General features: G+C 60.4%; 51 protein-coding genes and 1 pseudogene. 18 read left to right on the top strand and 34 right to left on the bottom strand.

Features of this window, described 5'->3' with window-relative positions; genetic code table 11:
- Positions 1-7: 7 nt before the first annotated feature.
- Positions 8-1,030: an AbrB family transcriptional regulator gene (locus QZR14_RS19990; RefSeq protein ID WP_311997526.1), complete on the top strand. Its 1,023-nt coding sequence runs from the start codon at positions 8-10 to the stop codon at positions 1,028-1,030.
- 236 nt (positions 1,031-1,266) lie between these two features.
- Here QZR14_RS19990 and QZR14_RS19985 read toward each other — a convergent pair whose 3' ends face one another.
- Complete coding sequence (locus tag QZR14_RS19985; protein ID WP_311997525.1) at positions 1,267-2,043, bottom strand: NAD(P)H-dependent oxidoreductase; 777 nt, start codon at positions 2,041-2,043, stop codon at positions 1,267-1,269.
- A gap of 85 nt (positions 2,044-2,128) precedes the next feature.
- On the opposite strand from QZR14_RS19985, the gene QZR14_RS19980 reads away from it, so the two are divergent.
- Both QZR14_RS19980 and QZR14_RS19975 read left to right on the top strand, forming a co-directional pair.
- Complete coding sequence (locus tag QZR14_RS19980; protein ID WP_311997524.1) at positions 2,129-3,022, top strand: LysR family transcriptional regulator; 894 nt, start codon at positions 2,129-2,131, stop codon at positions 3,020-3,022.
- Between the two features lie 255 nt (positions 3,023-3,277).
- A complete protein-coding gene (locus QZR14_RS19975) occupies positions 3,278-4,063 on the top strand; it encodes a DeoR/GlpR family DNA-binding transcription regulator (protein WP_311997523.1) in 786 nt (261 codons plus the stop codon).
- Positions 4,064-4,203: 140 nt separating this feature from the next.
- Here QZR14_RS19975 and QZR14_RS19970 read toward each other — a convergent pair whose 3' ends face one another.
- The 4 genes from QZR14_RS19970 to QZR14_RS19950 form a co-directional block, all read right to left on the bottom strand.
- Entirely contained in the window at positions 4,204-5,487 is a 1,284-nt protein-coding gene (locus tag QZR14_RS19970) for an NAD(P)/FAD-dependent oxidoreductase (RefSeq protein ID WP_311997522.1), read from the bottom strand.
- 148 nt (positions 5,488-5,635) lie between these two features.
- The gene (locus tag QZR14_RS19960; RefSeq protein ID WP_311997521.1) at positions 5,636-7,000 is read right to left on the bottom strand and encodes a glutamine synthetase family protein; all 1,365 of its coding nucleotides are present in this window, start codon (positions 6,998-7,000) and stop codon (positions 5,636-5,638) included.
- A gap of 408 nt (positions 7,001-7,408) precedes the next feature.
- Complete coding sequence (gene chrA, locus QZR14_RS19955; RefSeq protein ID WP_311997520.1) at positions 7,409-8,752, bottom strand: chromate efflux transporter; 1,344 nt, start codon at positions 8,750-8,752, stop codon at positions 7,409-7,411.
- Positions 8,753-9,280: 528 nt separating this feature from the next.
- Positions 9,281-10,180: a LysR family transcriptional regulator gene (locus QZR14_RS19950; protein WP_311997519.1), complete on the bottom strand. Its 900-nt coding sequence runs from the start codon at positions 10,178-10,180 to the stop codon at positions 9,281-9,283.
- A 289-nt stretch (positions 10,181-10,469) separates the two neighbouring features.
- On the opposite strand from QZR14_RS19950, the gene moaB reads away from it, so the two are divergent.
- Positions 10,470-11,009, top strand: a complete 540-nt coding sequence (moaB, locus tag QZR14_RS19945) for a molybdenum cofactor biosynthesis protein B (RefSeq protein ID WP_311997518.1) — start codon at positions 10,470-10,472, stop codon at positions 11,007-11,009.
- Positions 11,006-11,171: pseudogene (locus QZR14_RS19940) on the top strand (molybdopterin molybdenumtransferase MoeA); the annotation flags it as partial. The gene moaB and the pseudogene QZR14_RS19940, both read left to right, overlap by 4 nt.
- Positions 11,172-11,378: 207 nt before the next feature.
- On the opposite strand, the gene QZR14_RS19935 reads toward QZR14_RS19940, so the two are convergent.
- The 3 genes from QZR14_RS19935 to QZR14_RS19925 all read right to left on the bottom strand — a co-directional run bounded on the left by QZR14_RS19935 (position 11,379) and on the right by QZR14_RS19925 (position 14,363).
- Complete coding sequence (locus QZR14_RS19935; protein ID WP_250604484.1) at positions 11,379-12,278, bottom strand: bestrophin family protein; 900 nt, start codon at positions 12,276-12,278, stop codon at positions 11,379-11,381.
- A gap of 36 nt (positions 12,279-12,314) precedes the next feature.
- On the bottom strand, positions 12,315-13,313 hold the full coding sequence (gene moaA, locus QZR14_RS19930; RefSeq protein WP_250604486.1) for a GTP 3',8-cyclase MoaA: 999 nt from the start codon (positions 13,311-13,313) through the stop codon (positions 12,315-12,317).
- Positions 13,314-13,511: 198 nt separating this feature from the next.
- Positions 13,512-14,363, bottom strand: coding sequence for a CAP domain-containing protein (locus QZR14_RS19925; protein ID WP_311997517.1), 852 nt, complete (start codon positions 14,361-14,363; stop codon positions 13,512-13,514).
- A 199-nt stretch (positions 14,364-14,562) separates the two neighbouring features.
- On the opposite strand from QZR14_RS19925, the gene QZR14_RS19920 reads away from it, so the two are divergent.
- Positions 14,563-15,183 (top strand): cell wall hydrolase, encoded by a 621-nt coding sequence (locus tag QZR14_RS19920; RefSeq protein ID WP_311997516.1) that lies wholly within the window; start codon positions 14,563-14,565, stop codon positions 15,181-15,183.
- On the opposite strand, the gene QZR14_RS19915 is transcribed toward QZR14_RS19920, so the two are convergent.
- Entirely contained in the window at positions 15,180-16,067 is an 888-nt protein-coding gene (locus QZR14_RS19915) for a LysR family transcriptional regulator (protein ID WP_311997515.1), read from the bottom strand. The genes QZR14_RS19920 and QZR14_RS19915 overlap by 4 nt on opposite strands.
- Positions 16,068-16,170: 103 nt before the next feature.
- On the opposite strand from QZR14_RS19915, the gene QZR14_RS19910 reads away from it, so the two are divergent.
- A complete protein-coding gene (locus QZR14_RS19910) occupies positions 16,171-17,568 on the top strand; it encodes an MFS transporter (protein WP_311997514.1) in 1,398 nt (465 codons plus the stop codon).
- Positions 17,569-17,670: 102 nt separating this feature from the next.
- On the opposite strand, the gene QZR14_RS19905 is transcribed toward QZR14_RS19910, so the two are convergent.
- The 4 genes from QZR14_RS19905 to QZR14_RS19890 form a co-directional block, all read right to left on the bottom strand.
- The gene (locus tag QZR14_RS19905; protein WP_311997513.1) at positions 17,671-19,116 is read right to left on the bottom strand and encodes a heavy metal sensor histidine kinase; all 1,446 of its coding nucleotides are present in this window, start codon (positions 19,114-19,116) and stop codon (positions 17,671-17,673) included.
- On the bottom strand, positions 19,113-19,784 hold the full coding sequence (locus QZR14_RS19900) for a heavy metal response regulator transcription factor (protein WP_150750873.1): 672 nt from the start codon (positions 19,782-19,784) through the stop codon (positions 19,113-19,115). Before QZR14_RS19900 ends, QZR14_RS19905 begins: the two co-directional genes overlap by 4 nt.
- A 9-nt stretch (positions 19,785-19,793) precedes the next feature.
- Positions 19,794-20,051, bottom strand: a complete 258-nt coding sequence (locus tag QZR14_RS19895) for a DUF2790 domain-containing protein (RefSeq protein ID WP_250604510.1) — start codon at positions 20,049-20,051, stop codon at positions 19,794-19,796.
- Positions 20,052-20,280: 229 nt separating this feature from the next.
- Positions 20,281-20,991 carry a murein L,D-transpeptidase catalytic domain family protein gene (locus QZR14_RS19890; RefSeq protein WP_123450466.1) on the bottom strand — a complete coding sequence of 237 codons (711 nt, stop codon included), beginning with the start codon at positions 20,989-20,991 and terminating at the stop codon, positions 20,281-20,283.
- A 150-nt stretch (positions 20,992-21,141) separates the two neighbouring features.
- Here QZR14_RS19890 and QZR14_RS19885 point away from each other — a divergent pair, with 150 nt between their 5' ends.
- Positions 21,142-22,758 carry a L,D-transpeptidase family protein gene (locus QZR14_RS19885; RefSeq protein ID WP_311997512.1) on the top strand — a complete coding sequence of 539 codons (1,617 nt, stop codon included), beginning with the start codon at positions 21,142-21,144 and terminating at the stop codon, positions 22,756-22,758.
- A gap of 3 nt (positions 22,759-22,761) precedes the next feature.
- On the opposite strand, the gene QZR14_RS19880 is transcribed toward QZR14_RS19885, so the two are convergent.
- The 4 genes from QZR14_RS19880 to QZR14_RS19865 all read right to left on the bottom strand — a co-directional run bounded on the left by QZR14_RS19880 (position 22,762) and on the right by QZR14_RS19865 (position 26,251).
- Positions 22,762-23,277, bottom strand: coding sequence for an HvfX family Cu-binding RiPP maturation protein (locus QZR14_RS19880; protein WP_311997511.1), 516 nt, complete (start codon positions 23,275-23,277; stop codon positions 22,762-22,764).
- Between the two features lie 430 nt (positions 23,278-23,707).
- Complete coding sequence (locus tag QZR14_RS19875) at positions 23,708-24,337, bottom strand: DNA-3-methyladenine glycosylase family protein (RefSeq protein WP_311997510.1); 630 nt, start codon at positions 24,335-24,337, stop codon at positions 23,708-23,710.
- Between the two features lies 1 nt (position 24,338).
- A complete protein-coding gene (locus tag QZR14_RS19870; RefSeq protein WP_311997509.1) occupies positions 24,339-25,136 on the bottom strand; it encodes an isocitrate lyase/PEP mutase family protein in 798 nt (265 codons plus the stop codon).
- Between the two features lie 32 nt (positions 25,137-25,168).
- Positions 25,169-26,251 carry a bifunctional transcriptional activator/DNA repair enzyme AdaA gene (locus tag QZR14_RS19865; protein WP_311997508.1) on the bottom strand — a complete coding sequence of 361 codons (1,083 nt, stop codon included), beginning with the start codon at positions 26,249-26,251 and terminating at the stop codon, positions 25,169-25,171.
- A gap of 181 nt (positions 26,252-26,432) precedes the next feature.
- On the opposite strand from QZR14_RS19865, the gene QZR14_RS19860 reads away from it, so the two are divergent.
- A complete protein-coding gene (locus QZR14_RS19860; RefSeq protein ID WP_311997507.1) occupies positions 26,433-26,846 on the top strand; it encodes a VOC family protein in 414 nt (137 codons plus the stop codon).
- Here the strand turns inward: QZR14_RS19860 and QZR14_RS19855 are convergent.
- Positions 26,843-27,463 carry a LysE family translocator gene (locus QZR14_RS19855; protein WP_311997506.1) on the bottom strand — a complete coding sequence of 207 codons (621 nt, stop codon included), beginning with the start codon at positions 27,461-27,463 and terminating at the stop codon, positions 26,843-26,845. The genes QZR14_RS19860 and QZR14_RS19855 overlap by 4 nt on opposite strands.
- A gap of 275 nt (positions 27,464-27,738) precedes the next feature.
- Between QZR14_RS19855 and QZR14_RS19850 the strand changes: the two genes are divergently transcribed.
- The 3 genes from QZR14_RS19850 to QZR14_RS19840 all read left to right on the top strand — a co-directional run bounded on the left by QZR14_RS19850 (position 27,739) and on the right by QZR14_RS19840 (position 31,372).
- The gene (locus QZR14_RS19850; RefSeq protein WP_311997505.1) at positions 27,739-28,353 is read left to right on the top strand and encodes a biliverdin-producing heme oxygenase; all 615 of its coding nucleotides are present in this window, start codon (positions 27,739-27,741) and stop codon (positions 28,351-28,353) included.
- A complete protein-coding gene (locus tag QZR14_RS19845) occupies positions 28,350-30,587 on the top strand; it encodes an ATP-binding protein (RefSeq protein WP_250604527.1) in 2,238 nt (745 codons plus the stop codon). The genes QZR14_RS19850 and QZR14_RS19845 overlap by 4 nt, the downstream gene beginning before the upstream one ends.
- A 197-nt stretch (positions 30,588-30,784) precedes the next feature.
- Complete coding sequence (locus QZR14_RS19840; protein WP_311997504.1) at positions 30,785-31,372, top strand: LysE family translocator; 588 nt, start codon at positions 30,785-30,787, stop codon at positions 31,370-31,372.
- Positions 31,373-31,488: 116 nt separating this feature from the next.
- On the opposite strand, the gene QZR14_RS19835 is transcribed toward QZR14_RS19840, so the two are convergent.
- The 5 genes from QZR14_RS19835 to QZR14_RS19815 form a co-directional block, all read right to left on the bottom strand.
- A complete protein-coding gene (locus QZR14_RS19835; RefSeq protein WP_311997503.1) occupies positions 31,489-31,797 on the bottom strand; it encodes an antibiotic biosynthesis monooxygenase family protein in 309 nt (102 codons plus the stop codon).
- A 21-nt stretch (positions 31,798-31,818) separates the two neighbouring features.
- Positions 31,819-32,802, bottom strand: coding sequence for a zinc-dependent alcohol dehydrogenase family protein (locus tag QZR14_RS19830; protein WP_250604533.1), 984 nt, complete (start codon positions 32,800-32,802; stop codon positions 31,819-31,821).
- A gap of 61 nt (positions 32,803-32,863) precedes the next feature.
- Positions 32,864-33,166, bottom strand: coding sequence for an ArsR/SmtB family transcription factor (locus tag QZR14_RS19825; protein WP_007910618.1), 303 nt, complete (start codon positions 33,164-33,166; stop codon positions 32,864-32,866).
- Positions 33,167-33,364: 198 nt separating this feature from the next.
- Positions 33,365-34,198 carry an AraC family transcriptional regulator gene (locus tag QZR14_RS19820; protein ID WP_311997502.1) on the bottom strand — a complete coding sequence of 278 codons (834 nt, stop codon included), beginning with the start codon at positions 34,196-34,198 and terminating at the stop codon, positions 33,365-33,367.
- Between the two features lie 35 nt (positions 34,199-34,233).
- Positions 34,234-34,737 (bottom strand): VOC family protein, encoded by a 504-nt coding sequence (locus QZR14_RS19815; protein ID WP_311997501.1) that lies wholly within the window; start codon positions 34,735-34,737, stop codon positions 34,234-34,236.
- A gap of 260 nt (positions 34,738-34,997) precedes the next feature.
- Between QZR14_RS19815 and QZR14_RS19810 the strand changes: the two genes are divergently transcribed.
- The gene (locus QZR14_RS19810) at positions 34,998-35,267 is read left to right on the top strand and encodes a transmembrane sensor/regulator PpyR (protein WP_311997500.1); all 270 of its coding nucleotides are present in this window, start codon (positions 34,998-35,000) and stop codon (positions 35,265-35,267) included.
- Between the two features lie 213 nt (positions 35,268-35,480).
- On the opposite strand, the gene QZR14_RS19805 is transcribed toward QZR14_RS19810, so the two are convergent.
- The 3 genes from QZR14_RS19805 to QZR14_RS19795 all read right to left on the bottom strand — a co-directional run bounded on the left by QZR14_RS19805 (position 35,481) and on the right by QZR14_RS19795 (position 37,714).
- Entirely contained in the window at positions 35,481-36,149 is a 669-nt protein-coding gene (locus QZR14_RS19805) for a class I SAM-dependent methyltransferase (protein WP_311997499.1), read from the bottom strand.
- Positions 36,150-36,279: 130 nt separating this feature from the next.
- A complete protein-coding gene (locus QZR14_RS19800; RefSeq protein WP_311997498.1) occupies positions 36,280-37,191 on the bottom strand; it encodes a carboxymuconolactone decarboxylase family protein in 912 nt (303 codons plus the stop codon).
- 157 nt (positions 37,192-37,348) lie between these two features.
- Positions 37,349-37,714, bottom strand: coding sequence for a DUF6124 family protein (locus QZR14_RS19795; RefSeq protein ID WP_311997497.1), 366 nt, complete (start codon positions 37,712-37,714; stop codon positions 37,349-37,351).
- A 626-nt stretch (positions 37,715-38,340) separates the two neighbouring features.
- Here QZR14_RS19795 and QZR14_RS19790 point away from each other — a divergent pair.
- Positions 38,341-38,733 (top strand): GFA family protein, encoded by a 393-nt coding sequence (locus tag QZR14_RS19790; RefSeq protein WP_311997496.1) that lies wholly within the window; start codon positions 38,341-38,343, stop codon positions 38,731-38,733.
- A 144-nt stretch (positions 38,734-38,877) separates the two neighbouring features.
- Here the strand turns inward: QZR14_RS19790 and QZR14_RS19785 are convergent, their stop codons facing one another.
- The gene (locus QZR14_RS19785; protein WP_150694907.1) at positions 38,878-39,708 is read right to left on the bottom strand and encodes an alpha/beta fold hydrolase; all 831 of its coding nucleotides are present in this window, start codon (positions 39,706-39,708) and stop codon (positions 38,878-38,880) included.
- 266 nt (positions 39,709-39,974) lie between these two features.
- On the opposite strand from QZR14_RS19785, the gene QZR14_RS19780 reads away from it, so the two are divergent.
- The 4 genes from QZR14_RS19780 to QZR14_RS19765 all read left to right on the top strand — a co-directional run bounded on the left by QZR14_RS19780 (position 39,975) and on the right by QZR14_RS19765 (position 44,222).
- Complete coding sequence (locus QZR14_RS19780) at positions 39,975-40,430, top strand: (2Fe-2S)-binding protein (RefSeq protein ID WP_003224136.1); 456 nt, start codon at positions 39,975-39,977, stop codon at positions 40,428-40,430.
- A 22-nt stretch (positions 40,431-40,452) separates the two neighbouring features.
- Complete coding sequence (locus QZR14_RS19775) at positions 40,453-42,615, top strand: xanthine dehydrogenase family protein molybdopterin-binding subunit (protein WP_311997495.1); 2,163 nt, start codon at positions 40,453-40,455, stop codon at positions 42,613-42,615.
- Position 42,616: 1 nt separating this feature from the next.
- The gene (locus tag QZR14_RS19770; RefSeq protein ID WP_311997494.1) at positions 42,617-43,195 is read left to right on the top strand and encodes a hypothetical protein; all 579 of its coding nucleotides are present in this window, start codon (positions 42,617-42,619) and stop codon (positions 43,193-43,195) included.
- A gap of 61 nt (positions 43,196-43,256) precedes the next feature.
- Positions 43,257-44,222: a GGDEF domain-containing protein gene (locus tag QZR14_RS19765; protein ID WP_311997493.1), complete on the top strand. Its 966-nt coding sequence runs from the start codon at positions 43,257-43,259 to the stop codon at positions 44,220-44,222.
- A gap of 244 nt (positions 44,223-44,466) precedes the next feature.
- Here the strand turns inward: QZR14_RS19765 and QZR14_RS19760 are convergent, their stop codons facing one another.
- The 7 genes from QZR14_RS19760 to QZR14_RS19730 all read right to left on the bottom strand — a co-directional run bounded on the left by QZR14_RS19760 (position 44,467) and on the right by QZR14_RS19730 (position 55,954).
- On the bottom strand, positions 44,467-47,613 hold the full coding sequence (locus tag QZR14_RS19760; RefSeq protein ID WP_311997492.1) for a hypothetical protein: 3,147 nt from the start codon (positions 47,611-47,613) through the stop codon (positions 44,467-44,469).
- Between the two features lie 145 nt (positions 47,614-47,758).
- Entirely contained in the window at positions 47,759-48,553 is a 795-nt protein-coding gene (fabI, locus tag QZR14_RS19755) for an enoyl-ACP reductase FabI (protein WP_053119821.1), read from the bottom strand.
- A gap of 19 nt (positions 48,554-48,572) precedes the next feature.
- Positions 48,573-50,183, bottom strand: a complete 1,611-nt coding sequence (locus tag QZR14_RS19750; RefSeq protein ID WP_250604559.1) for an ABC transporter ATP-binding protein — start codon at positions 50,181-50,183, stop codon at positions 48,573-48,575.
- 1 nt (position 50,184) lies between these two features.
- Positions 50,185-51,204, bottom strand: coding sequence for an ABC transporter permease (locus tag QZR14_RS19745; protein WP_007910587.1), 1,020 nt, complete (start codon positions 51,202-51,204; stop codon positions 50,185-50,187).
- Position 51,205: 1 nt separating this feature from the next.
- On the bottom strand, positions 51,206-52,279 hold the full coding sequence (locus QZR14_RS19740; RefSeq protein ID WP_311997491.1) for a microcin C ABC transporter permease YejB: 1,074 nt from the start codon (positions 52,277-52,279) through the stop codon (positions 51,206-51,208).
- A gap of 4 nt (positions 52,280-52,283) precedes the next feature.
- The gene (locus QZR14_RS19735; protein WP_250604563.1) at positions 52,284-54,125 is read right to left on the bottom strand and encodes an extracellular solute-binding protein; all 1,842 of its coding nucleotides are present in this window, start codon (positions 54,123-54,125) and stop codon (positions 52,284-52,286) included.
- Entirely contained in the window at positions 54,122-55,954 is a 1,833-nt protein-coding gene (locus QZR14_RS19730) for an extracellular solute-binding protein (RefSeq protein WP_311997490.1), read from the bottom strand. The genes QZR14_RS19735 and QZR14_RS19730 overlap by 4 nt, the downstream gene beginning before the upstream one ends.
- Positions 55,955-56,163: the final 209 nt, after the last annotated feature.

The following is a 56,163-nucleotide window of genomic DNA, read 5'->3' as shown; positions in this document are numbered from 1 at the left end:
GGCGACTATGAAATCCAATTTCTGTTTGTTGATTGCCGCCAGTTTCGGCGCACTGTTGCAGTTCGAAGGCGTTCCCCACGGCCTGCTGTTGGGGTCGATTGTCGTCACCGCATTGTTCGCCAGTAAAACCGGTATCGCCCCGGCAACGCCTTATGGACTGGGCTACATCCAGGTCACGCTGGGCATCGCCACCGGGCTGATGTTCGAAGCGTGGGACAGCGAGACGGCTTCGACGATGTTGCCTAGCCTCGGCGTATTGCTGATTTGCCTGACAGTGCAGATCGCGTTGGCCGGATGGTGGCTGACACGCGGTGCGGGCTGGAATCGTACTGATGCGCTGTTGGCGGTTTATCCCGGTGCGCTGGCAGCGGTGTTCGATTTACTCGAGTCGGAGAAAGCGTCAAGCAAGGTCATCATCGTGCATCTGATGCGCTTGCTGCTGATCACGGTACTGGTGAGTTTCCTGATTCCCGGCCAGGCGGCTGCGGTGGCGGTTGCCGATGGTGATCCTTTAACGACAGGCATGGCGCTGACTGCGTTTTCGGTCATCGCGCTGAGCGTGCTGCTCGGGCGCTTGCTGCTGGTGATCGGCGTACCGGCGCCGTTCATGCTCACCGCGATCATCATCACTGCCGTGTTCGTCAAATCGGGATGGCTGCACGGTTTTCACATGCCGGACTGGAGTTTGAATCTCGCGGCACTGATTCTCGGTGTGCGGATCGGCTCAAGGTTTCAGGGGCTTGGCTTTGAGGAGCTGGGGCGTCACGGTCGTACGGCATTGGTCTCGGTCGGTTTGATGATCGTGGTGGCGGCGGTGTTTGCTGAAGTCGCGGCACGGTGGTTGGGCAGTGATCCGCTGTCGTTGTGGCTGGCGTACATGCCGGGGGCGATTGAGACGATTGCGATTGTCGCGTTTGGTGGCGGGCTAAATGTGGTGTTTATTCTGACTCATCATTTGAGCCGGATGGTGCTGCTGCATTTTGCCCCGGCGTTGTTGGTGCAGGTGCGGCGGGTGCGGGAGGAAACGTGACCGGAGCTGCTGATGCCAGCATGTTGCGGTGTGTCAGTTAGATCCATCCCCCTCACCCCAGCCCTCTCCCCCAAAGGGGGCGAGGGGGAAGGGAGCCGATCTCGGTGCCTTTCAAAAGCTGAGTTCAGCTCGAGATATCAGGTCGGCGTAGCTCGAAAAAACAACTCGGTCAGTCCTCTCTCCCTCTGGGAGAGGGTTAGGGTGAGGGGCTTTTGCTCTGCGAGGTCGATGCGGCACTAGCGGATGTGTGCGTCGAAGCCTTCGCTATCCGGCGCGATATCGCTCTTCAAGGTCAAAGCAGGAATCTCATACTCCCCACCATTCTGCTGCCGAAACCCAATCGGCCGTGCACTCCACAGCTCATCCAGCCGCCGCCCCAGTTCATCACAAGTCTCGGCATACCGCGCCGCATCCATCCGACTGGTCCGATACACCACAAACGGCGGCACCACTTCGAAACCTGGGTAATACAGAATCCCGTGCTGTATCGGAAACAGCAAATCATCCATCGGCCCATTGATCCCGCGCGGCGCATAGTGCGATTCCCAGCCGCCAGTGGTAACCATCAACATCGCCCGTTTGCCTTTCATTTTCCCTTCGCCATAACGCTCGCCCCAACGACTGTCGGAATGCTCGCCAACGCCGTAGGCAAAACCATAGGCGTACACCCGATCGACCCAGCCTTTGAGAATCGCCGGCATGGTGAACCACCACAGTGGAAACTGCAGAATCAGCGCATCGGCCCACAACAGTTTCTCCTGCTCACGGGCGATGTCGGCAGCCTGGGTTCCTTCGGCGTAGGCGACTTTCGAGTCGAGGGAGGCGTGGAACGGTTTCGTCGCATCGCGCTCCGGGGCGTCGTCGGTGTCTAGGGTGGCTTTCCAGTTCATCGCGTAGAGGTCGGAGACCTGCACGGTGTGGCCGGCGGCTTGCAGGCGCTGGACGCTGAAGTCGCGCAGCGAGCCGTTTAGGGACGTTGGTTCAGGATGGGCGTAGACCAGTAATACGTTCATGTTGAAGCTCCGTTGGCTGAGTGACTGCAGGATCGGCGTTCAACAGGTATATTGGAAATGAATGTCTGATATGTCTGGTATAGCCATGAATAATTTGAGACGGCTGGATATCAATCTGCTGCTGACCCTCGATGTGTTGCTGGCGGAGCACAACGTCACCCGAGCGGCGCAGCGTCTGAATCTGTCGCAGCCTTCGGTGAGTGTGCATCTGGCCAAGTTGCGCGACATCTTTGGCGATCCGCTGCTGTTGCCCGGACCGCGCGGCATGCGCCCGACGGCACGCGCCGATGAACTGCGAGAGCCGTTGCGCGAGGCACTTGAGGCGTTGGAGAGGGCGGTGGCGCCGGCCAGTGCGTTCGACCCGGCGCAGGCGACGCACACCTGGAAAATCGCCGCGACCGATTACGGCGAGTCGACGGTGGTGCTGCCGGCCCTGAGCCGCTTGCGTGAACAGGCGCCGGGCACGCGTCTGGCGGTGATCGATCTGACACCTGCGCATTTGGTCAAACAGGCCGAGCAGGGTGTGTTCGATCTGGCGCTGCACATCAGCGAAGACGCGCCGCCGGAGTTGCATCGGTGGCCGCTGTTCACCGAGCGTTATGTGCTGGCGGGTCGAGTCGGCCATCCCGGATTAAAGTCTGCGCCCACGCGCAAACAATTCTGCACGCTTGAGCACGTGATGGTGTCCCGCGAGGGTGGGGGCTTTTTCGGGGTGACCGACCGTGCGCTTGCCGATGTCGGGCTGATGAGAAAAGTGGTGTTATCGGTGCCGCACTTTCTGATGGCGATGTCGGTGTTGGCCAGCACCGATCTGGTGGCGATGCTGCCGTCACGTCTGGTGCGTGGCAACCCGGCGCTGCAAGTGGTCGACGCACCGCTGGAGGTGCCGGGCTACGAGATGGCGATGTTCTGGGGTGAACGTTCGCATCGTGATCCGGCGCACAAATGGCTGCGCGAGCAATTGCTGGCGTCGGTCTGAGGCGCTGTCAGGCGTGGCCCAGGGCAATCGCAAACGACACGACGATCATGCACGCAAACGCAAAATTGAGATTCATGAGGTGTTCATCCTGAGCCTTTTGGAAGTGCGGTCATTCTGAACAGGTTGAAAGCAAAGAAAAAATTCGCCTTGTCGATTCCAATGATCGAAACGATTGATACCCCGTTGGTTTGTGTTTGCTCAGAGCTTTGGCTAAGCTCGCGAAACCTGCAACTACAAGCACAAACAGGCATAACCATGCACGACCATTCCGCAGCTGAACTGCCATCCCTGCGTCGACAGAAAATCCTTTTGCTTCTCGAACGTGACGGCAAAGTTATGGCGTCCGAGTTGAGTCAGCACTTCGCAGTCTCCGAAGACACCATCCGCCGCGACCTCGCCGAACTGGACACTGCCGGGCTGGTGCAGCGTGTCCACGGCGGCGCGTTGCCGCGTCCGAAAGATTCCGGCAAGGACTACTTCACCCGGCTGGACGAGACGGATGAGGTCAAGGTTCGTTTGGCGCAACGGGCGGCGCAGGAAGTTGAAGACGGGCAGATTGTGCTGTTCGATTCCGGCTCGACCACGTTGCAGGTGGCGCGCTCGTTGCGTGCAGATATCAGCATCACGGCAGTGACCGCTTCGCCGATGACGGCGATTGCCCTGTCTGAATTCAAGGGTGTGAAAGTGATTCTCGCTGGCGGCCAGCTGAACCCGCGAACGATGGCGGCGGGTGGGCATGAGGCGCTGCGTTTGCTCGCGGGGATCAAGGCGGATCTGGCGATTACTGGCGTGTGTGCGATTCATCCGGAGGTGGGGATCACCTCGCTGCATTTCGATGAAGTGCCGGTGAAGCAGGCGATGCTCGATGGCGCCACGCGGGTGATTGCGGTGACCACGGCGGATAAGTTGGGGGCGGTGGAGCCGTTTGTGGTGGCGCCGTGTTCGCGCCTGCATACGCTGATTACCGAGCGGCATGTGGCGTCGGGGAGTGTCGAGGATTACCGGCGGTTGGGGATTGTGGTGGAGCAGTTGGCGGATTGAGGTTTTGTGGTGGGGCTGATGGCCTCATCGCTGGCAAGCCAGCTCCCACAGGTTTTTGCGGTGTACATGAAATTTGGGTACGCCACGGACACTGTGGGAGCTGGCTTGCCAGCGATGGGGTCAGCAGGATCAACAAAGGCTTAGCGAAGTCGCTCAAGCATCTGGTAATACCACATCCCGGCGGCCAACAACGGATTGCCGAGCAAATCCCCCATCGGCACGCGTATGTGCTGGCACTGGGCAAACGTGTCGAACTGCTCCATTTGCCCGGTGATCGCGCGGCTCATGATTTCGCCCATGATGTGGGTGGTCGCGATGCCGTGCCCCGAGTAACCCTGGCAATACCAGACGTTGTCCGAGAGCTTGCCCAGTTGCGGGATGCGGTTGATGACGATGCCCATCGCGCAGCTCCACTGGTAATCGATCTGCACGCCTTTGAGCGCCGGGAAGGTCTGCTCGATGCACGGGCGCAGCTCGGCAGCGATGTCCCGTGAATCCTTGCCGCTGTAGTTGGCGCCGCCACCGAACAACAAGCGGCCGTCTGCGGTGAGGCGGTAGTAGTCGAGGACGAAACGGCAGTCGTACACCGCAAGGTCTTCGGGGTTGATCTGTTTTGCCAGATCGCCCAGTGGCGCGGTGGTGACGATGCCGCCCATGGCCGGGAAAATCTTGCCCTTGAGCTGACCCGGTTCGAGCTTGTGGTAGACGTCGCCGGCGAGCATCACCTGCTTGGCATCGATCTGCCCGTGAGCCGTGCGCACACCCGGCGTAGCGCCGTGAATGATCTCCAGCACTTCGCTGTTTTCGAAGATCAGCGCACCGAGACTTTCCGCCGCTCGCGCTTCACCGATGCACAGGTTGAGCGGGTGCAAATGCATGTTGCGCGTATTCTTGATTGCGCCGTGGTAGAGGTCGCTTTGCAGCAGATCACGCACCTGACTGCGGTCGAGCAGGCTGACTTCATCGCCTAATCCGCGCCGTACGGCCTCTTCATAATCCTTACGCAAGTCGGTCATATGACTGGGCTTGTACGCGGCGTGCAAATGGCCGTGTTTGAGGTCGCACTGAATGGCGTATTTCTCGACGCGTTGCTGGATGATTTCATGCCCGCGCCAGCGCAGGTGCCAGATGAAATCATCGACGTCATCGCCGAGTTTCGCGCGCATCTGTTTGCGCATCCCGCCGTCGCCGGAAAGGCTGCCGGTGACCTGACCGCCGTTGCGCCCGGTGGCGCCCCAGCCGATCTTGTGGCTTTCGACGATGGCGACTTTCAGGCCTTTTTCGGCGAGTTCGACAGCGGTGGCGACGCCGGTGAAACCGCCGCCGATAATCACCACGTCGACCTTGTGCCGGCCTTGCAGGGTCGGGTAGTTGGTGTCCTGATTGAGGGTGGCGGTGTAGTAGGAATTGCAGCGTTCGGTCATGTCAGTGTCCACACAAAATTCGGGAGTCGGAGTGCAATTCCCTGTGGGAGCGAGCCTGCTCGCGAAAGCGGTGTGTCAGTCACCCAAAATGTTGAATGTGACGACGCCTTCGCGAGCAGGCTCGCTCCCACAGGGGAGATTTGAATATTCAGGCCTCGGTGAGATACCACCGCCAATCCTGCTCACCCACCTCGGCCATGAACTGCCGGTACTCGGCACGTTTCACCGCCAGATACACCCCGAGAAATTCCTGCCCCAAGGCATCCCGCGCCCACACCGAATTCTCCAGCGCCTGCAGCGAGGTCAGCCAATCGGTCGGCAGCAATTCCTTCGCCTGCGCATAGCCATTGCCTTCAACCGGCGCACCCGGATCAAGGTCTTCACGAATGCCGCGATGAATCCCGGCAAGGATCGCCGCCGCGGCCAGATACGGGTTGGCATCGGCGCCGCAGATGCGGTGTTCGATGTGCCGGGTGTTGGCCGGGCCGCCCGGTACGCGCAGGCTGACGGTGCGGTTGTCGACGCCCCATGTCGGCGCCAGCGGCGCGTAGCTGTTGGCCTGAAAGCGTCGGTAGGAGTTGGCGTTCGGGCAGAACAGCAACAACGTATCGAGCAGCGAGGCAAGCATGCCGCCAATCGCCGTGCGCAGTAGCGGGGTGCCGGCCGGGTCTTCCGAGGCGAACAAATTACGACCTTCGCCATCGGCCAGACTCACATGCATGTGCATGCCGGTGCCGGCCAGATCATCGAACGGCTTGGCCATGAACGTTGCCTGCATGCCGTGCTGATGGGCGATGGCTTTGACCAGACGTTTGTAGCGCACGGCCTGATCCATCGCCTCCAGTGCATCACCGTGTTCAAGGGTGATTTCCACCTGGCCCGGGGCGTATTCGGAAATCGCCGTGCGCGCCGGAATGCCGTGCAGTTTGCAGGCGCTGTAGAGGTCGGCGAGGAACGGTTCGATCTGTTCCAGCTCACGCAAACCGTACACCTGCGTATGTCGCGGTCGACCACCGTCAGCGTCCAGCGCCGGTTGCGGGCGGCCGTTGTGATCGCGTTTGGCGTCGAGCAGATAGAACTCCAGTTCGCAGGCCATCACCGGGTGATAACCCTCAGCCTTGAGGCCGTCGATCACCTTGATCAGCAAGTGTCGCGGGTCGGCGATGCTCGCGGGCATGCCTTCGGTCGGGTGCATGCTGACTTGGACGGCGGCGGTTGGAATCTTGCGCCATGGCAGGCGCACCAGACTGCCTTCCAGCGGATAGGCGCGGCAGTCGATATCGCCGACGTCCCAGACCAGGCCGGAGTTCTCGACGTCCTCACCCTGCACGGTCAGGCCGAGAATGGTGCTCGGTAGCGGCCGGCCGCTTTGGTACACGGCGAGCAGTTCTTCGCGGTGCAACAGCTTGCCGCGTGGCACGCCGTTGGCGTCGAGGATGAACAACTCGATCATGTCGATATCGGGGTTCTGTTCAAGGAACAGGCGTGCGTCTTCGATGGCTGCGAATTTCATAACGATCACTCACGATGGCGCCGCACAGGCGCGCAGATTCGGGCCGGACACGACGCGGCAAAAAGGCGTGGGTGTCCTGGCAGGGATATCAAGAAGTAGGGGACTGTCGCGGTTCTTTAACGGACGCGATCAGACAGGCAGAGAGATATCCGGCGGGCGTGCGGAGTGACGCAGCTTGGAACGGCGCAGGGCCATGGGGAGATTGACGATACGATTCATACGCAGCCCCTGTGAGAGAGGGCGCGCAGGGCAGAGACGTTCAACGATTCTGGTTGTTGTGGTGACGTACTCATAACGCGTGTTTCCGTTGGCGGAAAACGTCGGTGGCGGGCTGACTCGCCGACCGGTGTGCCCGGATAGTAAGGGGGAATTCCCGGGCGTGTAAACGGGAGATTCGCAGGCCAGGGGTCAGCGCATCAGGTGAAAGCCCAGCCCGGCGAGGGCGCAAACGATCAACACACTGATCACGCCGCGTTTGAAAACGAACAGCGCCAGCGCTGCCACCACCGCCAGCATCAGCGAAAACAGGTCCAGTGCCCCGGCAAAACCGTTTGGCCAGAACACGTGATAAGCGAAAAAACACGCCAGATTCAGAATCACCCCGACCACGGCCGCGGTGATCGCCGTCAGCGGTGCGGTGAACTTCAGTTCGTTGTGCGTCGATTCCACCAACGGCCCGCCGGCGAGAATGAACAGAAACGAGGGCAGGAAGGTGAACCAGGTCACCAGCGTTGCCGCCAGTGCGCCGGCGGCAAAGGCGTGTTCAGGGCCGAACGCCGGTTGTACGTAGGCACCGACGAAACCGACAAACGCCACCACCATGATCAGTGGGCCGGGGGTGGTTTCGCCGAGTGCGAGGCCATCGATCATCTGCGTCGGCGTCAACCAGCCGTAATGCCCGACGGCACCCTGATAGACGTAAGGCAGCACCGCGTAGGCGCCGCCGAAGGTGAGCAGGGCGGCTTTGGTGAAGAACCAGGCCATTTGCGTGAACGTGCCGTCCCAGCCGAACAACGCCGTCAACAACGCCATCGGTAAACACCAGAGCACCGCACCGATCAACGCCAGGCGCAGCAGCTTCGCCCTATTGAAACGGGCGTGTTCGGGCGCCGGCGTATCGTCATCGATCAACGCCGGGCCGAAGGATTTTTCGCTGTTGCGCGCACCGCCGTTGCTGAACCGCTGCGGTGCGAATCGTCCGCCCAGATAACCGATCAACGCGGCCCCGAGGACGATCAAGGGGAAGGGCACATTGAAAGCGAAAATCGCCACGAACGAGGCCCCGGCAATCGCCCACAGCCAGGCATTTTTCAGCGCGCGCGAGCCGATGCGATGCGCCGCGTGCAGCACAATCGCGGTGATTGCCGGTTTGATCCCGTAAAACACCCCGGCCACCGCCGGCACGTCACCGAACGCGACGTATAGCCACGACAAGCCAATCAGAATGAACAACGACGGCAGCACAAACAGCGCACCGGCAATCACACCGCCCCAGGTACGATGCAGCAACCAGCCGATGTACGTCGCCAATTGCTGAGCCTCGGGGCCGGGCAGCAACATGCAGTAGTTGAGGGCGTGCAGAAAACGCTTTTCAGAGATCCAGCGCCGACGCTCGACCAGTTCCTGATGCATGATCGCGATCTGCCCGGCCGGCCCGCCGAAGCCGATGCAGCCGAGTTTCAGCCAGAAGCGCCAGGCCTGGCGCAGGGTGACGGGATCGGGACGGGGCGGGTTGTTCGGGACTGTGCTCAAGCGAGACTCCGGGTTGAATCCTGGCGGAGCGGCTATCTAACCAGACTTTCAACCCTCACCCCAACCCTCTCCCGGAGGGAGAGGGAGCCGACCGAGGTGTTTGGCGTTATCCATCGACCTGAAAGATCGAATCGATTATGGATTTGATGGTCACCCGAAGGGGCCGACCGAGGTGTTTGGCGTTATCCATCGACCTGAAAGATCGAGTCGATTATGGATTTGATGGTCACCCGAAGGGGCCGACCGAGGTGTCTGCCGTTCTCCATGACCGGAAAGATCCCATCGATTATGGATTCACCACAACTCCTTCACGTCGGCGTACTTCTGCAATATCCCCCAATCAGTCCCCTCTCCCTCGGGGAGAGGGCTAGGGTGAGGGGCTTTTGCTTTTCAGGCGTGCGCCAGACTCCTGCGCAACGCCGCACCTCGATCACTCGCGCGCGCCTCGACCCGATGCACAATCTGCACTCCTAACAGCGGCCCCCTTCGCGAGCCTGCTCGCGAAGGGGGCCTGACATTCAACACCATTTATTCGGTAGAAACCTCTACCCCAAACAACTTCCGCGCCTCGGCAAAACACTTCTCGGCAATCGCCGAACGCGGCTCGGTCTTGCGCATCACCAGGCCCAGCGGCGCGAGCACGCTGGCATCCGGCAGTTGCATGAACGACAGGTGCTCGATCGGCTCCTCAAGCCCGCTGTCCAGCGGCATGATCGCGCAGCAGAAGCCTTGGTGAATCGCCTGCAACAGCTGATAGGTCGAATCGCTTTCCATGATCGGCTGCGGACTGAGCCCACGGCTGCGGAAGCTCAAGTCGATGGATTTACGGTAATGCATGCCGGCGGTGATCATCCCCAGCGGTAGTTCGGCGACGTCTTCCCAGCTCATTTTCGAACCTTCGAACTGGAAGTGGCGGTTGTCGTAGAGCAGGCCGACGCGGGTCTCGCCGATCTCGAAAAACTCGAAATAGTTCGGGTTGACGTGATCCAGATAGCACACACCCAGATCAAGCTGATTGTTGCCCAGCCTGGCGATGATTTCGTCGGAACTGAGCGACGACAGGCTGAATTTCAACTCGGGATAGGTTCCCGACAAACCCTGAATGTAATTGACCGGGTTGAAGCTGCTCAGCGGCACCAGGCCCAACCGCAAGCTACCCACCAGTTGCCCGCGACACGCTGCTGCTTCAGCGAACAAACCGTCATGGGCCGCGAGCAGGGTGCGCGCCCAGGCCAGCACGCGCTCGCCGGCCTGAGTGAAACCTTCAAAACGCTGGCCACGGTTGACCAGCACCAGATCCAGCTCGTCTTCCAGATTGCGCAGGCGCATCGACAACGTCGGTTGAGTGATGTGGCAGCGGGCGGCGGCCTGGCCGAAGTGGCGGGTTTCGTCCAGTGCGATCAGGAACTTGAGTTGTTTGATGTCCACGAAGGCACCTGTTCGACGGGGAGTATTTGAATGAGTCTTGACGCACCTGCGCGTGGCGCACGAAAAGTGCAGGGTGCGACGATCTCATCTGAACGGATATCCGTCCAATCGGAAGTGTTCAAGAGACCATCGATCGGTTCTATCAAGCCCGGTTCTGCTGGCATTCAGCGAGGTGAAGAGCACCGATAGAGCGGGTCGATAATGTGTTTGGCCAGAGTGATTAGACAGTACTCATAAGTGGCACTTAGGCTGCTCGGCAATGTTGATTGACTGCTGCCGGAGAACTGCCATGAGCGCCAAAGCCGATGCCCTGTTTGTCCCCCTGAATATTGCCGTGCTGACGGTCAGCGATACGCGCGATTACGCCAGCGATACCTCCGGCCAGTTGCTGGTCAGTCGTTTGCTGGAAGCCGGGCACACGCTGAGCGCGCGCAACCTGCTCAAGGACGATCTGTACAAGATCCGCGCTCAGGTGGCGAACTGGATCGCCGACGAAGGCATTCAGGTGGTGCTGATCACTGGCGGCACCGGGTTTACCGGTCGCGACAGCACGCCGGAAGCGGTGGCCCGCTTGTTTGATAAGCAGATTGACGGGTTTGGTGAACTGTTTCGGGCGATTTCGATTCTGGATATCGGCACGTCCACCGTGCAAAGCCGTGCGCTGGCCGGGTTTTCGAACGGTACGCTGGTGTGCTGCCTGCCGGGCTCGACCGGCGCTTGCCGCACGGCGTGGGAAGGCATTCTTGCCGAACAATTGGATAACCGTCATCGCCCGTGCAACTTCGTCCCGCACCTGAAAGCCGTGCAAGCCTGCGGGCCACGCGGATGAGCAAGCCACCGCTGATGCCGGTCGAGGACGCCCTCGACCAATTGTTCGGCATGGCCAATCAGCAACGTCTGGCCGACAGCGAACTGCTGGCGCTCGACGATGCGCGTGGGCGGGTGCTGGCCAGTGATCTGGTGGCGACACTCGACCTGCCGCCGTGGCTTCAATGCCAACTGACCCGCCACCATCGCTGGCAAGCCAGCTCCCACAGGTTCTGTGTACATACTCAATATCAAGCATCACCACAAATCATTGTGGGAGCTGGCTTGCCAGCGATGAGGCCGTGTCAGCCAACATCAATGCCAACTGACCCGCCACCATCGCTGGCAAGCCAGCTCCCACAGGGTTTCGGGGTGTCTGGAGAGCTACGGATCAGCTCAGCACATAGTCCACCGGCATCAGCATCGGCGGCAGGTCGGTCACGCCCAGTTCGCTGAGGATGTCACGCTCGATGGTGCGCACCAGCGAGTCGGTGGCCAGGTCGTTTTCATCACGGCCGAACGGGTCTTCCAGTTCATCGGCAATCGCATCCAGGCCAAAAAACGTGTAGCTGACAATCGCAGTGAACAACGGTGTCAACCAGCCCAGCGGTTCGGCCATGGCGAACGGCAGCAGGATGCAGAAGAGGTAGATCGTTCGGTGTAGCAGCAGGGTGTAGGGGAAGGGCAGCGGGGTGTTCTTGATCCGCTCGCACACCGCTTGTGCCTGGGTCAGGCTGGTCAGGTGGTTGGCCAGCAGCATGTAGCGCCACTCGCTCAACTCGCCGCTCTGATGCAGGTCGGAGCACTGCTGGCCGACCTGCTGCAAAATCCGCCCGCTGTAATCCGGAACCCGCGCATCGTGTTTCGGCGTGATCCAGGCACTGCTGGCCGCCGCTTCGCTTTCCCGGCGCAACCGCGCATTCAGGGCATGGGCAAAGCCACACAAGTTAAGCAGCAAAGGCTTGCGCTCAGCGGATTCACGGATGACGTGGGTTTCTCGAATCACCGAACGAATGTGCACCAGCACATCGCCCCAGGCCTTGCGCGCCTCATACCAGCGGTCATAACAGGCGTTGTTGCGAAAACTCATGAAGATCGACAGCGACAACCCGAGCAAGGTAAACGGCGTGGCATTGACCTTGGTGAAGTTGCTCGGATGGAGGATTTCCACCAGCACGATGGCCGAAGCCAGCAGGGTGACCATCAATGTGCGCAGGGCGATGCGTTTGGCGATCGAACCCTTGAGGGTGAAGAGGATGGCGAACTGGTTGACCTTGGGTCTGATGATCATGCTATGCGGTTCCGATAACCGATGAAACTGGCGGGATCAGCCGCCCGTCATGTTCATGAAACGTACGACCTGAACATCGTCGTTCACTTCGAAGTTATGCCGATACGGCTTGAGTTTCATCGCCTCGATAATGGCTTTCTCCAGCCGTTGCGGTTGCCCCGGATGGGCGCGCAGCACCGCTTTCAGATCCACCGAATGCTCGTTACCCAGACACAGTAGCAGGCGACCTTCGACGGTGAGGCGTACGCGGTTGCAGGTGCCGCAAAAGTTGTGGCTGTGTGGCGAGATAAAGCCCAGGCGAATCTCCGGCGCCTCGGCCAGCCGCCAGTAGCGCGACGGGCCTTGGGTCGATTCGGCCGAGTCGATCAGGGTATAGCGCTCGGCGATTTTTTCGCGCACCTGGGCGCTGGAGAAAAATGACTCGGCGCGGCTGTGTTCGCTGATGATCCCCAGCGGCATTTCCTCGATGAAAGAGACGTCGAGCTGGCGGTCAATGGCGAAGCTGACCAGATCGTTGATCTCCTCATCGTTGCGGCCCTGCATCACCACGACATTGAGTTTAGTGCGGGTGAAACCAGCCTTGCGCGCAGCATCGATGCCGTTGATCACCTGCGCCAGATCGCCGGTGCGGGTCATCTGCTGGAAGCGCTGTGGGTCGAGGCTGTCGAGGCTGATGTTCAGGCGTTTGACCCCGGCGTCGAACAGCGGCGCCGCGAGTTTGCCCAGCTGCGAGCCATTGGTGGTCATGCACAGTTCGCGCAGGCCGGGCAGGGCGGCAATCTGCTCGCATAACTTGACCACGCCCGGACGGATCAGCGGCTCGCCACCGGTGAGGCGAATCTTGCGCGTACCGAGCGCCACAAAGCTCTGCGCCAGTTGGTAGATTTCTTCCAGGGTCAGCACTTGCTGGCGCGGCAGAAACTGCATGTCTTCGGCCATGCAATAGACGCAGCGGAAGTCGCAACGGTCGGTCACCGACATGCGCAGATAGTCGACGCGGCGGTTGTAACCATCGATCAAGACACGCTCTGTCATGACAGCCTCGCAGGAATGAAAACCCCAGGTGAAGGGGGGCGATGCAGGTTATGGCTAACTTTCAGTGCCGTCCAATCACTGTTAATGAACAGTTGATTGACCCCGTCGATGAGGTGCTTTTTTTCGCCGAACGTTTATTCGCCAGTTAAGCGAGGTCTTGTAAAGAAAGTAATGTTCTCCGCAGGGCAGGGGGGAGAATTATTGGGCGCCAAACATCGCGGTCCAGTAGATCCCCGCGCTGCTTTTAGGGTCGGTGGCGTAAGCCGCGCCGAGTTCCTGGTATTGCGGGTTCATCAGGTTGGCGCAGTGGCCGGGGCTGGCGAGCCAGCCTTCGACGACTTTGTGCACGGTGTCTTGCCCGGCGGCGATGTTTTCGCCGACCAGTTGCCCGCTGTAACCGGCCAGCTCCGCGCGATCGCCGGGGGTGCGGCCGTCGCGGTCCTTGTGGTCGAAGTAATTATTGTTGGCCATGTCGCGGCTGTGATCCTGGGCGATCGTGCCCAAGCTGGCGTTCCAGGCCAGCGGTGCGGCAGCGGCGAAAGCCTGATCGCCACACTGACGCGCCTGGCTACGGGCGACGTTGAGTTCGCTCAACAACTTCTGCCCCTCACCTTGCGCGTCCCCCAGCTTGGCCGACAGCAGCGGCCGCGCCAGCACGATGCGCCAATCGCGGTCGTCGCGGCTGACACCGACATCGACGAACTGCGGATCAAGCACCACCTGACAGAAACTTTCCTGAATCGCCTTCATCGCCGACGCCGCATCGCGCGGGCCGTTGAGCGTGATCGCCTGCACATTGACCATCGGGTAACTGGCGCTGGCCATGGCTTGTTGCAGATCGACAGCTCCGGTGGCGCGTAATCTCAGCCGTGGATCCGCCGACAGCGGTGGCAGTTCATTCGACGCCTGCGAACCACAACGCTGCGGCTGGCTGCGATAACTGTTGATCGACTCGATCAATTGCGACTCATCGCCAGCCAGCGCCGGGATGGCCAACATAACGCCTACGGACAACGCGGCAAAACGCAAAACAGATGGCATGAAGCGCATGGAAATCTCCCTGGAGCTGAATGCGCCCATGATGCGCGAAAGGCCCCCGGTGAGTGCAATGTCTTTTTTCTTCATTCAGCGGTTTTTCTGCGCAACTTTGGCGCTGGATTTGCCGTCTACACTCACCGAAGACCCCGCAAACCGGGTGTCTCCCTGACGTAACACCTTGCCCGCATCGGGCGCTGCCGGAAGAACAGACATGGGATTGAAAGGCTGGGCGGGTTGTCTCGTATTCACCCTGTTGGCAGGCTCTGTATGGGCCACCGATCAGGCCTCGATCAAAGCGCAGGCTGAAGAAAAAGCCCAAGTGCTGGAAGAAAAAGCGGCGGACAAAGTCAGCGCCGCCCCGGCCCCGAAAGCCGAAGCCATCACCCCGACCGAAGTGCAGGCGGTCGACCCGGTCGGTGCCGCGCCGCTGGACGATCCGATCACTTGCCTGGCGCGCAGTATCTATTGGGAAGCCAAAGGCAAGGACACGCCGGAAATGGAAGCCGTGGCCAGTGTGGTGATGAATCGCCTCGGCCACCAAGGCTTCCCCGACAATATTTGCGCCGTCGTCAAACAGGGTTCGGAAACCAAGAGCTGCCAGTTTTCCTGGTGGTGCGACGGGCGTCCGGATCAGGTCGAGGAAGATGCCGAATACACGCTGGCCAAGGATATCGCCCGCAAAGCGCTGAACCGCCAACTCAAGGATCGCACCCACGGCGCGTTGTATTTCCATGACCGCAATGTTCATCCGAGCTGGGCCAAGGAATACCGCAAGACCGCCAGAACCGGAAATTTCATCTTCTACAAACCGGCAAACGGCGACGCGCGTTAGGCGCAGACCTGTCGCACACAATCGCGCAACCAGCGATGCGCCGGGTCGGCGTCCATGCGCGGGTGCCAGAGCATCGACACGCTGATGTCCGGCATCGCGAAGGGCAGGGCGAAACTGTGCAGGCCCGTGCGCAGTTTGCTGGTATGGCGCTGCGGGACAGTCGCGATCAGATCTGATTCACGCACCAGCGTCAGCGCTGCCGAGAATCCGCCGAATGAAGTGACGATGTCCCGCGTCAGTCCGAACGCGAGTAACGCTTCGTCCACCGGGCCGCTGCTGCGCCCGCGTCGTGAGATCAGAATGTGCTGGCCACCGGCAAAGCGCTTGCTGGTGATTTTTCCCGAACTCAAGGGATGCCCCTCTCGCACCACACCGATCCACTGATCCTGAAACAGGATGCGGCTGTGCAGCGTCGGGTCGGTGCTGTCGTCGACCACGCCGGTTTCCAGATCGACGCGACCTTCGCGCAGCGGCGTGCTGTCCTTGTCGGCTTTCTGCACAAAGCGCAGGCGGACATCGGGCGCCTCTTCGGCGATGCGCGCGAGCAGGGCGGCGGCAAAGGTTTCAACAAAACCGTCGGTGTTGCGCAGGGTGAAGGTGCGTTGCAAGCGGCGCGGGTCGAGCACTTCGGCAGGGCGCAAAATCGCCTCGGCTTCCTGCACCAGATGACTGACCCGTTCGCGCAATTCCAGTGCGCGCGGCGTTGGCACCAGGCCACGCCCCGCGCGCACCAGCAGCGGATCCCCGGTGGTTTCGCGCAGACGGGCGAGGGCGCGGCTCATAGCTGACGGGCTCAGCCGCAGGCATTTGGCGGCGCGGGCGACGCTGCCTTCACGCAGTAACACGTCGAGGGTGATCAGCAGGTTCAGATCCGGTGCGGTCATGATATGGCGTTCCATGCAGGTATTGAGTGCAAAGCATGCGTCTTGCGCCGTATGTTGTCGAGGCTCAGGCTATGACGCATTACCTTTGCACTGCGAGCCTGCCATGCCCCAAGAACCCCTGAGCACTCCGGCCCGATGGGCGCTGACCAGTCTGGCCCTGTCGATGTTGATGCCGTCGCTGGACACCAGCATCGCCAACGCAGGATTGCCGATTCTGGCGACGGCGTTCGAGGCCACGTTTCAACAGGTGCAATGGATCGTGCTCGCCTACCTGCTGGCGATCACCACATTGATTGTCAGCGTCGGGCGTCTGGGCGATGGCTTCGGTCAGCGTCGATTGCTGTTGATCGGGATTGGTATTTTCACCAGCGCTTCACTGGCCTGCGCGCTGGCCCCGGGACTGGGTTGGCTGATTGGCGCGCGGGCGGTGCAAGGTGTGGGCGCGGCGATCATGTTCGCTTTGACGGTGGCGTTGGTTGCCGACGCGGTGCCCAAGGCGCGAGCGGGCAGTGCGATGGGTTTGTTGGCGACGATGTCAGCCACTGGCACCACCCTTGGGCCGTCGCTGGGCGGGGTGTTGATGGCGCATGTCGGGTGGCAGGCGATTTTTTTGCTCAACGTCCCGTTGGGCTTGCTCAATGCGTGGCTGGTGTACCGCTATTTGCCGGCGGATCGGGCCGCCGGGCCGCGAGTCGCGTTCGATTATTCTGGCAGCGTGGTGCTGGTGTTGACGCTGGCGGCCTATGCGCTGGCAATGACCCTTGAAGGTTTCACCGTGCCGTTGCTGTTGGCCAGCCTGTGCGGCGCAGGATTGTTCATCGTGGTCGAGATGAAGGCCAAGTCGCCGCTGATTCGTTTGTCGCTGTTCAGCGACGCGCGACTGAGCAGCAGCCTGACGCTGACGTTGCTGGTGACAACGGTGATGATGACCACGCTTGTGGTCGGTCCGTTTTACCTGCACCGGGGTTTGGGTCTCAGCAGCACAATGGTCGGAGTGGCGTTATCGATCGGACCGTTGTTGTCCGCAATGAGTGGGGTACCGGCGGGACGTTTGGTGGATCGCTTCGGCGCGCGACGGATCGTGCCGGGCGCGTTGCTCGGGATGGCCGGCGGTTGCAGCTTGCTGGCAATCCTGCCCATGAGTATGGGGCTGCCCGCGTACGTACTGCCGATCATGGTGATAGCTGTGGGTTACGCGTTGTTCCAGGCGGCCAACAACACCGGATTGATGGCCGGGGTCAGTCAGGATCAGCGTGGCGTGGTTTCGGCGATGCTCGGGCTGGCGCGCAACCTTGGGTTGATCACCGGCGCGGCAGTAATGGGCGCGGTGTTTGCGCTGGCGGCGGGGGATCCGACGCAAGCGCCTGCAACATGGATTGCCAGCGGCTTGCACATCACCTTCGGCGTTGCCACAGCGCTGATGCTGACAGCCCTGATCATCAGCCGAGCCGAGATCAAGCTGTGGGAGCGACAGCGCGCCGATTCGACCTGCTCGCGGTAGCTGCGGGTCAGGGAAAGTTGATGTTGATCAAGCTGACCTCATCGCTGGCAAGCCAGCTCCCACAGGGTTTTGGGTTGGCCGGAGATCTGGATTCAGCGCCAATCATTGTCGGAGCTGGCTTGCCAGCGATGACGGCGGAAAAGTCGATGAAGGTGATTGCCGGGCGGGGAAAAACAGTTCGAAGCAGGTGATGCCATCGGCGCTGCTGGCGCTGTAGCGGCCTTGATGCAACTGCATGATGGTTGCCACGATCGACAGGCCCAAACCGTTGGATTGCGCCGAGCGCTCGCGTGACTGATCGACGCGGTAAAAGCGTTCGAACAGTCGTGCCAGATGTTCCGGCGCAATGGTTGTGCCGTGGTTGCGTACCCGCAGATAGCTGCCATCCGCCTCGGCAATCGCTTCCACCTGCACGGTCGAATTCGCCGCACCGTACTTGATCGCATTGGCGCACAGGTTGGCCAGTGCGCGGCGCAGCAGCATCGGTTCGGCCCAAATCAAACCGTTGCCACGCGCTTCAATGCATACCCCGACATCAGCCGCCAATCCTTCAAAATAATCGGCAATGCGCTGCATCTCATCCGCCGCGTCCAGCTCCTGGCGCTGGCTCAAGGCGCTGGCCGGATCGGTGCGGGCAAGAAAGAGCATGTTGTCGAGCATCCGTGTCAGGCGCTCCAGCTCTTCGACGTTGGAGGCGAGCAACTGTTGATAGGCCTCCATGCTGCGGTTCTGCTGCAGCGCCACCTGGGTTTCGCCGAGCAGGTTGTTGATCGGCGTGCGCAGCTCATGAGCCATGTCGGTGGACACCTGACTCAACTGCGCAAAGCCCTTGGCGAGGCGGTCGAGCATGGCGTTGAACGCCTCGATCATCGGCTGCAATTCGCGCGGCGCACCGCTGCTGGCCAGGCGCTCCCCAAGGTTGCCGACACCAATGCCATGGGCGTGCTTCGCCAGTCGCCGCAACGGCAGCAAACCGCGATACACCAGCAGGCAGCCCACCACTGCCAGCAACAGTGCCGCCAGCGAGGCGAGGCCATAAACGCTCAAGCGGTAATTGGCGAGCATCGCCGTGCGCTCGCTCATCAACCGCCCGGTGGTGACTTGCAGATTGCCCAGTTCGCCGGAATCGATGCTCGCCGCCACCGCCGAAAACGGCACGCCGTCGACACTCGGCAGATGCTGCACATCGTTGAGCGTCATTGCGTGGTCGATGGGCACCGGCGGCAACGTTGGCGTGTGCAGATTGCCCGGGTTGACCACCAGCAGCGGCGGTTGCCCCGGCGCGCCGATGGTCAGCAGCGCTTCGCGATTGCCGAGCATGTTCTGGAACAATGCGGGTTTGTTCTTGATCAGCTCGAGGGTGTTGCTGTCATTTAGGAAAGTGCGCAACTGATCAACGCGACTGACCAGCGCGGTGTCATCACGACGGATCAACTGTTGCTCAAGTTCGTTGTACAGCGCGACACCGAGGCCGGCCAGCGAAGCGAAGGCGAGCAGGGCGAACACCAGCGCCAGGCGCAGGGTCAGCGAGTACGGGCGGCTGTTCATGGCTGCGTATCAAAGCGATAGCCGATGCCGCGCACGCTGTGGATCAGCTTGAGCTGGAACGGATCATCGATCTTTGCCCGCAAGCGGCGCACGGCAACATCGACCACGTTGGTGTCGCTGTCGAAATTCATGTCCCAGACCCGCGAGGCGATCAGCGAGCGCGCCAACACTTGCCCGGTATGGCTGGCGAACAACTGCAGCAGCGCGAACTCTTTGTTGGTCAGGGTGATGCGCACCCCGGCGCGGCTCACGCGGCGTTTGAGCACGTCAATCTGCAGGTCGGCGACTTGCAATTGTTCGTCTTCATGAATCGGCCCGCGCCGCGTCAGTGTGCGCAGACGCGCCACCAGTTCGGCGAAGGAAAACGGCTTGATCAGGTAATCGTCGGCACCCAGTTCCAGGCCTTTGACGCGGTCAGCGATATCGTCGCGGGCGGTGAGAAACAGCACCGGCGTGTCGGCTTCCTTGCGCAGGCGGCGCAGGACTTCCCAGCCATCCATTTTCGGCATCATCACATCGAGCACGATCACATCGAAACTGTGTTCCAGCGCCAGGTGCAACCCGTCGGCACCATCGCGGGCGAGGCTGACGCTGTAACCCAGTTCCTGCAAACCGTTGAGCAGGTAGTTGCCCGCCTTGGGTTCGTCTTCGACAACCAGAATATTCATCGATCAGTCTCAATGGTCATTGATGCAGCCGCTGCCTTGTACCTGATAGTCCAGCACATGTTCGCGGCCCTGATGGTCGAGGTATTTCAATTGCGCCGGGACCACGCCACACGCTTGTGAAATATCGGTGCTGGACAGGACTTTGTCGACATCCAGATTCACGTAGAAGCCGGATTTGTCATGAATCACGGCAGTGTCGGGCATGTTCGCGGCGAACGTGCTGCCGGTGGCGAGGAGGGCGGTGAAGGCGAGCAGGAGGCTTTTCATGGTCAGTCACTCAGTGGTCAAAGTTGATCGGCATTGGCGCCGGGACAACTTCAGGCTACCGAGCGATCCGCACGGCAAACCGACAACTGAATGACAAAGTTGTAATGAAAGTGACTGCGAATCTCCCTGTAGGAGCTGCCGAAGGCTGCGATCTTTTGATCTTGCTTCTAAAAGTCAAAGTCAAAAGATCGCAGCCTTCGGCAGCTCCTACAGGGGATTTGGTGTTCGGTCAGCTAGCGTGGGTATTGAGGATGCTCGCCACCTGCTGCGGCTGGCAGTTCAGGTACGGCGAAGACTTCAGCCAGCGCTGATCCGGGTACCACGAAAACATGAACTGGCCGTTCTTCAGACGATCAATCACCTGTTTGGCAATCTGCGGTCGCACTGCCGGGCAGCCCTGGCTGCGGCCGATGCGTCCCTGTTTCTTGCTCCACAACGGATTCACATAACTGGCCGCGTGAATGACGATCGCGCGATCGCGGGCCATGTCATTGAAGCCCGGCTCAAGACCGTCCATGCGCAGCGAATAACCGTGGGTGCCGCTATAGCTTTCCTGGGTGCGGAACAGGCCAAGGCTGGATTGATAACTGCCTTCGACATTGGAAAACTGCGTGGCGAAGTTTTCCCCGGAATTCGAACCGTGGGCGACCAGATCGCGCAGCACCAATTTCTGTTTGCTGAGGTCGAAGATCCACAGGCGGCGTTCGGTGGACGGTTGCGAATAGTCGATGATCGCCAGGTGACGCGACGGTTTCGCACCGTTGTTGACCGCGCACTGCATGGCGCTCAACGCACCTTTCAGCGCTTGGGGATTGAGTTCTGGCGCGGCGTGCGCGAGGCTGGTGAAGAGAACCGGCGAGGGTTTACCGGCGGCAAAAACGGGACTGGTCACGACGAGAGCGGTGGCAGTCAACAGAAGTCGGCGCAAAAACGTCAACATTTATAAAGTGTCCTCACTGGCTACTTATTTGGCACTTTGGCTCCTGACTCCCAGTCGTTACCCGCAAGCCCACAGATCGAGCCTGACTGTTCAGCGCACCTGATGTAAGGTTGGCCATCATCTAGACGGCCATGGATTGGAGTAAAGCAGTTGTTCAAAAAGTACGCATGCTACTTGAGCATTTGTTTGCTCGCTGCGCCGTTTGTCGCTTGTGCGGATGAGCCGTTGCCGCCGCTGGAGACATTGCCAACGCCACCGGCAGAAATGCCGGTAGAACCGCAAAGTCCGTTGCAGGCGGTTTTGATCAGCCTGGCGCAGTCATGCCCGGCGATTGCCGCACATCTAAACGGCCCGGCGCTCACGCAATTGCAGGCGTTCTACCAGCAGCAGGACTGGATGCCGGTGTGGGCCAGTGAATCGGCACGATTGCCGGCATTGCAGGCGCAATTGCAGCTGTTGGCCGACGATGGCCTTAATCCTAAGCGTTACCCGATCGCAACCACCGTGCCGCAGGATGGCGAGTTGTGCGCCGACATCGACATCAGCCGCAACTACCTTCAGGCCCTGCAGGATTTGCACTACGGTCGTCTGCTGCAATCACACTTCGAGCCGCTGTGGCACGCTGACGACACCCCGCGTGACCGTCAGGCGGAATTATTGGCCATCGCCGTACCGGGGATGCACGACATTCCCGCCGCGTTCGACCTGGCCCGTCCGCGTCTGGCGCAGTATCAGAACCTGCGCCAGCTCTACGCGGCGCAACGGCTCACTGTCTTGCCGCAATGGCAGTCGGTGGGCAGCGGGCCGCTGTTGCGCCCGGCCATGGAAGACAAACGTGTGCCGGAACTGGCCCAGCGTCTGTACAGCGAAGGCTATCTGACCGACGCCATCGGCACTCCCGGTATTGCTTATGACGGTGTGCTGGTCGACGCGGTGAAGAGTTTCCAGGCCAGCCATTCGTTGCAGGCTGACGGTGTGGTCGGGCCGGGAACGATTGCCGAACTCAACATCAGTCCGTTGAGCCGCCGTGAGCAACTGCGGGTCAACCTCGAACGTTTCCGCTGGATGGCCCAGGACATGGAACCCAATGTCTTGCTGGTCAACGTCGCCGCCGCTGAGCTGACGCTGTATCAGGGCGGTTTGCCGGTGTGGCAGACCCGCACTCAGGTGGGCCGCGCAGAGCGTCAGACGCCGCTGCTGAAATCCCGGGTGACGCGCCTGACCCTGAACCCGACCTGGACCGTGCCGCCGACCATCTGGAAAGAAGACAAGCTGCCGGAAATCCGCAAGGACCAGACCTTTCTGAGCCGGCAGAACCTGCAAGTGCTCGACGCCAACGGGCAGCCTCTGGCAGCGGCGGACATCGATTGGGACAACCCCGGCAACATCATGCTGCGCCAGGACGCCGGGCCGCGTAATCCGCTGGGGCAAATGGTCATCCGGTTCCCCAACCCGTTCTCGGTGTACCTGCACGACACGCCGAGCAAGGCGCTGTTCGAAAAAGGCCCGCGTGCCTTCAGTTCCGGCTGCGTGCGGGTCGAGCACCCAATGCAATTGCGTGATCTGCTGCTCACCCCGGCGGAAAAGGCCCGCACCGAAACCCTGCTGGCCACCGGCACCACCCACGAATTTCGTCTGTCGGCGCCGGTGCCGATCCTGATGACTTACTGGACGGCCCAGGTCGACAGCAACGGGCGCGTACGTTACGCGCCGGACATCTATAGCCACGACAGCGCCTTGCTCGCCGGACTTGATCGGGCGCATTGAGCTTCAGCGGGTGCTTCGGTTCCAGAACACCCGCGCCAGCCACGCATCGACACTCAACTTGCCGGCCCCGGCGAACACCAGCGGCAACAGCGCCGCGAGGTAAATCGCCGGCAGCTTGAAGTTGCCGAAACCTTTGTTGGTAATCGCATACCCCTGCGCCAGTTCGCTCAGTGACGACCAGTCAGCGGGCAAGTGCACGGCGGCGGTCGCCACCACGGTTACTACAATCAGCGAGATCGCCGAGATCCGTGTACCAAAACCGAGCAGAATCGCCACAGCGCAGATCAGCTCGGCCCACATCGACAGTTCCCAGTTCAGCGTTGCCGGCAGGTGATCGAACGGGAAGGGGAATTTGTCCTGAATGTCTTCGAACCAGTTCTGCCCGTTGAATTTCTCCAGTCCGGACTCGAAGAACTCCCAGGCGATGAACAGGCGCAGGGTCAGAGGGGCGAGCCAGGTGCCAGCGCGGTCGAGGTTCAGGTGCAGGGTTTTGACGGCGGTTGAAAGGGTGGTGAACATGGTGCAGCTCCGGTGAGTTGAATGAGATCGACCGGGGCATTTCAACGTTGGGGTGTATCGGGGATGTGTCGCCGAGGGTGGGGAATTGTGCTTTCGGTGTGTCTGCGGCTTCGGGATATACAGTGCGATACAGTCAAAGGCCCCTCACCCTAACCCTCTCCCAGAGGGAGAGGGGACTGACCGCGGGATATTGAAGAGGTGCGCCGACGTGAGCGCCCCTCGTTGAATCCATAATCGACTCGGTTTTTCAGGTCGATGTATGACGCCAGACACCTCGGTCGGCTCCCTCTCCCTCCGGGAGAGGGTTGGGGTGAGGGCAGTCGATTATGGGTTTGAGAAGTCTTGGCCATCACGGATTCACAGACGCTATTTCAGGTCGGCGTAAATCTCCAATCTCCCCCAATCAGTCCCCTCTACCTTTGGGAGAGGGCTAGGGTGAGGGCAGCGGTTTAGGCACCCGCCACAAATACCACGCTGCCACCGTCCGAAAAGGACTCCATGCCAACCCAATCTCAATCATCTGCCTGCGCGTCGGCTGCACCTCCAGTCCCTTCAACCGCCGATACCCCTCGCGCACGCCGAAGTCATCCGCCGGCAAAATATCCATGCGCTCCAGGCTGTAGATCAGCAACATCTCCACCGTCCAGCGACCCACCCCGCGCAAACTGACCAGACGTTCGATCAGCGCCTCGTCATCCATCGCCAGGGCCGTGGCGTAATCCGGTACCACGCCATCCAGTGTCGCCTGAGCAATCCCTTGAATCGTCGCAATCTTGCCCGCGGAAAATCCGCAACTGCGCAGACGATCAAACCCTGTCGCAAGAATCTGCTCGGGACGAGGAAACGTCTGGCCGGGAAACAACCCCACCAAGCGCCCGACAATCGCATCGCCGGCCTTGGCATGCAGTTGCTGATAAGCAATCGCCCGCACCAGCGACTCGTACGGATCACGCGCCGGATGCGGTAGATGCAGGCACGGGCCGATGGCTGCGATATGGTGCTGCCAGTCCGGATCAAGTGCGGCCAGAAACGCGCTGGCCGCTTGATAATCTTCAGCCATGTTATTTCAGCAAGCCGTTGACTTCGCCGTAGGTAAACGCCTTGAGGTCATGGGTATCGAGTTTGCCGCTGGCCAGAAAGCTTTTCACCAGCCCGCCCATCGCGCCATAGAGGAATTCGGCAATGCCGGAGCCGGCGCTCAAGCGCCGTACGCCCAGCGCTTGCAGTTCTGCAGGCGACGGCAGACACGCGAAGCCAAGCACGTTGACCGGCAGCGCCGTGCCCTTGCAGATTGCCTCGATTTCATAGGCACCCGTGACGCCCGCGGCGAACAGGCCATCGGCACCGGCCGATTGATATAACGCAGCGCGACGCAGGGTTTCGGCGACGCGATCTTCGACCGGCACCAGGCTTTTCAGGTACACGTCGGTGCGCGCATTGATGAACAGCTGCACGTTGCGCTTGTTGGCCACCTGACGTGCCACTTCGATCTTGCGCGCGAGCAACTCGGGATCCGCAGAACCGTCCTCGATATTGATGCCCACCGCGCCCGCCGCAATCACCGCATCCAGTACTTCGGCGACGCGCCCGAGGTCGTCGGAATAACCGGCCTCGACGTCCACGGTCAACGGCACGCTGATTACCCGGGCGATGGCTTGCACCGTCGACACCAGCCGTTCGAGGGGCAGGGCGTTGCCGTCCGGGTAGCCGTGGGCCCAGGCCACTGCCGCGCTGCTGGTGGCCACGGCTTTACCGCCCAGATGCTCGACCAGTCGCGCGCCGGTGGCGTCGCCGACGTTGGTCAGCATCAACAAGCCGTGCTGGTGCAACTGGTGAAACTGCGTAGCGAGCGCGTTCATCAAAAATCCTTCTTGTCCGTTGATTCGGTTGGTCAGAATGCCAGGGGTTGCGTGAGCTGCACGGCGGCGTTTTCCAGCCGCAGCAGGAATGCTTTGCGCGGCTGCCCACCACCATAGCCGGTCAACGCGCCATCCGCGCCGATCACCCGGTGACAGGGCACTACGATCGACAATCGGTTGTGCCCGTTGGCCAGACCGACCGCGCGACTGGCACCGGGTTTGCCCAAACCGGCGGCGATCGCGCCGTAGGTGCTGGTGTGGCCGTAAGGGATTTGCAGCAACGCCGACCAGACCTGCCGGGCGAAATCGCTGCCGGGCAAATGCAGCGGCACGCTGAACTCACTGAGTTTGCCGGCGAAGTACGCCGCCAGTTGCTCCTCGATCTGCTGCAAATGCGCGTTGTGCCCCGGTGCGATCGCGTAGCCATAGCGACCCTGCAATTCTTCGACTTCGCGGGTCAGCGCTGGGCGATCAAGAAACTCCAGCAACACCAGACCACGCCGCTCGGCCATGGCGATCATCGGCCCCAGCGGCGTGGTCAGCCGGGTAAACAGCAACGGCTCGCTGTGTTCGGCGCGGCCCGGAGTGATGTGGAAGGACTTCTGGAAGGCATCCCGAAAACCGCTGAGCGATTCATAACCGGAATCGAACGCAGCGTGATCAATCGAGGTGCCTTGCCTGATCCCGCCCAGCGCCATGCCCAGCCGACGCGTGCGCAGCCACGCATGGAAGGTCATGCCGAAATGCTGTTTGAACCAGCGCCGCAGCTTCAGCGGCTCGATGCCCTCAGCGAGCAATTGTGCGTCGCTCCAGCGCACCTCCGGATCTGCTTCCACGGCGTTGAGCAGGCGTTGCACCCAGTCCGGGGCGATGGCTGCGGCGTCCAGTGGTTTGCAGCGCAGGCAGGCGCGATAGCCCGCCGACAGGCAGTCGTCGGCGTGGGCGAAGAACTCGACGTTCTCCGGTTTCGGCTTGCGCGCCGTGCAACTGGGGCGGCAGAAAATCCCGGTGGTTTTCACCGCCGTGAAGAACACGCCTTCATAGGCAGTGTCGCGTTCGAGCATGGCGCGAACCATTTCGGCGTGGGGCGGCAGGACAGCGGTTTGTATGTTCATGGGCTGAGAGTAAAACCAGTTTGTCGATGGCTCCACCGAAAAATCGACAGTGAATTTTCAATCCCTCTGAACTACCGTGTAGGAGCTGCCGCAGGCTGCGATCTTTTGACTTTGCCTCTAAAGAACAAGATCAAAAGATCGCAGCCTTCGGCAGCTCCTACCGTTTATTGAGGTGTGTCCGATGCATCCATTTTCCATTCAACATATCGATCACATCGTCCTGCGCGTCGCCGATCTGCAACGCAGCATCGACTTCTACGGCCAGGTGTTCGGCGCCGAAGTGGTCAAGCGCAACGAACCACTGGGCCTGGTGCATCTGCGCGCCGGCACTTCAATGATCGACCTCGTTGACCTGCAAGGCGAACTCGGCCGCAAGGGCGGCGGGGCGGCCGGCAACGAACGGCGTAACGTCGACCACTTCTGTCTGCGCATCGAGCCGTTCGACGAAGAAGCGCTAAGCGCACACTTGCAATCCTTCGGTTTGAGCGTGGCCAAAGCCGAGTCACGTTTCGGCGCCGAAGGCAAAGGGCTGTCGCTGTATTGCTTCGACCCGGACGGCAATCAGGTCGAACTCAAAGGCCCGTCCGAGGCTTAAGCGCGTTTGGCCATCAACAGCAGCGAAGCCGCCGCCGACAGCAGGCCTGCGCAGCAACGATTGAAGATCCGTTTGCCGCGCGGCTCGGCGAACCAGCGGCGCATGTGCAGGCCCATCCAGGCGTAGGCGCTGATGGCGATCCACTCCAGCAGCAGAAACAGCATGCCCAGCACCGCAAATTGCGCAGGCACCGGGCGCGCTGGGTCGACGAACTGCGGCAGAAACGCGGTGAACAGAAGGATCGCTTTCGGGTTGCCCGCCGCCACCAGAAACTCCTGCCGCGCCAACGCAAAGAAGCCAATGGTCGCGCCCGTGACTGACTGCTCGGCCTCGGGACTGGCTCGCCACAACTGCCAGGCCAGGTACAACAGATACGCCGCACCGACGATCTTGATCGCATGGAACAGCCATTCCGAAGTCTGCAACACCACCGACAGGCCGGCACCGGCCAGTGCGATCATGCCGGCGAACGCTACAATTCGCCCGATACCCGCCGTGCAGGCGCGGCGAAAGCCATAGCGCGTGGCGTTGCTGACTGACAGCAGGTTGTTCGGCCCGGGGGCCATGTTCAGGGCGAAGCAGGCCGGGAGAAACAGGCTGAGCGTGGCGAGATCCATGACGGTACTCCAGAAACGAGAGCGATATTTTTAGCACAGGCCCCAGGCGCCCCGACCCATACAGTCGCGCAACGCTGTCGCGGTACAGCGCCCGCCGCGATTGGGCAACGCGGTCGAACTTTTTGCAGATGCCTTCACTCTGAATCAATCAGAGGGTGATGGTTTCGTCAGAAATAACTATCCGGCCGGTCAGAAACCGCGATAGCCGTGTAAAATTTCGCCGACGTTGCACTCACCCCGTTTGGCCCCAGGCGGCCCCACCAAGAGCGATCTACATGCAAGCAAAGGCCCGTGAAGTTTATGTGCCACCGGTGCTGCAAGATCTGCGAGCCGGCACTGCCGAACTGCACATCGCACTGGAAAAACGCCTTCCTTTTTTCTCCGATACCCTCGATACCCAGGCTTTTGTGCGGTTGATGCAGGCTTATTACGGCTTCTATCTGCCGCTGGAAAACGCTCTGCTGCGCAGCGGTGCAATGCCTGCCGATTTTGAGCTGGCGCCTCGTCTCAAAGCGCCAACCTTGCGCGCTGATCTGCACGCGCTGGGCGTATCTGCTGACACGCTGCAAAACCTGCCGCAGTGCCAGCCGTTACCGATCATCGACTCAAGTGCAGCCTGCCTTGGCGTGCTCTACGTGCTCGAGGGCGCAACGCTGGGCGGGCAAATCCTGCGTCGCGAAATCTCTTCACGATTAGGCCTGGAAGCCGATAACGGCGCGGCCTTTCTCGATATCTACGGCGCCGCCACGGGCCGGCGCTGGCGCGACTTTATCGAATACCTCGGCAGTCGGCCGATGAACGCCATCGAGCGCGCCGCTGTCGTCACGGCAGCACAAACCACATTCAGTTGTTTCGAGCGCTGGCTCGAAAGCCGGGAGGTACTGGCATGAACCCGCAAGACAAAGACGCCTTTGAAGAACTGCTGGCCAACTGTGCCGACGAGCCGATTCGTTTCCCCGGTGCGATCCAGCCCCACGGTTTGCTGCTGACCCTGAGCGAGCCTGCATTGGCGATCATTCAGGTCAGCGCTAATGTCGAAACCCTGCTGGCCCGGGAGCCGCAGAGCCTGATCGGCCAGCCACTGGAGCGCCTGCTCGGCGACGCAGAAGCGACACAAGTACGCGAAGCGTTGTTGCACCCGGCGCTCGCCGACGCGCCACCGCTGCACTTCAGACTCAACGGCACCGCGTTCGAGGGTTTGCTGCACCGGCATCAAGGTGTACTGATCCTGGAGCTGGAAATCCACGTGGAAAATTTCCAGCCGCGCAATGTCGCCGGCAACCAGACGCATCTGGGGCGCATGCTCCAGCGTCTGCAAGCGGCCACCACGTTGCAGGCGCTGTATGACATCAGCGTCAAGGAAATCCAGGCCATGACCGGTTACGACCGGGTGCTGATCTACCGTTTCGAGGAGGAGGGCCACGGTCAGGTCATCGCCGAAGCCTCCGACCCGTCGATGGAAGTGTTCAACGGCTTGTTCTTCCCGGCGTCGGACATCCCCGAACAGGCGCGCGAGCTGTATCGCACCAATTGGCTGCGGATCATCCCCAATGCCGATTACCAACCGGTGCCGCTGGTGCCGAAGTTGCGCCCGGACACGAACACGCCGCTGGACCTGAGTTTCGCCACGCTGCGCAGCGTGTCGCCGATCCACTGTCAGTACATGAAGAACATGGGCGTGTTGTCGTCGATGAGCATTTCCCTGCTCAAGGGCGACAAACTCTGGGGCTTGATCAGCTGCGGCAATCGCCAGCCACTGCACGTGCCGCACGAGTTGCGCGCTGCGTGTCAGACCATCGGCCAGGTGCTGTCGCTGCAGATCAGCGCCATGGAAGCGCTGGAAATCAGCCGTCAGCGCGAAGAGAAAGTCGAAGCTTTGGCGCTGCTCAATCAGGCAATGATCGACTCGCCGCAAAATGTCTTCGATGGCCTGGCCAATCAGCCGCAGGCCCTGATGGCGCTGACCAATGCCGGCGGCATTGCAATCATTGAAGACAAACAATTGCATCGCTACGGCAACTGCCCGGAGCCGGACGACATTCGCGCCTTGCACAAATGGCTGCAGGACAGCGGCGAGCCTGTGTTCGCCAGTCATCACCTGGCCAGTGTCTACCCGCCGGCCGCGCAGTATCAGCAGGTGGCCAGCGGTGTGCTTGCCATGAACCTGCCGAAACCGGTGGACAACGGCGTGTTCTGGTTCCGTCCGGAGGTCAAGGAGAACATCAATTGGAGCGGCGATCCACGCAAGCCGCTGGACCTGGAAAACTCCGACGCCGGCCTGCGTTTGCGCCCGCGTACCTCGTTCGAAATCTGGAAAGTCGAGATGGCCGGGATCTCCACCAAGTGGAGCCATGGCGATCTGTTCGCGGCCAACGATCTGCGCCGTTCGGCGCTGGAAAACGATCTGGCCCGGCAGGTGCGCCGTGAGCAGGAGGCGGTGCGTGCCCGCGACGAACTGGTGGCAGTGGTTTCCCACGATCTGCGCAATCCGATGACGGTGATCTCGATGCTTTGCGGCATGATGCAGAAGGCCTTCAGCTCGGACGGCCCGCACACTTCGCGGCGCATTTCTACGGCCATCGACACCATGCAACAGGCTGCGGGACGCATGAACACGCTGCTGGAGGACTTGCTCGACACCTCGAAAATCGACGCCGGGCGCTACTCCATCACCCCGCAGAAACTCGACGTCGGGCAGATGTTCGAGGAGGCGCAGGCGCTGCTCGCGCCGCTGGCGCTGGACAAGGACATCAGCATTTCCTTCGCCGCCGAACCCGATCTGCGTATCCATGCCGACCCCGAGCGGCTGTTCCAGGTGCTGTCCAATCTGGTCGGCAACGCGATCAAGTTCACCCCGCGCCTGGGCACGGTCGGCGTACATGCCACGTCTGTCGGCGATGAAATCGTCTTCACCGTACGCGACAGCGGCGAGGGGATTCCCAAGGAGCACCTGCCGCACGTGTTCGACCGCTACTGGACGGTGAAAGAGGGCAACCCGACCGGTACCGGTCTGGGCTTGTACATCACTCAAGGCATCGTCGAAGCCCATGGCGGGCGGATCTTCGCCGAGAGCGAACCAGGGCAGGGCAGCGAGTTCCGCTTCACCGTGCCGCGTCTGGACTGAGCGTAGATTTTAATGTGGGAGCGAGCCTGCTCGCGAAAGCGGTGGGTCATTCAAAGTCGCGTTGACTGAACTGACGCATTCGCGAGCAGGCTCGCTCCCACAGGGGACTTGTGTCGTCAGGGGCATTTTCTTCAATACCGAGGACAGGGTGCTCGCTACCGTGAGCACCTTGTTCCTCGATTTGAAGCAGGTGTGCGATGAGTCTGATTGTTTCGATGGCGGCGTTCGCGCTGGCGGCATCCATCACGCCGGGGCCGGTGAATATCGTGGCGTTGAGTGCCGGGGCGCAGTTCGGCTTTCGCGCCAGTCAACGGCATGTCGCCGGGGCCACGTTAGGGTTTGTGTTGCTGCTGGTGCTGATGGGGCTGGGTTTGCACGAGGTGCTGAAACTCTGGCCGTTCATGACCCGGGTGGTGCAACTGGCCGGCGTGGCGTTTCTGTTGTTCATGGCCTGGAAACTGGCCACCGATGATGGGCAATTGAATACGCGTGAGTCGGGGCGGGCGCCGTCGATGCTGTATGGCGCAGTGATGCAATGGCTCAACCCGAAAGCCTGGCTGGCCTGCGTCGCGGGCATGGGCGCGTTTGTCGCCGATGGCGAGGCACGTCTGGTGTGGCAGTTTGCGGCGGTGTATCTGGTGATCTGTTATCTGTCGGTCGGCTGCTGGGCGTATGCCGGGACGTTTCTGCGTGGGTATCTGAGCAACGCGGCGGGGATGCGCTGGTTCAATCGGAGCATGGCGGGGTTGTTGGCAATGAGTGCAATCTACCTGCTGTTCACTTGACCCTGTGGGAGCGAGCCTGCTCGCGAATGCTGTGTGTCAGCCACTGGATATGCCGGCTGAACCACCGCTTTCGCGAGCAGGCTCGCTCCCACATTGATCGGCGTCACTGCCAGAGACTAGTTGAACGGCTGCGCAAAAGCGCCGCCCTCAATGTGATACACCTTCGGCTCTTCGGCAAAATATTCCTCCAGCCCCAGCATGAACAACCGATGGTCCTCACTCGCTTCAAACCCCGGCGTGTGATCCTCAAGTGATTGCCAGCGCACAATCAAATTGAACACCTCAGGCGTTTCGATTCCTGGCGCAAGCAAGTGCCCGCCGTAACCCTTGGCGCGCCTGAGCAGTGGCTCGACCTCGGCAAATGCTTGGCGGAAGGCTTCGGTTTTCCCTATGTGAACGGGCAGTAAAGCGATCTCATAAATCATGGTGTTCTCCTTGCACTGAGTTCAGCGATTGGCGAGTTCGGAAGATGGCGCGACAGCAATCGCGATCTTCCCTTGAACACCATTGTTGGGCGTCTCCAGCAAGGCATGGGCGAGGCCGATGTCGGCCAGCGCATAGACCGCGCCAATGTGCGGGCGCAACTGCCCGTTCGCGATCAATGCGCTCAACTCATCGAGTTTGCCGCGGTTCTGCCGGGTGAACACGAAGTGATAACTGGCGTTCTTGCCCCAAGCCTGAATCAGGTTCTGTGGTTGGGCGATGTCGACAATCGACACCACGCGGCCCAGTTGTGCGAGGGCGTCGGCGCTACGTGCCAAGGTGTTGCCGCCGATGGTGTCGAACACCACATCGACACCGCGGCCGTCGGTTTCGCGCAGGATCGCGTCAACGTAATCCTCTTTTTCGTAATCAATCAGCACATCGGCGCCCATTCGTTGTGCGAACTCGAAATTGCCTTCACGCACGGTGGTGAACACCTTCGCGCCGATGGCTTTGGCCAACTGAATCGCAATGTGCCCGACACCGCCCGCGCCGCCGTGGACCAGAATGCTCTCGCCGACTCTGAGCGCCGCCCGCACGACCAGCGCTTCCCACGCCGTTCCGCCAACCAGGCTCAGGCTGGCCGCTTCAAGGTGACTCAGCGCGGGCGGCTTCTTGCCAATAATATTTTCGGCCGCGACGTGGTACTCGGCATAACTGCCTGGACCGCCAAAAATTTGCGGGGTGTACCAGACTTCGTCACCCGGCACGAACGCCTTCACCCCCGGCCCGACGGCTTCGACAACGCCGGAGACGTCATGCCCGGTGATGGCTGGAAGTGGTACCAGATCGGCGTAGTCGCCGCGGCGAACCTGATAATCCAGCGGATTGATGGAGGTGGCATGAACCCGCACCAGCACTTCTCCTGCGTGTGGCACTGGCTTGGGTACGTCGCAAAGTTCGAACGAATCCGCGCCACCAAATGATGTAAGGATCATGGCTTTCATTGCATTTCCTCGTTTCGGTAAAAAGGGATATCGGGAATTCTCGATATCTTGGGGCAAAAAATTACAGCTCGCTGCCGATGATCTCGGCCAGCGCGCTGATCGCTGCTTCGTTGCGTTTGTAGTAAGTCCACTGGCCGATACGCCTGACTTCGACCAGGCCGGCGCGTTGCAGCGTCGCCAGATAATCGGAAACCGTCGACTGCGACAGCCCGACGCCTTCCTGAATACTGCTGACGCAAACGCCCACCGTGTGCACGTCACCCTCATCCTGGGGAGGAAAGTGTTTCTCGGGATCCTTCAAGCCTTTGAGGATTTCCAGGCGTGTACGGTTCGAGAGGGCTTTGAAGATTTCGAGTAGGTCCATGCCGCGAAGATATCGGAATTTACCGATATGTCAATATCTCAATTCGAAGGTCATCAGCCGATGATGCTGGCATTTGACTTTGTGGGAGCGAGCCTGCTCGCGAATGCAGTGGCACAGTCAATATCCCGGTGACTGATACACCGCTTTCGCGAGCAGGCTCGCTCCCACAGGGTGAAGTGTTGAGTTTCAGATGAGGTGTCAGCCGCGATATTGGCCGGGCGTTGCCGCCAGATGTTGCTTGAACGCTCGCTGAAAATGCGCCTGATCGGCAAACCCGGCTTCCAGCGCCACATCCGCAATCAACTGGCCGCTGCGCAGGCGCTCGCGGGCAAACTGGATGCGCTGATTGACCAGAAACGCGTGGGGCGTCATGCCGTAATGGTGTTTGAAAGCGCGGATCAGGTAGGACGGTGACAGCTGTGCCGCGGCGCAAATGTCGTCGAGGTTGAGCATCTCGGTGCAGTGTTCGCGAATGAAATCGGCAGCGCGTTCCAGTTTGAAATTCGGCTCGCGCAGAGAGGGGCCGGCGGGGTTCAAACGCAGTTGCAGGTCGCTGAAAAACTCCACCGCCGCGCTCTGCTTGCGCAGCACATCCTGTTGCGGGTCGACCAACGTTTGATACAGCCCGTTCAGTTCGTTGAACAGCGCAGTGTCATCAAGGTGTGTGGTGGAAAAACGCCGAAACTCAAGATCACCGGCAAAGCCCAACTGATGCTGCAAATCCGTCAGCCATGGCGTTTCCACGTACAGCATCACGTACGACCAAGGCTGGTCATCGATCGGATTACACGCATGTACATCGCCGGGATTCATCAGCACCACGGTGCCCGCCGCGACCTCGAACTGCGCCTGCTCATGCACATACGTGCTGCGCCCGGCGGTGATCGCGCCGATGGAAAAATGCGCGTGGGAATGCCGCGCATAGCAGACCTCGCGGCCATCGGCGATGGCCCGTGCTTCAATGAATGGCAGCGCCGCGTCGCGCCAGAAACGCGGGGCTTTTTCAGGTTGCTTGGCGGCAGCGTGTTTCATCGTTGTTATTCCCGGCAGGCCAGGGCGCCAGTGTATTAGTTCTGGCCGGCAAAGGCCCGTTCCAGTTCGGCAATGTCGAGTTTTTTCATCTGGAACATCGCCTGCATGGCGCGCTGCGATTTGCTGGTGTCGGCATCCAGCATCATGTGCATGAACGCCACCGGCACGATCTGCCACGACACGCCAAACTTGTCCTTGAGCCAGCCACATTGTTGGGCTTCGACTGGGCCACCCTCGGACAGGTTGCCCCAGAAATGGTCGACTTCTTCCTGATTCTGGCAATTGACCTGAAACGAAATCGCCTCGCTGAACGTGAACATCGGCCCACCGTTAAGGCCGGTAAAGGTCTGGCCATCGAGTTCGAAACTGACGGTCATCACCGCACCCTCCGGCTTGCCATGAAATTCCTGACCGACCTTGCTGTAGTGAGTCAGGCCGGTGATTTTCGCGTGATCGAAGATCGAGCAATAGAACTTCGCAGCGGCTTCGGCCTGATCGTCGAACCACAGGCAAGGGGTGAGTTTCTGAAAGCGTTGCATGGCAGTCATCCTCGGCAGGTTAGACAGCTGGATTTACAGCGTAGTCAGTCCTTGGTCGATTGCCGGTGCCGTAGATCGACAAGTTAGCGGACGTCAGAAATCGTAGTCATAACGACTAGAGGTTGAGTCAAATTGACATTAATGTTCCTGTGTCAAATTGACTCTGCTGTGCTCAAGCGCCTGAATTTTCTCGAATTTTAATATGGCACGGGAATTGAGATGCTCAACGTACACAATAAATTGCTCAGGAGTACGCCACCATGCTCACTTTCTTCGAAAGCCCGCTGAACGTTCTGCACCTGTCGAGAAAAATCCTCATCGCCGGTCTGCTCATGCTGCTGGCCGGCATCTATGGCGCCTATCTCTACAACGGCCAGATGCCGATTGCGCTGCTGGTGGCGATGCACGCCCTGACCATCCTCGGCCCGACCCTGATCAAGATCGGCTACGTCATGCGCCTGATGGCGCAGCACCGCATCCGTGGTCCCGAAACCACTGTGGGAGCTTGCCTGCAAGCGATTGCGGTCTGATATTCAACATTGATGTCGCCTGAAATACCGTCATCGCGAGCAGGCTCACTCCCACAGGTTTGTATGGTGGTCACAAATTCCTGGCACACCCAAAACCACTGTGGGAGCTGGCTTGCCAGCGATGAGGTCAGCACCTTCAACATCAATGTTGACTGACCCGACGCCATCGCTGGCAAGCCAGCTCCCACAATGATTGGTGGTGTTTCTGAAATCTCAGCGGCGCTCGGCAACCATCAGCAACGACTGCGGCACTGGACTTTGCGGATGCTGTGGCTCCTGCAAACCGGCCAGTTGGAACCCGGCCATGTCCAGCGCATTCAGCCAACTCGACAACGTGCGGAAATACCACGGCATCGGCTGCCACTGGCCTTTGAACCCGGCAAAGGTTTCTTCGCGCCAGCCATCCTGGTAATCCCCAGCCGCCACAGCCCATGGATGCAGTGTCTGAATGACCACAACACCTCTGGGAACAAGCAAGGCATTCATCGCGGCAAGCAGCGGAATTATGTCTTGATGCAGTAGCGAGAAATTCGCGCACACCAGGTCGTAGTCGCGCCCGATGTCGACCTTGTCATCGACCAGCGCTTCATAGCTGGCGACATGCACCCGCGCCGCCCCTGCCAGACGCGCCGCTTCGACCAGCCGCGCATCGCCATCCACACCGACGGCGTCAATCCCGCGATCCGCCAGCGCCCGCAATAACCAGCCTTCGCCGCAGCCAAGATCAAGTACGCGCTGTGGCTGACGGCTCATGATCGCCAGCAGAATTGCCTGATCGGTGACCTGTTGACGGCTTTCGATGGCGCCGCTGCGGATCACCTCGATCCAGGCCTCAGCGTTGTCGTGCCAGCTCTGCAAAAGGCTGGATTCGGGGGAGGGCATGGCGGTGTCCCGACTATTGAAAAACCACAGTATGGACGCTGATCGCAAGCCAGGGTTTGTAGATCAGTGCACCCACACAACTCCGAACGCCGATTTTCTTTAAGACATCGATATCAGGTCCATTTTCAGGTCATTTTTTCGAAGCCGCCAAAACCTCCTTGAGCGCTGCATTCGCACGTTCGGCAGTCTGCGCATCCCCGTGTTTTTTCAACTGTTCAGTGACCTCGCCCAACTGTGCCGCGCTGAGCCCGACGCGCAAGCTTGCCGCCATATGCGCGCGCAGTTGCGGTTCCGCGCCCGGGCTCGCTGCCAGCGCTCCGACGGTGGCCAGTTCGCGGCTTTGCCAGTCGAGGTTGTCGCGCTCGAAGATGTCGCCGAACAGGTGGGTTTGCAGGTACCGGTTGATCACCGGGGCGAATTCGAACACCGGGCCTTTGACCGGGGCGCCCGAAATTTTCGTTTGATTCGCGGTGCCGGCGGCCAGCAGTTCATCTCCGACTGGAATCGACCGGCCCGGCTCACGCCCCGGCGCATCTTCAATGCCGCGTTGTTTGCGCGCCTGCACCACGGTCATGAGTTCATTCAAGGCATTCAGGCTGCGAGGGAAGCCGACGTAAGCGTAGAGCTGCACGAGAATTTCCCGGATTTCGCTGATCGTCAGGCCGGCGTCGAGTCCTTGATTGAGGGCCGCGTTGAGGTTGGGCATGTCGCTGGTCGCCATGAACGCAGCAATCAGTGGAATCGTCTGTTGTTTGCTCGAAAGGGCTTGTCCGGTGGTTTGCGGGGTGGTCATGGATTTCGGTGCCTCGGCTGCTTGGGTGGTAAGGCTGAACATCGCTCCAACGCTCAGGCAGAGCGCCATGAGTGCGGGGAGGGCAGCGCTGCTGCGTGTATCAGTGGCCATCGTGGAAGGCTGCGTCCACTGTGGTTCTGCGATTCTCTGGGTATCCGTGGTCGGGCTATAACCACGGCTCAGGCCCATGCAGCCAAAGCCGAGGGCGGATAATTCGAGTGAACTGATGCCGAGTGTGTGCTTGTGCATGTCGATCTCCCATTGGGCGTGGGGGAAAGACTAAGCGAGGTGACTGGTGGGGACTAGACGGTTAAATCGGGATGGCTTGATGAGTTCTGCTCATCAATCGACGGGAGGAGGCAGAGCGAAAGTGAGGGTGTGACCGCTCACTCATTCCGTGTGTTGGCTACTGCGGGATGCGCAGCTTGTCCAGCAGTCGGTTGACCAACAGCTCGTTCAGCATGATCACCTGTTGCAGCGCCAGCAGCGGTTTACGCTCCGGGCCGCCTATCGAGTTGGCGATGTTACCGGCCATGGAGTGGGCGTAGGAAAGCGACTCACAGGCTTCGACCAACAGGGTTTCTTCATCCAGCGTGGGGTCGACTAGGTAGACGGGGCGAAACTTTGGCGAGCTTGGTGGAGCGCCCAGTGCTTCGGGTCGCAGGTAGTAGTCGAGGGCGCGGTCGGTGGATTCTTTGACCTTTTGCGGGTCAAGTGACGGATCGTGGGGAATTGGATCGGTTTGTGGTGGGTTGGGCGTAATTTTGAACATAGATGAAGTCTCGTATCGAAATAAATAGGAGCCATCACTCTCGCTACCAAACGAAGGGTGGCGGCCATGCGGGGGTTGGTAGACCGGTCGATACGCAAACCCGGCGCTCACGAATGAGCCCCACGCATGTCCACCATATAAAACACAGCCGCGAATAAAGAGACTGAATAAGGTGGCGCCATACGGCGGTACCGACGCGGGCTACCAAACCCGATCACTGTTTTGCAGTGACAGGCAAACGATATAGCCCGGCCCTTAGCCGTGTAAGCCGGCGGATTCTGGCGTACGCGTAGGTAACGACGCAAGGTGTTGTAGGGAGGATGGTGTAACGGTTTGTGTGCTTTAAACGTGATCACGGCCTTCGTGTTTATTGATGAAAATACTGGATGGCGGGGGCTTTGGGTTTTGCGGTGTGTCAGTTAGATTCCCCCCTCACCCCAGCCCTCTCCCCCCAAGGGGGCGAGGGGGAAAGGGAGCCGATCTCCATGCGCTTCAGAACCCGAGTTCAACTCGATATTTCAGGTCGGCGTAGCTCGAGCAGACACCTCGGTCAGTTCCCTCTACCTCTGGGAGAGGGTTAGGGTGAGGGCTGTCGCTAATTTCAAATTCTGAAGAGGAGGTGCGACATGAATCGATTGACTGGCGGTTGCCTATGCGGCGATGTTCGTTTCGAAGTGACAGGTCAGCCCTACCGCGTCGGTATCTGCCACTGCCTCGACTGCCGCAAACGTCACGGCACGCTCTTTCACACCTCGGCCATATTTCCCGAAGATGGGTTGAAGGTCACCGGCGAAATCCGCGACTACAACGGGCGCTTTTTCTGCCCGCGCTGCGGCTCACCGGTGTTCACGCGTTCCGAAGATGAAGTAGAGGTCAACGTCGGATCGCTCGATGAGCCTAATCAGTTCAAACCCACTTATGAACTCTGGACCATCCGCCGCGAGTCGTGGCTACCGGCGCTGCCATTGGCTCACCACTACGAGCGTGATCGTGAAAGCACAAGTCGCACAGAGGAATAATGGAAGTGAGTCCAATCACATCTCCCTTGTGGGAGCGAGCCTGCTCGCGAAAGCGGTGGGTCATTCAGCTCAAGTTCAACTGGAAGATAGCATTCGCGAGCAGGCTCGCTCCCACAGGGGGGAAGTGTATGGCTGCCAATGATCTCAGCCGCGGATAAAGGCTAAAAGATCCGCGTTAATCGTCTCCGCTTCCGTCGTCGGCATCCCGTGCGGGAACCCCGGATACGACTTCAGCGTGCCATTGGGCAGCAACTTCGCCGACAACGGCCCAGAGTTCGCATACGGCACAATCTGGTCATCCTCGCCATGCATCACCAGCACCGGCACGGTGACCTTCTTCAGGTCTTCAGTGAAATCCGTCTGCGAAAACGCGACGATCCCGTCGTAATGCGCCTTCGCGCCACCGATCATGCCCTGACGCCACCAGTTGGCAATGATCCCCTCCGAAGGTGTGGCCCCCGGCCGGTTGTAGCCATAAAACGGCCCTGTCGGGATATCGCGATAGAACTGAGCCCGGTTCGCCGCCAGTTGCGCCTGAAAATCATCGAACACCGACTTCGGCAGACCACCCGGATTGCTCTCGGTCTGCACCATCAACGGTGGCACCGCACTGATCAGCACACCTTTGGCGACGTTGGCCTGACCATGCCGGGCGATGTAATGAATCACCTCACCGCCACCGGTCGAGTGGCCGACATGCACCACGTTCTTCAGGCCCAGATGATTAACCACTGCCAGCGTATCGTCGGCGTAATGATCCATATCGTGGCCATCCCAGACCTGACTCGAACGCCCATGCCCACGCCGATCATGGGCAACCACCCGAAAGCCCTTGCCGAGAAAGAACAGCATCTGCGCATCCCAATCGTCCGAACTGAGCGGCCAGCCGTGGTGGAAGTGAATCACCGGCGCGTCTTTCGGGCCCCAGTCCTTGTAGAAGATTTCGACGCCGTCTTTGCTGGTGACAAATCCCATGTTCGCTACTCCAGACCAATGTGATGGGTAACCCGCGCAGTCAGCGCGGACCGGTTTGATTCATGGTGAGTTTTCCACTGCGATGGCTCGGTGAGAGCCGTTATCAACTGTAGGATTAAAGTCGACATCTGCATGACCGGTGGTCGCAACGTCTGGCTTGAAGCGCAAATTAGGCTTTGCTGAAAGGGATAAGCCGAGGCGCGCACAGGCTTTGCTGGCCACAGCGGCGCCCCTTCAGAACACCGTGAGTCTGAGGAAGTCCCCCGATGCTGACCTTGAATATCAATGGCAAGGATCAAGAGCTTGATGTCCCCGCGGACATGCCGTTGCTCTGGGTTCTGCGCGATGTCGCGCACCTGACCGGTACCAAATTCGGCTGCGGCATGGCCCAGTGCGGGGCCTGCACCGTACACGTTGACGGGGCGCCGTTGCGCGCCTGCATCACGCCCGCGACCGCCGTGGCCCATGGGCAGAAAATCCTCACCATCGAAGGCCTGTCCACCGACGGCTCGCACCCGGTGCAACAAGCCTGGGCCGAACTCGACGTGGTGCAGTGCGGTTACTGCCAGTCTGGGCAGATCATGTCTGCGGCGGCACTGCTGGCGAAAATCCCCAAACCCACCGACAGCGATATCGATCAGGCGCTCTCCGGCAACATCTGCCGTTGCGGCACCTATCCACGGATCCGTGCCGCTGTGAAGCGTGCGTCGGAAATCGGCTGATGGCTTTTGTGGGAGATAGACGATGAACAGTCCTGTATCGCGTCGGGGTTTTCTCAAGGGCAGCGCCGTGTTGGGCGGCGGTTTGGTGGTGGCATTTGTCGTCCCCGGCGGCCACAAGTTTGCCTATGCGGCGGAGAATGAAGGCAAGGTGTTTGCGCCGAATGCATTCTTGCGGATTGCGGCGGACAACAGCGTCACCGTGCTGCTCGGGCATTCGGAGATGGGCCAGGGCATCTGGACCGGCCTGACCATGTTGATTGCCGAGGAGCTGGACGCCGATTGGTCGAAAATCCGCGTTGAACATTCACCGGCGTCGGCGGCGGATTACGGCATGCCCGCGTTTGGCGGCATGCAGATTACCGGCGGCTCGACGTCAACGTGGATGGAGTTCGACCGTTATCGGCTGGCGGGCGCGACGGCGCGGCAGATGCTGGTGGAGGCGGCGGCGAAACGCTTTGAAGTGGCGCCGTCGGCGATTCGCACCGAATCGGGTGTGGTGATCGCTGGCGATAAACGGGCGACTTACGGCGAGCTGGCGGATGCCGCCGGGCAACTGCCAGTGCCGGATCCGAAGTCGATCACTTTCAAGGAAGCCAAGGACTGGAAGGTCATCGGCAAACCGACCAAACGCCTCGACACCCCGGAGAAAATCACCGGCCGCGCCAGGTTCGGCATGGACGTGCAGTTTGAAGGCCTGATGACCGCAATGGTCGCGCGCTCACCGGTATTCGGTGCCACTGTTAAATCTTTCGAAGGCGCTGAAGCGCTGGCGGTGCCCGGTGTGCACAAAGTGGTGCAGGTACCGACGGGCGTCGCAGTGATTGCCGAGCATTACTGGGCGGCGAAACTGGGGAGGGATGCGCTGAAGGTTGATTGGGATCTTGGCCCGCATGCAGACCTGAGCAGCGAGAAACTGCTGGCGAGCTTCCGCAAACTGGCCGCAACGCAAGGCACGTCGGCCAGTCAGGCTGGAGATGCCAAGGGCAGTTTCGGCAAAGCGGCGAAGAAGATCGATGTTGAGTACAGCGTTCCCTATCTGGCCCACGCGCCGATGGAACCGCTCAATTGCACGGTGAAAATCAGCGCGGAAAAGTGCGAGATCTGGACCGGCACACAATTCCAGACGCTGGACCAAATGGTCGCGGGCAAGATCACTGGCCTGAAGCCCGAGCAGGTCGAGATTCACACCGAATTCCTGGGTGGCGGTTTTGGGCGCCGGGCAAATCCGACGTCTGACTTCGTCGCCGAAGCGGTGCAAGTGGCGAAAGCCGCCGCCATGCCGGTGAAAACCGTATGGTCTCGTGAGGATGACATTCGCGGCGGTTACTACCGCTCAATGTTCCTGCATCAGGCGAAGATCGGTCTGGGCGCGGATGGTTTGCCGTCGAGCTGGCAGCACGTGCTGGTCGGGCAGTCGATCATGACCGGCACGTTGATGGAGGCGACGATGGTCAAGAACGGCATCGACCCGACTTCGGTCGAAGGCGTTTCAGACAGCCCTTACGTCAAAGGCCTGGCCAACCACCAGGTTGATCTGCATTCGCCGCAGACCGGAATCAACGTGCTGTGGCTGCGCTCGGTGGGCCATAGCCATACCGGTTTTGTCATGGAATCGCTGATCGATGAAATGGCCACGGCGGCGGGCAAGGATCCGGTCGAGTACCGACGAACCTTGCTCAAGGATCATCCTCGGCATTTGGGCGTACTCAATCTGGCGGTGGAAAAAGCCAACTGGAAAGCGCCATTGCCGGACGGCCATGCGCTGGGCGTCGCGGTGCACGAGTCGTTCGGCAGTTATGTGGCGCAGGTGGCGGAAGTGTCGCAGGACAATCTGGCGATTCGCGTGCATCGCGTCGTTTGCGCTGTGGACTGCGGGATCGCGGTGAACCCGCAGAGCATCGCCGCGCAGATGGAGTCGTGCATCACCTTCGGCCTGGGCATGGCCCTGCACAGCAAACTGACGCTCAAGGACGGCGCGGTCGTGCAGTCCAACTATCACGATTACCAGGTGCTGCGGCTCAACGAGATGCCGGTGGTTGAAGTGCACATCGTGCCCAGCAGCGACAAACCCGGCGGCATCGGCGAGGCCGGTGTGCCGCCAACCGCACCAGCCGTGGCCAACGCGGTGTTCGCCCTGACCGGGCAACGCCTGCGCGAGTTGCCGCTGCAACTGTCGGGGGTGTGAGATGAAGCGACATCTAGTGTTGGGCACGGTGGTTCTACTGGGGCTGGGCGGTTATGCCTCGGATCTGTTCGCCGATGATCAGGAAGCCTTGAAAGCCTTCACCACGGTACAGAAAGTCTTCCAGAGTCCGCGCTGCCAGAACTGCCACATTCCCGGTGATGCGCCGTTGCAGTTCGACGCCGGCATCCCCCATGCGATGAACGTGGTGCGCGGCATGGACGGCAAGGGTGCGGCCGGTTTGCCCTGTGCAACCTGTCACGCAGAAAACAATCCGCCGGCCAGTTACGGCCCGCATGCACCGCCGGGCGCGCCGCACTGGAGCCTGCCGCCGGCGGCGCACAAAATGGCCTGGATCGGCCTGCCGCCGGACAAACTCTGCGCAATGATCAAGGACCGTTCGAGCAATGGCGATCGCGATTTTGCCGCGCTGATCAAGCACGTCAGCGAAGACAAACTGGTGCTGTGGGGCTGGAATCCCGGCGCAGGGCGTGCGCCGGTGCCGGTGCCGCACGATATTTTTGTCACGCAATTCAAGCTCTGGGCCGACGCGGGCGGGCCGTGCCCGGTGGCGGGGATCTGATGAGAACCCCTCGGCGAATTAGCGCTACGCTTAACAGCATTGTTGCCAATGGAGTGTGCTGATGCTGGTTCCAGGAAAACCTGCGAATGAAACGGCGCGGGTTCAAGCGCTGCAAGGTCTTGAACTGCTCGATTCTGCCCCTGAAGAGCGTTTCGACCGACTGACACGCTTGGCGAAACGCTTGTTCAATGTGCCGATTGCACTGGTGACGCTGGTCGACAGCAATCGGCAGTGGTTCAAGTCGTGTGTGGGGCTTGATATCAATGAAACGTCGAGGGATATCTCGTTCTGCGGCCACGCGATTCTTAACGATGGTCTGCTGTTGGTGCCGGACGCCCGCGAGGATGTGCGCTTCCATGACAACCCGCTGGTGACGGGTGCGCCGAACATTCGCTTTTATGCCGGTTACCCGCTGACCGTGCCCAATGGCAACAAAATGGGCACGCTGTGCCTGATCGACACCAAGCCCCGCGACCTCGACGAGGAAGAGCGCGCGTTGTTGCGGGATCTGGCGGAAATGGCCGAGCAAGAACTGGCCTCTGTGCAGATCGCGAGCATGGATGAGTTGACCTTGCTGTCCAATCGCCGTGGTTTCAAGCAACTGGCACAGCATGCGCTGGACGCCTGCGCGCGGATAAAGCGGCCGGCGACCTTGCTGTTTTTCGACCTCAATGACTTCAAACAGATCAACGACCTGTATGGCCATGCCGAGGGCGACAGCGCGCTGAAGACCTTTGCCGACGTGCTGCGCATCGCCTTTCGCGAGAGTGATGTGGTCGGGCGTTTGGGCGGGGATGAGTTTGTCGCGTTGCTGACCGGCTCCAGCCATGTCGAAACCACCACGATCATGGCGCGCCTCAAGGATATTCTCGAAGAGCGCAATGCCACGTTGCACCGTGGCTACGCGATTCGCTTCAGCGTCGGCCAGATCGAATACGACGCTGAGCGCCATGAGACCGTGGATCGGCTGCTGGCGGATGCCGACAGCGCGATGTACGTGCACAAGCAGGCCCTGAAGCGTTGTTGATTCGGACCTCATCGCTGGCAAGCCAGCTCCCACTGGGATCTGCAGTGAACCGGGATTTTGTGAACACCCGAGAAACCTGTGGGAGCTGGCTTGCCAGCGATGGCGTCCGCACATTCAACATCGTCATCGGCTGACCCATCGCTATCGCGAGCAGGCTCACTCCCACAGGTTCCTTGGTTGCTCTCAAAATCCCGGCTCACCACAAGTTCTTTTGGGAGCAGGCCTGCAAGCAATGGCGAGTCCGTCACTCGGGAGGACTCAGGTCGGCGTAGAATTTCAGCCATTTCTTGTGGCTGGCTTCGGCATCCTTGAGTTCGGGGGCGACCAGCGCGTCTTGCAGGACTTGCGATTCATGGGCGTCGAACAGGTACCGGACAGCGGTCCTGGCGATGGCGTTGACCTTGTGGGAAGCAAAGGTATCGGGAACGGCCGCAGACGCCTTTTGCACCAGCGGCGCGCCTTCAATGTCGAGACGCTTGATCCTGGCGCGGCACGTGGCACTGGCCTTCGCGCTGGTTCCGTGGCGGTAGGCTTCGGCATCGAAGGGCAGCGATCGTGCCGCTTCGCCCGGAGCTGAAGGGGTCAGCCGTGCCAGGTCGATATCGCGTCGCAAGGTGACGATGCCCAAGCGGGTAAAGATCTCGAATACTCTGGGCGTCGAGCCTCGCAGGAGCGCGATGATGGCGAAAGGGGCGACGTCGTTGGCGGTTTCTTTTTCGCTAGCCGGGATGTGCAGGGCCAGCAATTCCAGCGAGTTGTCTTCGATGTCGAGCCGCTGCGCCAGTGGCAACTGGGTGAAGGCCTCTTTGATCATCGAAACACAGGCCTCCTTCATGCGCTTCAAGCGGGAGCTCAATGCCGCCTGGAATAACGTCGCGACAGGATTGAGTCTGGCAAATTGCGCTGTCATGGACTCCAGCTTCACGTGCTCGCTGCTCGAACTCCAGCCGTGCAGATCGGCTGACAACCGGCCCGACAAATGCAGCTCGGTCAGCGAGTGATGAGGCTGTGTAGAGTGTCCGTTCGAAGGATCGGCGGGATCGTATAGAACCTTTTCCTCCAGGTGAAAATCTTCGGTAAAGATTTTGCGCAGATCCGCCAGGGCAACGGTGGCGGGCGTGGGGAATTGCCCGTGAAACGCGCGGCGCTGCAGCCGGCGCAGTTGTCGCTCGTGGTTGCGGAAAACCACCTTGGCCTGTTTCAGCGCAGGCTCATCATAGGTCGTGCTCGGGTGTTCGGGATCGCGCGCGATCACCCCCCTGGCCACCGCCCAGTCGAGGGCCGCTGAAGCGCAAGCGTTGTTGCGCAGGAAGGTGCGAAGACTGCTTGTGTGCGGTCCTTTCATCAGCCTGTGCAGTTGCTCGAAGGTCATCAGGCGCGCCACACCGGGCGTTGAGTTTTCAATATAAAGAACGAGTTGTTTCAGCCTGACCCAATGGCTGGAACTCATGTAGTTGACGGTCGCGGGAATGTCACGGATCAGGAATTCCGGGGCGATGCCTGACAATAAAAGGTGAGTCGCCAGGGTCTTGCTCCTGACCCTGGCCAGATCGAATTGATGATCGATGAACCGTCGCGCCTCGTCACAGCGTTCCCCCCATAAAAAACTGTCGTTCAAGGGTTGGCCGATGATCCGGTCCAGATGTTCGCCCGCCAGCGGGTCCAGGTCGAGTATCAACGCGGCGAGCAACAGGCGCTCGCGATTGCTCGCCAGCAGTCCCTTGTTCTGGGCGGGCGGGGCAAGCTTTTTCAGCAACTGGTTGCCCAAAGCATGGGCGCGCGGAGTGATCAGAATCCGGCTGATCAGGTAGTCGGCCTTTGCCTTGAGGGTGGTCAGCGGTAGATCGGTGTCGACACCTTCACTGAGATAATCGATTAGCGGCTCCGCGTTCGCGGGCAAATACGTTTGGGTCGTGGCAATGATGAGCTGGCGTTGCGCGGCCGTGAAGCGCTCGGTCTGTTTGCCGGGCTGACCCAGCAAGTACCAATGATTCATATGCCCGGGGCGCATGTGTAGTAGTGATTTCTCGTTGAGTGCGATGGTGCGGGCAGCCTCGACATTTTTCGGCGTCGCGATGTCGTAGAAGCGCAGCATTTGCTCAAGGCTGACCTTGCCGTTGCTGCGTAACGCGCCGCCGGCTTTGCGCGCCATGGCTTTGAGGCGATCACGCTGGTTTTTCAGGGACGGGTGTTTTTCCACCTCCGCGGTCAGTGTCACCCAGCCGTTGGCGCCAGGTGCTCCTGTGTGTCCACTCGCGGTCACGAGTAGCCAGGTTTCGGCAGAGAGCTTGTGTGCGGTCAGAATGGCCTGAAAGGCCGGGTTGAGCCTGAATGTGTTCAGTTCGGTCTGGCCCTCTGCGATCAATTTACCCAGTGGCGACTCTGGATCGGCATCGTTGTGTTCCTCAAGATCGATTTTAGTGCTCGGCGCCTTGTTCCAGCTCAGGGCTTCGAGGCGCCGGATGATGTGCCGACAGTCCTCGATTTCAGCGAACCCCTTGCGATAGCGCCAGATGTGCTCGTTGGTTTGCACATATTCGCTGACATACGGCAGCGGCGGCCAGGTATGCGTTCGCAACTGCTGAGCGAGCGCCTGGGCATCCTTGATATTGTGTGGAAGCGGGAGTTCGTAACGGCTGATGATCTGCTCGAACTTGAGGGGGCTGGTGCCAAGCGTGGCCAGCCAGGAGCCGGACGTGAGCGGCACGAGGGTGTCGGCAAGGCTTGATGGGTCAAAGTTTTTTTCGTCTGGTTCGTTGGCCAGCAGCGCGTCATCGATTGTCGCCGCCAGGCGCTGGTAGTCCTGGAGCTGCGCATGGCGTTCATTGACCACGGCCGAGGTGGTGTTACCGTTTTCATCGAAGGCAGCGAGGCCCTTGAGCTTCAACTCGGCAACGATCACTTGAGCCTGAATCGCGTTTTGCGGTTCCGGGTAGCCATAGAAGGCCAGCACCACTTCACGGGGAAACTGGTAGCGCGGATTGGCGGACTTGCCGCCGATGTACGGCAAGCCGAATCCGGCAGGGTCGATACGCTGGGAAATCATCAACAGCATGGGTGCCATTTGCCACCAGTCGGAGTCGTCTTCCAGCTTGAACGTGCGTTGTCCGGAGGTGCCGTTTGACGAGGTTTGTACTTCCAGGGTGTCGCCTTTGAGGCGCAAGGTATCGATGTCAATGTCGAAGGTGCTGGCCCAGTCGAGAAATTCCGGGCGTTCAAGGGCGGTCCAGTAAAGCTCCATCCACTCGTGCAGCAGGCACGAACGAGGGACTTGCAGTGTGCGCGGTGGATTGGTGTCGTCGACCACGGGCACGGCGGTCAATTCGGTGATCAGGTTCTGGACCAGCGTCCGCTCGGGGCGGGGGGTCGAAGATATCCGGTTCATGTGCATTCTCTACGGCAACTGATAGGCAGTGAGCGCCGATTGTCGAATGCAGGGCAGTGGGGCTGGCGGTACATATGTAGTGCAGCAGCGATTTCTTGCAGGCATAAAAAACCCGTCTGAAAAGACGGGTTTTTTATCGGCTAGGCGAAGATCACTCTTCGATGTTGCCCATGGCGGTGGTGTTGAAGCCGCCGTCCACGTACATGATTTCACCGCTGATGCCCGACGCCAGGTCGGAGCACAGGAAGGCGCCGGCGTTGCCGACTTCTTCGATGGTGACGTTGCGACGCAGCGGGGTTTGCGCTTCGTTGGCGGCCAGCATCTTGCGGAAGTTCTTGATGCCGGAGGCTGCCAGGGTACGGATCGGGCCAGCCGATACGCAGTTGACACGGGTGCCGTCCGGGCCCAGGGAGCCGGCCAGGTAACGCACGCCAGCTTCCAGCGAAGCCTTGGCCATGCCCATGACGTTGTAGTTCGGCATGGTGCGCTCGGCGCCCAGGTACGACAGGGTCAGCAGGCTGCCGTTGCGGCCTTTCATCATTTCGCGGCCAGCCTTGGCCAGGGCCACGAAGCTGTAGGCGCTGATGTCGTGCGCGATGCGGAAACCTTCACGGGTGGTGGCTTCGGTGAAGTCGCCGTCCAGTTGGTCGCCCGGGGCGAAGCCAACGGAGTGGACGATGCAGTCCAGGCCGTCCCACTTCTTGCTCAGTGCTTCGAAGACCTTGGCGATTTCTTCATCGCTGGCCACGTCGCACGGGAAGCACAGCTCAGGGCTCGAACCCCAGCCTTGAGCGAATTCTTCAACACGACCTTTCAGTTTGTCGTTCTGATAAGTGAAGGCAAGCTCAGCGCCCTCGCGATGCATGGCGGCAGCGATGCCGGATGCGATGGACAGCTTGCTGGCGACACCGACGATCAGTACGCGCTTACCGGCGAGAAAACCCATGTGTTGCTCCTCTTTCAGGTTATTGCGCAGTGGCTGGTGCCAAAAAAGCGGCTTCCAGCAACTGCTGTGTATACGGATGTTGGGGGGCGGCAAAAATACTTTGCGCGTCTCCCTGTTCGACCACTTGGCCATGCTTGACCACCATCAGCTGGTGGCTCAGCGCTTTGACGACAGCCAGATCATGGCTGATGAACAAATACGTCAGGTTGTACTTGGCTTGCAGTGAACGCAACAGCTCCACCACTTGCCGCTGCACCGTCCGGTCGAGCGCCGAAGTCGGCTCGTCCAGCAGGATCAGCGCCGGTTTCAGCACCAAAGCCCGGGCAATGGCGATTCGCTGCCGTTGCCCACCGGAAAATTCGTGGGGGTAGCGGTGCCGGGTTTCCGGATCCAGACCTACCTCCTTCAATGCCGCAATAATTGCCGCTTCCTGTTCGGCCGCGGTACCCATCTTGTGAATCCGCAGGCCTTCGCCGACGATGTCGCTGACGCACATGCGCGGGCTCAGGCTGCCAAACGGGTCCTGAAACACCACCTGCATCTCCCGCCGCAACGGGCGAACCTCGTTCTGCGTCAGGCAGTCTAGCTGCTTGCCTTCAAAGCGGATCGCGCCTTTGCTGCCAATCAGCCGCAAAATCGCAAGACCCAGCGTGGATTTGCCGGAACCGCTTTCCCCCACGATCCCCAGGGTCTGGCCCTGAGGCAGGCTGAAATTGATGCCGTCCACTGCCTTGACGTGATCCACCGTGCGCTTGAGCAGGCCTTTCTTGATCGGGAACCAGACTTTCAGGTCCTCGACTTCCAGCAGCGGCGCGCCGATTTTATTGCTCGCCGGGCCTCCGCTGGGCTCCGCGCCGAGCAATTCCCGAGTGTACGGATGCTGCGGCGAACGGAACAGCTCTGCGCACGATGCCTGTTCGACGATGCAACCGCGCTGCATGACACATACGCGATGCGCAATTCTTCGCACCAGGTTCAAATCGTGACTGATCAGTAACAGCGACATGCCCAATCTGGCCTGTAGTTCCTTGAGCAAATCGAGGATTTTCAGCTGAACGGTCACGTCCAGAGCCGTGGTCGGTTCGTCGGCAATCAGCAATTCCGGCTCGTTGGCCAGGGCCATGGCGATCATCACCCGTTGGCGCTGACCGCCGGAAAGTTCGTGGGGCAGGGCCTTGAGGCGCTTGTGCGGTTCCGGGATGCCGACCATCTCCAGCAGCTCCAGCGTACGCTTGGTCGCGACTTTGCCGGTCAGACCCTTGTGGATGCCGAGGACTTCGTTGATCTGCTTCTCGATCGAATGCAGCGGATTCAGCGACGTCATCGGCTCCTGAAAGATCATCGCGATGCGGTTGCCGCGAATGTGGCGGATGGTCTTTTCACTCAGGCCCAGCAGGTTTTGCCCGGCGTAGTTGATGCTGCCGGCCGGATGGCGGGCCATCGGGTAGGGCAGCAGGCGCAGGATCGAGTGCGCGGTCACCGATTTGCCGGAGCCGGATTCACCCACCAGCGCCAGGGTTTCGCCGCGCTTGATGTCGAAACTCACGCCTTCGACGACCCGGTGCACGCGCTCGCCGAAACCGAACTCGACGGCGAGGTCACGCACTTCGATCAGATTGTCCTGATTCATTTCACTTCCTCGGGTCGAAGGCATCGCGAGCGGACTCGCCGATAAACACCAGCAAACTCAGCATCAACGCCAGCACGGCAAAGGCACTCATGCCCAGCCACGGCGCTTGCAGGTTGGATTTGCCCTGGGCGACCAGCTCACCCAGCGACGGACTGCCGGCCGGCAAGCCGAAACCGAGGAAGTCCAGCGCGGTGAGGGTGCCGATGGCGCCGGTGAGGATGAACGGCATGAAGGTCATGGTCGAGACCATGGCGTTGGGCAGGATGTGGCGGAACATGATCGCACCGTTCTGCATGCCCAGCGCCCGCGCCGCGCGCACGTACTCAAGGTTGCGGCCACGGAGGAACTCGGCGCGCACCACGTCGACCAGGCTCATCCACGAGAACAGCAGCATGATCCCCAGCAGCCACCAGAAATTCGGCTGGACGAAACTGGCGAGGATGATCAGCAGATAAAGCACCGGCAGCCCTGACCAGATCTCCAGAAAACGCTGCCCGGCCAGATCGACCCAGCCGCCATAGAAACCCTGCAACGCACCGGCAATCACGCCGATGATCGAACTCAGCACGGTCAGCGTCAGTGCGAACAGCACCGAGATGCGGAAACCGTAGATCACCCGCGCCAGCACATCACGGCCCTGATCGTCGGTGCCCAGCAGGTTGTCCGCCGACGGTGGCGCTGGGGCCGGGACTTTCAGGTCGTAGTTGATGCTCTGGTAGCTGTAGGGAATCGGCGCCCACAGCACCCACGCATCCTTGGCCTTGAGCAGTTCGCGGATGTACGGGCTCTTGTAGTTGGCTTCCAGCGGGAATTCGCCGCCGAAGGCGGTTTCCGGGTAGCGCTTGATCGCCGGGAAGTACCAATTGTTGTCGTAATGCACCACCAACGGCTTGTCGTTGGCGATCAGCTCGGCGCCGAGGCTCAGGCCGAACAGAATCAGAAACAGCCACAGCGACCACCAGCCGCGCTTATTGGCCTTGAACAGTTCGAAGCGGCGGCGGTTGAGAGGGGACAGGTTCATCTCAATGCTCCCGGCTTTCGAAGTCGATGCGCGGATCGACAAAGGTGTAGGTCAGGTCGCCGATCAGTTTCACCACCAGCCCGAGCAGGGTGAAGATGAACAGGGTGCCGAACACCACCGGGTAATCGCGGTTGATCGCCGCTTCAAAACTCATCAGACCGAGGCCGTCGAGGGAGAAGATCACTTCCACCAGCAGTGAGCCGGTGAAGAAGATGCCGATGAACGCCGACGGGAACCCGGCAATCACCAGCAGCATGGCGTTGCGGAACACGTGGCCATACAACACACGATGGCGCGTCAGGCCTTTGGCCTTGGCGGTGACCACGTATTGCTTGTTGATCTCGTCGAGGAAGCTGTTTTTGGTCAGCAGGGTCATGGTCGCGAAGTTGCCGATCACCAATGCAGTCACCGGCAACGCCAGGTGCCAGAAGTAATCGAGGATCTTGCCGCCGAAGCTCAGTTCATCGAAGTTGTTTGAGGTCAGGCCCCTTAGCGGGAACCAGTCGAGATAACTGCCGCCGGCAAACACCACAATCAGCAGGATCGCAAACAGGAACGCCGGGATCGCATAGCCGACGATGATCGCCGAACTGGTCCAGACGTCGAAATGGCTGCCGTGCCGCGTGGCTTTGGCGATTCCCAGCGGGATCGACACCAGGTACATGATCAGCGAGCTCCACAGCCCGAGCGAAATCGACACCGGCATCTTTTCCTTGATCAGGTCGATGACCTTGGCGTCGCGGAAGAAACTGTCGCCGAAATCCAGCTGCGCGTAGTTCTTGACCATGATCCACAGGCGTTCCGGGGCCGATTTGTCGAACCCGTACATGTGCTCGATTTCCTTGATCAGCGCCGGGTCCAGACCCTGCGCGCCGCGATAGGACGAGCCGGCCACGGACACCTCGGCCCCGCCGCCGGCAATGCGGCTGGTGGCGCCTTCGAAGCCTTCGAGCTTGGCGATCATCTGTTCCACCGGGCCACCGGGCGCGGCCTGGATGATCACGAAGTTGATCAGCAGAATGCCGAACAGGGTCGGGATGATCAGCAGCAGTCGCCGAAAAATATACGCCAGCATCTGATTACTCCGTGCCCACAGGGTCGGCTTGCAGTTTGGTTTCGACTTCTATCGCCGGTTTCGCATCGGGCTTGACCCACCAGGTGTTAATCCCGATGTCGTACTTGGGCGAAACTTTCGGGTGACCGATGTGGTTCCAGTACGCCACGCGCCAGGTCTTGATGTGCCAGTTAGGGATCACGTAGTAACCCCATTGCAGCACGCGATCCAGCGCCCGGGCGTGGGCCACCAGACTTTTACGCGAGTCGGCGTTGATCAGGTTCTCGACCAGTTGATCGACGATCGGATCCTTCAGGCCGATGGTGTTGCGGCTGCTCGGTTTGTCGGCGGCGGCGCTCATCCAGAATTCGCGCTGTTCGTTACCCGGCGAGTTGGACTGCGGGAAGCTGCCGACCATCATGTCGAAATCCCGCGAACGCACGCGGTTGATGTATTGCGAGACGTCGACGCGGCGGATCACCAGATCAATGCCAAGGTCGCTGAGGTTGCGCTTGAACGGCAGCAAAACACGTTCGAACTCGGTCTGCGCGAGCAGAAACTCGATCACCACCGGTTTGCCCGTGGCGTCGACCATTTTGTCGTCGACGATCTTCCAGCCAGCCTCTTGCAGCAGTTGATAAGCCTCGCGCTGCTGCGCGCGGATCATGCCACTGGCGTCGGTCTTCGGATTCTCGAACGCTTCGCTGAACACCTGCGCCGGCAGCTTGCTGCGAAACGGCTCGAGGATCGCCCGCTGATCGGCATCAGGCAGGCCGGTGGCGGCCATTTCCGAGTTCTCGAAATAGCTGCGGGTGCGGAAGTAGGCACTGTTGAATAGCTGTTTGTTGGTCCATTCGAAATCGAACAGCAGGCCGAGCGCCTGACGCACCCGCACATCCTGAAACACCGGGCGGCGCAGATTGAAGACGAAGCCCTGCATGCCGGTGGGGTTGCTGTTGGCGATCTGTTCCTTGATCAAGCGACCTTCGGTGACCGCCGGGATGTTGTAGGCATTGGCCCAATTCTTCGCGGTCATTTCCAGCCAGTAATCGAACTGCCCGGCCTTCAGCGCTTCGAGGGCGACGGTGTTGTCGCGGTAGTAATCGGTGGTCATCGTGTCGAAGTTGTAGAAACCACGGTTGACCGGCAGGTCCTTGCCCCAGTAATCCTTGACCCGCTCGTAACGCACCGAGCGTCCGGCCTTCACTTCTGCGACCTTGTAGGGGCCGCTGCCCAGCGGGATTTCCAGGTTGCCCTTGGTGAAATCGCGGTCGGCCCACCAGTGTTTGGGCAGCACCGGTAACTGGCCGAGGATCAGCGGCAGTTCACGGTTATTGGTGTGCTTGAACTTGAAGAGCACTTTCAGCGGATCTTCGGCGATCACTTCAGAAACGTCGCTGTAGTAGCCGCGAAACAGTGGCGAACCTTCTTTGGTCAGCGTGTTGAAGCTGAACACCACGTCCTCGGCGCGCACCGGATGGCCGTCGTGGAAGCGTGCTTCAGGGCGCAGGTAAAAACGCACCCAGCTGTTGTCCGGCGCTCTTTCGATCTGCCGGGCGATCAGGCCGTATTCAGTGAACGGTTCGTCGAGGCTGTGTTTGGTCAAGGTGTCGTAGATCTGCCCGACGTCATCGGCCGGCACGCCTTTGCTGATGAACGGGTTGAGGCTGTCGAAGCCGCCGAAACCGGCCTGACGGAAAATGCCGCCCTTGGGCGCGTCGGGGTTCACATAATCGAAATGCTTGAAATCGGCCGGGTATTTCGGCGGCTCGTTGTACAGGGTCACGGCGTGTTGCGGGGCGGCCAAGGCCAGCCCGGCGAACAGCAAGCCGCTGGCCTGGACGAGCAGGGCGCGGATCGGTTTCATTGATCTTTCTCCGAAGACTTCAGCCACCATGCGCTCAGGCCCAGGGTGTAGGGCGGCGTGGTGACGTGGGCCAACCGGTTGCGGTAGGCCAGACGGTGATAATTGAGGTACCAGTTGGGAATGCTGTAGTGCTGCCAGAGCAGCACGCGGTCGAGCGCCTTGCCGGCGGCGACCTGCTCGTCGCGGGTGCGCGCGGCGAGCAATTGTTCGAGCAGGTGATCGACCACCGGATTGGCGATACCCGCGTAATTCTTGCTGCCCTTGACCCCGACCTGACTGGAGTGGAAGTACTGCCACTGCTCAAGCCCTGGGCTGAGGGTCTGGTTGAGCGTCATCGAGATCATGTCGAAATCAAATTGATCAAGGCGCTGTTTGTACTGCGCCCGATCCACGGTGCGCAGGCGCGCGTCGATGCCGATGCTGTTGAGGTTCTCGATGTACGGCTGGTAGAGGCGCTCCAGGTTCGGATTGACCAGCAGCAGCTCAAACCGCAGCGGTTGGCCGGCAGCGTTTTGCAGGCGCTGACCGTTGAGCTTCCAGCCGGCTTCGGCGAGCAATGCCAATGCCTTGCGCATGGTTTCCCGGGGGATGCCGCGACCGTCGGTTTTCGGCAGGGTGAACGGCTCGGTGAACAGCTTGGCCGGCAGTTGCTCCTTGTACGGCTTGAGCATCAGCCATTCATGCCCGACCGGCAGGCCGGAGGTGGTGAATTCACTGTTGGGGTAGTAACTGGTCGTGCGTTTGTAGGCATCGCTGAACAGCGCGCGATTGGTCCATTCGAAGTCGAACATCAGGCCCAGCGCTTCGCGGGTTTTCACGTCGGCGAACGTGGTACGGCGGGTATTCATGAACAGGCCCTGACTCTGGGTCGGGATCTGATGCGGGATCTGCGCCTTGATCACGTCGCCACGGCGTATCGCCGGGAAGTTGTAGCCGTTGACCCAGTTCTTCGCCTGATGCTCGATGTAAATGTCGAACTCGCCAGCCTTGAACGCTTCGAACGCCACATCGCTGTCACGGTAGAACTCGACTTCCATGCGATCGAAGTTGTACTTGCCGCGATTGACCGGCAGGTCCTTGCCCCAGTAATCCTTGACCCGCTCGAAGATCAGTTGCCGGCCCGGCGTCACCGAAGTGATGCGATAGGGGCCGCTGCCCAGTGGCGGTTCGAAGGTGGTGGCCTTGAAGTCGCGGCCCTTCCAGTAATGCTGCGGCAGCACTGGCAATTCGCCGAGGCGCAGGATCAGCAGCGGGTTGCCCGAGCGTTTGAGCACGAAGCGAATGCGTTGTTTGTTGAGAATGTCGACGCGCAGCACTTCCTGCAGGGCGGTGCGGTACAGCGGGTGGCCGTCCTTGAGCAGCGTGCGGTAGGAGAAGGCGACGTCGTAGGCGGTGATCGGCGTGCCATCGTGGAAACGCGCTTCCGGGCGCAGATTGAACACCACCCAGCTGCGATCTTCGCTGTACTCCACCGACTGCGCGATCAAGCCATAGCTCGACGCCGGTTCGTCACCGGACGGCGAATACTGGCCGGTGCCGACCATCAGCGGCTCGTTCAGCTCGTTGATGCCGTACTGGAGGAAATTCGCTGTGGTGACCGGGCTGGTGCCCTTGAACGTGTACGGGTTGACCGTATCGAAGGTGCCGAACGCCATCACCCGCAACGTACCGCCCTTGGGCGCTTGCGGGTTGACCCAGTCGAAGTGGGTAAATCTGGCCGGGTACTTGAGCGTGCCGAACTGCGCATAACCGTGGCTTTCGGTAATCGTCGCGCTTGCGGTTGAGCTCAAGGCCAGGCTGATCAGGAGCAGGAGGAGGGCACGCTTCAAGTCAGATCCGATCCAGCGGCTTGGGCTTTGTGGGCCGTACAGTAACAGCTTGTCTGGACAGGAAAAAGATGCGGGTTAATGTGCGGTTAATCGTTTGCGCGAAGAGCCCCTCACCCTAACCCTCTCCCAGGGGGAGAGGGGACTGATTGCGGTGTTTGCGAGAGCTACACCGACCTGAACTGTCGAGTCGAACTCACGTTTTGAAAAGC

It is taken from the genome of Pseudomonas sp. rhizo66, assembly GCF_031931925.1.
GTDB lineage: Bacteria > Pseudomonadota > Gammaproteobacteria > Pseudomonadales > Pseudomonadaceae > Aquipseudomonas.
The sequence above is the reverse complement of the archived record's forward strand: the minus strand, read 5'-3'. Positions and strand labels throughout refer to the sequence as shown.

Excerpts from the sequence above, each read along its gene's own strand:
- QZR14_RS19990 (WP_311997526.1), top strand. The coding sequence starts at position 8 with ATGAAATCCAATTTCTGTTTGTTGATTGCCGCCAGTTTCGGCGCACTG.
- QZR14_RS19985 (WP_311997525.1), bottom strand. The coding sequence starts at position 2,043 with ATGAACGTATTACTGGTCTACGCCCATCCTGAACCAACGTCCCTAAAC.
- QZR14_RS19980 (WP_311997524.1), top strand. The coding sequence starts at position 2,129 with ATGAATAATTTGAGACGGCTGGATATCAATCTGCTGCTGACCCTCGAT.
- QZR14_RS19975 (WP_311997523.1), top strand. The coding sequence starts at position 3,278 with ATGCACGACCATTCCGCAGCTGAACTGCCATCCCTGCGTCGACAGAAA.
- QZR14_RS19970 (WP_311997522.1), bottom strand. The coding sequence starts at position 5,487 with ATGACCGAACGCTGCAATTCCTACTACACCGCCACCCTCAATCAGGAC.
- QZR14_RS19960 (WP_311997521.1), bottom strand. The coding sequence starts at position 7,000 with ATGAAATTCGCAGCCATCGAAGACGCACGCCTGTTCCTTGAACAGAAC.
- moaB (WP_311997518.1), top strand. The coding sequence starts at position 10,470 with ATGAGCGCCAAAGCCGATGCCCTGTTTGTCCCCCTGAATATTGCCGTG.
- QZR14_RS19935 (WP_250604484.1), bottom strand. The coding sequence starts at position 12,278 with ATGATCATCAGACCCAAGGTCAACCAGTTCGCCATCCTCTTCACCCTC.
- moaA (WP_250604486.1), bottom strand. The coding sequence starts at position 13,313 with ATGACAGAGCGTGTCTTGATCGATGGTTACAACCGCCGCGTCGACTAT.
- QZR14_RS19925 (WP_311997517.1), bottom strand. The coding sequence starts at position 14,363 with ATGCGCTTCATGCCATCTGTTTTGCGTTTTGCCGCGTTGTCCGTAGGC.
- QZR14_RS19920 (WP_311997516.1), top strand. The coding sequence starts at position 14,563 with ATGGGATTGAAAGGCTGGGCGGGTTGTCTCGTATTCACCCTGTTGGCA.
- QZR14_RS19915 (WP_311997515.1), bottom strand. The coding sequence starts at position 16,067 with ATGACCGCACCGGATCTGAACCTGCTGATCACCCTCGACGTGTTACTG.
- QZR14_RS19910 (WP_311997514.1), top strand. The coding sequence starts at position 16,171 with ATGCCCCAAGAACCCCTGAGCACTCCGGCCCGATGGGCGCTGACCAGT.
- QZR14_RS19905 (WP_311997513.1), bottom strand. The coding sequence starts at position 19,116 with ATGAACAGCCGCCCGTACTCGCTGACCCTGCGCCTGGCGCTGGTGTTC.
- QZR14_RS19900 (WP_150750873.1), bottom strand. The coding sequence starts at position 19,784 with ATGAATATTCTGGTTGTCGAAGACGAACCCAAGGCGGGCAACTACCTG.
- QZR14_RS19895 (WP_250604510.1), bottom strand. The coding sequence starts at position 20,051 with ATGAAAAGCCTCCTGCTCGCCTTCACCGCCCTCCTCGCCACCGGCAGC.
- QZR14_RS19890 (WP_123450466.1), bottom strand. The coding sequence starts at position 20,991 with ATGTTGACGTTTTTGCGCCGACTTCTGTTGACTGCCACCGCTCTCGTC.
- QZR14_RS19880 (WP_311997511.1), bottom strand. The coding sequence starts at position 23,277 with ATGTTCACCACCCTTTCAACCGCCGTCAAAACCCTGCACCTGAACCTC.
- QZR14_RS19875 (WP_311997510.1), bottom strand. The coding sequence starts at position 24,337 with ATGGCTGAAGATTATCAAGCGGCCAGCGCGTTTCTGGCCGCACTTGAT.
- QZR14_RS19870 (WP_311997509.1), bottom strand. The coding sequence starts at position 25,136 with ATGAACGCGCTCGCTACGCAGTTTCACCAGTTGCACCAGCACGGCTTG.
- QZR14_RS19865 (WP_311997508.1), bottom strand. The coding sequence starts at position 26,251 with ATGAACATACAAACCGCTGTCCTGCCGCCCCACGCCGAAATGGTTCGC.
- QZR14_RS19860 (WP_311997507.1), top strand. The coding sequence starts at position 26,433 with ATGCATCCATTTTCCATTCAACATATCGATCACATCGTCCTGCGCGTC.
- QZR14_RS19855 (WP_311997506.1), bottom strand. The coding sequence starts at position 27,463 with ATGGATCTCGCCACGCTCAGCCTGTTTCTCCCGGCCTGCTTCGCCCTG.
- QZR14_RS19850 (WP_311997505.1), top strand. The coding sequence starts at position 27,739 with ATGCAAGCAAAGGCCCGTGAAGTTTATGTGCCACCGGTGCTGCAAGAT.
- QZR14_RS19845 (WP_250604527.1), top strand. The coding sequence starts at position 28,350 with ATGAACCCGCAAGACAAAGACGCCTTTGAAGAACTGCTGGCCAACTGT.
- QZR14_RS19840 (WP_311997504.1), top strand. The coding sequence starts at position 30,785 with ATGAGTCTGATTGTTTCGATGGCGGCGTTCGCGCTGGCGGCATCCATC.
- QZR14_RS19835 (WP_311997503.1), bottom strand. The coding sequence starts at position 31,797 with ATGATTTATGAGATCGCTTTACTGCCCGTTCACATAGGGAAAACCGAA.
- QZR14_RS19830 (WP_250604533.1), bottom strand. The coding sequence starts at position 32,802 with ATGAAAGCCATGATCCTTACATCATTTGGTGGCGCGGATTCGTTCGAA.
- QZR14_RS19825 (WP_007910618.1), bottom strand. The coding sequence starts at position 33,166 with ATGGACCTACTCGAAATCTTCAAAGCCCTCTCGAACCGTACACGCCTG.
- QZR14_RS19820 (WP_311997502.1), bottom strand. The coding sequence starts at position 34,198 with ATGAAACACGCTGCCGCCAAGCAACCTGAAAAAGCCCCGCGTTTCTGG.
- QZR14_RS19815 (WP_311997501.1), bottom strand. The coding sequence starts at position 34,737 with ATGCAACGCTTTCAGAAACTCACCCCTTGCCTGTGGTTCGACGATCAG.
- QZR14_RS19810 (WP_311997500.1), top strand. The coding sequence starts at position 34,998 with ATGCTCACTTTCTTCGAAAGCCCGCTGAACGTTCTGCACCTGTCGAGA.
- QZR14_RS19805 (WP_311997499.1), bottom strand. The coding sequence starts at position 36,149 with ATGCCCTCCCCCGAATCCAGCCTTTTGCAGAGCTGGCACGACAACGCT.
- QZR14_RS19800 (WP_311997498.1), bottom strand. The coding sequence starts at position 37,191 with ATGCACAAGCACACACTCGGCATCAGTTCACTCGAATTATCCGCCCTC.
- QZR14_RS19795 (WP_311997497.1), bottom strand. The coding sequence starts at position 37,714 with ATGTTCAAAATTACGCCCAACCCACCACAAACCGATCCAATTCCCCAC.
- QZR14_RS19790 (WP_311997496.1), top strand. The coding sequence starts at position 38,341 with ATGAATCGATTGACTGGCGGTTGCCTATGCGGCGATGTTCGTTTCGAA.
- QZR14_RS19785 (WP_150694907.1), bottom strand. The coding sequence starts at position 39,708 with ATGGGATTTGTCACCAGCAAAGACGGCGTCGAAATCTTCTACAAGGAC.
- QZR14_RS19780 (WP_003224136.1), top strand. The coding sequence starts at position 39,975 with ATGCTGACCTTGAATATCAATGGCAAGGATCAAGAGCTTGATGTCCCC.
- QZR14_RS19775 (WP_311997495.1), top strand. The coding sequence starts at position 40,453 with ATGAACAGTCCTGTATCGCGTCGGGGTTTTCTCAAGGGCAGCGCCGTG.
- QZR14_RS19770 (WP_311997494.1), top strand. The coding sequence starts at position 42,617 with ATGAAGCGACATCTAGTGTTGGGCACGGTGGTTCTACTGGGGCTGGGC.
- QZR14_RS19765 (WP_311997493.1), top strand. The coding sequence starts at position 43,257 with ATGCTGGTTCCAGGAAAACCTGCGAATGAAACGGCGCGGGTTCAAGCG.
- QZR14_RS19760 (WP_311997492.1), bottom strand. The coding sequence starts at position 47,613 with ATGCACATGAACCGGATATCTTCGACCCCCCGCCCCGAGCGGACGCTG.
- fabI (WP_053119821.1), bottom strand. The coding sequence starts at position 48,553 with ATGGGTTTTCTCGCCGGTAAGCGCGTACTGATCGTCGGTGTCGCCAGC.
- QZR14_RS19750 (WP_250604559.1), bottom strand. The coding sequence starts at position 50,183 with ATGAATCAGGACAATCTGATCGAAGTGCGTGACCTCGCCGTCGAGTTC.
- QZR14_RS19745 (WP_007910587.1), bottom strand. The coding sequence starts at position 51,204 with ATGAACCTGTCCCCTCTCAACCGCCGCCGCTTCGAACTGTTCAAGGCC.
- QZR14_RS19740 (WP_311997491.1), bottom strand. The coding sequence starts at position 52,279 with ATGCTGGCGTATATTTTTCGGCGACTGCTGCTGATCATCCCGACCCTG.
- QZR14_RS19735 (WP_250604563.1), bottom strand. The coding sequence starts at position 54,125 with ATGAAACCGATCCGCGCCCTGCTCGTCCAGGCCAGCGGCTTGCTGTTC.